The 56,292-nt window shown below is 59.8% G+C and carries 53 protein-coding genes and 3 tRNA genes; 28 read left to right on the top strand and 28 right to left on the bottom strand.

Annotated elements, in window-relative coordinates:
* Nucleotides 1-987, top strand: a 987-nt coding sequence (locus TQ39_RS11800; RefSeq protein ID WP_050005662.1) for an iron-containing alcohol dehydrogenase, incomplete at its 5' end; no start/stop codon positions are given.
* 1,057 nt (nucleotides 988-2,044) lie between these two features.
* Here the strand turns inward: TQ39_RS11800 and TQ39_RS11810 are convergent.
* Nucleotides 2,045-2,121: transfer RNA gene (locus TQ39_RS11810), tRNA-Val, on the bottom strand.
* A gap of 134 nt (nucleotides 2,122-2,255) precedes the next feature.
* Here TQ39_RS11810 and TQ39_RS11815 point away from each other — a divergent pair.
* From TQ39_RS11815 to TQ39_RS11830, 4 genes are read left to right on the top strand one after another with little or no spacing between them, the layout of a single operon-like run.
* Nucleotides 2,256-2,621 carry a GntR family transcriptional regulator gene (locus tag TQ39_RS11815; protein ID WP_050005664.1) on the top strand — a complete coding sequence of 122 codons (366 nt, stop codon included), beginning with the start codon at nucleotides 2,256-2,258 and terminating at the stop codon, nucleotides 2,619-2,621.
* Nucleotides 2,622-2,623: 2 nt separating this feature from the next.
* The gene (locus tag TQ39_RS11820; RefSeq protein ID WP_242853487.1) at nucleotides 2,624-3,397 is read left to right on the top strand and encodes an ABC transporter ATP-binding protein; all 774 of its coding nucleotides are present in this window, start codon (nucleotides 2,624-2,626) and stop codon (nucleotides 3,395-3,397) included.
* A complete protein-coding gene (locus TQ39_RS11825; protein WP_156146289.1) occupies nucleotides 3,316-4,164 on the top strand; it encodes a hypothetical protein in 849 nt (282 codons plus the stop codon). Before TQ39_RS11820 ends, TQ39_RS11825 begins: the two co-directional genes overlap by 82 nt.
* A gap of 27 nt (nucleotides 4,165-4,191) precedes the next feature.
* Complete coding sequence (locus TQ39_RS11830; protein ID WP_009325347.1) at nucleotides 4,192-4,404, top strand: zinc ribbon domain-containing protein; 213 nt, start codon at nucleotides 4,192-4,194, stop codon at nucleotides 4,402-4,404.
* An 83-nt stretch (nucleotides 4,405-4,487) separates the two neighbouring features.
* Here TQ39_RS11830 and TQ39_RS11835 read toward each other — a convergent pair whose 3' ends face one another.
* From TQ39_RS11835 to TQ39_RS11870, 8 genes are all read right to left on the bottom strand, one after another.
* Nucleotides 4,488-5,588 carry a hypothetical protein gene (locus TQ39_RS11835; protein WP_050005666.1) on the bottom strand — a complete coding sequence of 367 codons (1,101 nt, stop codon included), beginning with the start codon at nucleotides 5,586-5,588 and terminating at the stop codon, nucleotides 4,488-4,490.
* Nucleotides 5,589-5,635: 47 nt separating this feature from the next.
* Complete coding sequence (locus TQ39_RS11840; RefSeq protein WP_050005667.1) at nucleotides 5,636-7,066, bottom strand: MBOAT family O-acyltransferase; 1,431 nt, start codon at nucleotides 7,064-7,066, stop codon at nucleotides 5,636-5,638.
* A 124-nt stretch (nucleotides 7,067-7,190) separates the two neighbouring features.
* Nucleotides 7,191-7,904 carry a class I SAM-dependent methyltransferase gene (locus TQ39_RS11845; protein ID WP_050005668.1) on the bottom strand — a complete coding sequence of 238 codons (714 nt, stop codon included), beginning with the start codon at nucleotides 7,902-7,904 and terminating at the stop codon, nucleotides 7,191-7,193.
* A gap of 34 nt (nucleotides 7,905-7,938) precedes the next feature.
* The gene (gene abc-f / locus TQ39_RS11850; RefSeq protein ID WP_050005704.1) at nucleotides 7,939-9,417 is read right to left on the bottom strand and encodes a ribosomal protection-like ABC-F family protein; all 1,479 of its coding nucleotides are present in this window, start codon (nucleotides 9,415-9,417) and stop codon (nucleotides 7,939-7,941) included.
* A gap of 533 nt (nucleotides 9,418-9,950) precedes the next feature.
* A complete protein-coding gene (locus tag TQ39_RS11855; protein ID WP_082052234.1) occupies nucleotides 9,951-10,253 on the bottom strand; it encodes a DUF3781 domain-containing protein in 303 nt (100 codons plus the stop codon).
* A gap of 5 nt (nucleotides 10,254-10,258) precedes the next feature.
* Entirely contained in the window at nucleotides 10,259-10,540 is a 282-nt protein-coding gene (locus TQ39_RS11860) for a zinc ribbon domain-containing protein (protein ID WP_050005705.1), read from the bottom strand.
* A 113-nt stretch (nucleotides 10,541-10,653) separates the two neighbouring features.
* Nucleotides 10,654-11,562 carry a helix-turn-helix transcriptional regulator gene (locus TQ39_RS11865; protein ID WP_050005669.1) on the bottom strand — a complete coding sequence of 303 codons (909 nt, stop codon included), beginning with the start codon at nucleotides 11,560-11,562 and terminating at the stop codon, nucleotides 10,654-10,656.
* 2 nt (nucleotides 11,563-11,564) lie between these two features.
* The gene (locus TQ39_RS11870; protein ID WP_009325339.1) at nucleotides 11,565-12,047 is read right to left on the bottom strand and encodes a CYTH domain-containing protein; all 483 of its coding nucleotides are present in this window, start codon (nucleotides 12,045-12,047) and stop codon (nucleotides 11,565-11,567) included.
* A gap of 135 nt (nucleotides 12,048-12,182) precedes the next feature.
* Here TQ39_RS11870 and TQ39_RS11875 point away from each other — a divergent pair, with 135 nt between their 5' ends.
* Genes TQ39_RS11875 through TQ39_RS11885 form a run of 3 tightly spaced genes read left to right on the top strand, consistent with a single transcriptional unit; the run spans nucleotide 12,183 to nucleotide 14,452 of the window.
* Nucleotides 12,183-13,415 (top strand): class I SAM-dependent rRNA methyltransferase, encoded by a 1,233-nt coding sequence (locus TQ39_RS11875; RefSeq protein WP_050005670.1) that lies wholly within the window; start codon nucleotides 12,183-12,185, stop codon nucleotides 13,413-13,415.
* 35 nt (nucleotides 13,416-13,450) lie between these two features.
* A complete protein-coding gene (locus tag TQ39_RS11880; protein ID WP_009325337.1) occupies nucleotides 13,451-13,978 on the top strand; it encodes a GNAT family N-acetyltransferase in 528 nt (175 codons plus the stop codon).
* A 24-nt stretch (nucleotides 13,979-14,002) separates the two neighbouring features.
* Complete coding sequence (locus TQ39_RS11885; RefSeq protein WP_009325336.1) at nucleotides 14,003-14,452, top strand: GNAT family N-acetyltransferase; 450 nt, start codon at nucleotides 14,003-14,005, stop codon at nucleotides 14,450-14,452.
* A 76-nt stretch (nucleotides 14,453-14,528) separates the two neighbouring features.
* Here TQ39_RS11885 and TQ39_RS20900 read toward each other — a convergent pair whose 3' ends face one another.
* Together TQ39_RS20900 and TQ39_RS20905 are read right to left on the bottom strand one after the other, a co-directional pair.
* Entirely contained in the window at nucleotides 14,529-14,717 is a 189-nt protein-coding gene (locus TQ39_RS20900; RefSeq protein ID WP_009325335.1) for a hypothetical protein, read from the bottom strand.
* 82 nt (nucleotides 14,718-14,799) lie between these two features.
* Complete coding sequence (locus TQ39_RS20905; protein WP_156146291.1) at nucleotides 14,800-15,048, bottom strand: hypothetical protein; 249 nt, start codon at nucleotides 15,046-15,048, stop codon at nucleotides 14,800-14,802.
* A 41-nt stretch (nucleotides 15,049-15,089) separates the two neighbouring features.
* On the opposite strand from TQ39_RS20905, the gene TQ39_RS11895 reads away from it, so the two are divergent.
* The 7 genes from TQ39_RS11895 (at nucleotide 15,090) to TQ39_RS11925 (ending at nucleotide 25,374) form a co-directional block, all read left to right on the top strand.
* Nucleotides 15,090-17,477, top strand: a complete 2,388-nt coding sequence (locus TQ39_RS11895) for a glycoside hydrolase family 94 protein (RefSeq protein WP_009325334.1) — start codon at nucleotides 15,090-15,092, stop codon at nucleotides 17,475-17,477.
* Nucleotides 17,478-17,527: 50 nt separating this feature from the next.
* A complete protein-coding gene (locus TQ39_RS11900) occupies nucleotides 17,528-18,940 on the top strand; it encodes a phosphoglucomutase/phosphomannomutase family protein (RefSeq protein WP_009325333.1) in 1,413 nt (470 codons plus the stop codon).
* Nucleotides 18,941-19,050: 110 nt separating this feature from the next.
* Nucleotides 19,051-20,802 (top strand): sensor histidine kinase, encoded by a 1,752-nt coding sequence (locus TQ39_RS11905; RefSeq protein ID WP_050005671.1) that lies wholly within the window; start codon nucleotides 19,051-19,053, stop codon nucleotides 20,800-20,802.
* Nucleotides 20,803-20,930: 128 nt separating this feature from the next.
* Complete coding sequence (locus TQ39_RS11910) at nucleotides 20,931-22,283, top strand: ABC transporter substrate-binding protein (RefSeq protein WP_009325331.1); 1,353 nt, start codon at nucleotides 20,931-20,933, stop codon at nucleotides 22,281-22,283.
* A gap of 214 nt (nucleotides 22,284-22,497) precedes the next feature.
* Complete coding sequence (locus TQ39_RS11915) at nucleotides 22,498-23,388, top strand: carbohydrate ABC transporter permease (protein WP_050005706.1); 891 nt, start codon at nucleotides 22,498-22,500, stop codon at nucleotides 23,386-23,388.
* A gap of 14 nt (nucleotides 23,389-23,402) precedes the next feature.
* Nucleotides 23,403-24,260, top strand: coding sequence for a carbohydrate ABC transporter permease (locus TQ39_RS11920; protein WP_050005672.1), 858 nt, complete (start codon nucleotides 23,403-23,405; stop codon nucleotides 24,258-24,260).
* 373 nt (nucleotides 24,261-24,633) lie between these two features.
* The gene (locus tag TQ39_RS11925) at nucleotides 24,634-25,374 is read left to right on the top strand and encodes a response regulator transcription factor (RefSeq protein WP_050005673.1); all 741 of its coding nucleotides are present in this window, start codon (nucleotides 24,634-24,636) and stop codon (nucleotides 25,372-25,374) included.
* A gap of 60 nt (nucleotides 25,375-25,434) precedes the next feature.
* Here the strand turns inward: TQ39_RS11925 and TQ39_RS11930 are convergent, their stop codons facing one another.
* Nucleotides 25,435-25,827, bottom strand: coding sequence for a putative ABC transporter permease (locus TQ39_RS11930; protein WP_009325327.1), 393 nt, complete (start codon nucleotides 25,825-25,827; stop codon nucleotides 25,435-25,437).
* 129 nt (nucleotides 25,828-25,956) lie between these two features.
* Here TQ39_RS11930 and TQ39_RS11935 point away from each other — a divergent pair, with 129 nt between their 5' ends.
* The 4 genes from TQ39_RS11935 to rfbB all read left to right on the top strand — a co-directional run bounded on the left by TQ39_RS11935 (nucleotide 25,957) and on the right by rfbB (nucleotide 29,729).
* On the top strand, nucleotides 25,957-26,733 hold the full coding sequence (locus tag TQ39_RS11935) for a glycosyltransferase family 2 protein (RefSeq protein ID WP_050005674.1): 777 nt from the start codon (nucleotides 25,957-25,959) through the stop codon (nucleotides 26,731-26,733).
* A gap of 98 nt (nucleotides 26,734-26,831) precedes the next feature.
* Complete coding sequence (rfbA, locus tag TQ39_RS11940) at nucleotides 26,832-27,716, top strand: glucose-1-phosphate thymidylyltransferase RfbA (protein WP_009325325.1); 885 nt, start codon at nucleotides 26,832-26,834, stop codon at nucleotides 27,714-27,716.
* A 50-nt stretch (nucleotides 27,717-27,766) separates the two neighbouring features.
* Nucleotides 27,767-28,669 (top strand): dTDP-4-dehydrorhamnose reductase, encoded by a 903-nt coding sequence (gene rfbD / locus TQ39_RS11945; protein WP_009325324.1) that lies wholly within the window; start codon nucleotides 27,767-27,769, stop codon nucleotides 28,667-28,669.
* A gap of 4 nt (nucleotides 28,670-28,673) precedes the next feature.
* Nucleotides 28,674-29,729, top strand: coding sequence for a dTDP-glucose 4,6-dehydratase (gene rfbB, locus TQ39_RS11950; protein ID WP_050005675.1), 1,056 nt, complete (start codon nucleotides 28,674-28,676; stop codon nucleotides 29,727-29,729).
* Between the two features lie 75 nt (nucleotides 29,730-29,804).
* On the opposite strand, the gene proS is transcribed toward rfbB, so the two are convergent.
* The 6 genes from proS to TQ39_RS11980 form a co-directional block, all read right to left on the bottom strand.
* Nucleotides 29,805-31,223, bottom strand: a complete 1,419-nt coding sequence (gene proS, locus TQ39_RS11955) for a proline--tRNA ligase (RefSeq protein ID WP_050005676.1) — start codon at nucleotides 31,221-31,223, stop codon at nucleotides 29,805-29,807.
* Nucleotides 31,224-31,330: 107 nt separating this feature from the next.
* Entirely contained in the window at nucleotides 31,331-31,558 is a 228-nt protein-coding gene (gene acpP, locus TQ39_RS11960; RefSeq protein ID WP_009325321.1) for an acyl carrier protein, read from the bottom strand.
* A 215-nt stretch (nucleotides 31,559-31,773) separates the two neighbouring features.
* Nucleotides 31,774-32,499 carry a DUF554 domain-containing protein gene (locus TQ39_RS11965; protein ID WP_050005677.1) on the bottom strand — a complete coding sequence of 242 codons (726 nt, stop codon included), beginning with the start codon at nucleotides 32,497-32,499 and terminating at the stop codon, nucleotides 31,774-31,776.
* Nucleotides 32,500-32,629: 130 nt separating this feature from the next.
* Nucleotides 32,630-34,681 carry an ATP-dependent DNA helicase RecG gene (gene recG / locus TQ39_RS11970; protein WP_050005678.1) on the bottom strand — a complete coding sequence of 684 codons (2,052 nt, stop codon included), beginning with the start codon at nucleotides 34,679-34,681 and terminating at the stop codon, nucleotides 32,630-32,632.
* Between the two features lie 202 nt (nucleotides 34,682-34,883).
* Nucleotides 34,884-36,575, bottom strand: a complete 1,692-nt coding sequence (locus TQ39_RS11975) for a DAK2 domain-containing protein (RefSeq protein WP_050005679.1) — start codon at nucleotides 36,573-36,575, stop codon at nucleotides 34,884-34,886.
* Between the two features lie 60 nt (nucleotides 36,576-36,635).
* Complete coding sequence (locus TQ39_RS11980) at nucleotides 36,636-36,983, bottom strand: Asp23/Gls24 family envelope stress response protein (protein WP_009325317.1); 348 nt, start codon at nucleotides 36,981-36,983, stop codon at nucleotides 36,636-36,638.
* A gap of 248 nt (nucleotides 36,984-37,231) precedes the next feature.
* Here TQ39_RS11980 and TQ39_RS11985 point away from each other — a divergent pair, with 248 nt between their 5' ends.
* Both TQ39_RS11985 and TQ39_RS11990 read left to right on the top strand, forming a co-directional pair.
* Nucleotides 37,232-38,686: an extracellular solute-binding protein gene (locus TQ39_RS11985; RefSeq protein ID WP_050005680.1), complete on the top strand. Its 1,455-nt coding sequence runs from the start codon at nucleotides 37,232-37,234 to the stop codon at nucleotides 38,684-38,686.
* Nucleotides 38,687-38,720: 34 nt separating this feature from the next.
* Nucleotides 38,721-41,738, top strand: a complete 3,018-nt coding sequence (locus TQ39_RS11990; protein ID WP_050005681.1) for an EAL domain-containing protein — start codon at nucleotides 38,721-38,723, stop codon at nucleotides 41,736-41,738.
* A 96-nt stretch (nucleotides 41,739-41,834) separates the two neighbouring features.
* On the opposite strand, the gene TQ39_RS11995 is transcribed toward TQ39_RS11990, so the two are convergent.
* Together TQ39_RS11995 and TQ39_RS12000 are read right to left on the bottom strand one after the other, a co-directional pair.
* Nucleotides 41,835-42,089 (bottom strand): HPr family phosphocarrier protein, encoded by a 255-nt coding sequence (locus TQ39_RS11995; protein ID WP_242853488.1) that lies wholly within the window; start codon nucleotides 42,087-42,089, stop codon nucleotides 41,835-41,837.
* Between the two features lie 137 nt (nucleotides 42,090-42,226).
* Nucleotides 42,227-43,510 carry a cation:proton antiporter gene (locus TQ39_RS12000; protein ID WP_050005682.1) on the bottom strand — a complete coding sequence of 428 codons (1,284 nt, stop codon included), beginning with the start codon at nucleotides 43,508-43,510 and terminating at the stop codon, nucleotides 42,227-42,229.
* 109 nt (nucleotides 43,511-43,619) lie between these two features.
* Here TQ39_RS12000 and TQ39_RS12005 point away from each other — a divergent pair, with 109 nt between their 5' ends.
* The gene (locus tag TQ39_RS12005) at nucleotides 43,620-44,507 is read left to right on the top strand and encodes a LysR family transcriptional regulator (RefSeq protein ID WP_009325312.1); all 888 of its coding nucleotides are present in this window, start codon (nucleotides 43,620-43,622) and stop codon (nucleotides 44,505-44,507) included.
* A gap of 217 nt (nucleotides 44,508-44,724) precedes the next feature.
* Here the strand turns inward: TQ39_RS12005 and TQ39_RS12010 are convergent, their stop codons facing one another.
* From TQ39_RS12010 to TQ39_RS12040, 7 genes are all read right to left on the bottom strand, one after another.
* Entirely contained in the window at nucleotides 44,725-45,369 is a 645-nt protein-coding gene (locus tag TQ39_RS12010) for an ABC-2 transporter permease (protein ID WP_050005683.1), read from the bottom strand.
* Nucleotides 45,366-46,217 carry an ABC transporter ATP-binding protein gene (locus TQ39_RS12015; RefSeq protein WP_050005684.1) on the bottom strand — a complete coding sequence of 284 codons (852 nt, stop codon included), beginning with the start codon at nucleotides 46,215-46,217 and terminating at the stop codon, nucleotides 45,366-45,368. Before TQ39_RS12015 ends, TQ39_RS12010 begins: the two co-directional genes overlap by 4 nt.
* A complete protein-coding gene (locus TQ39_RS12020; RefSeq protein ID WP_009325309.1) occupies nucleotides 46,214-46,468 on the bottom strand; it encodes an AbrB/MazE/SpoVT family DNA-binding domain-containing protein in 255 nt (84 codons plus the stop codon). Before TQ39_RS12020 ends, TQ39_RS12015 begins: the two co-directional genes overlap by 4 nt.
* Before the next feature lie 190 nt (nucleotides 46,469-46,658).
* Entirely contained in the window at nucleotides 46,659-47,045 is a 387-nt protein-coding gene (locus TQ39_RS12025) for a PH domain-containing protein (protein WP_009325308.1), read from the bottom strand.
* A 210-nt stretch (nucleotides 47,046-47,255) separates the two neighbouring features.
* Nucleotides 47,256-47,816, bottom strand: a complete 561-nt coding sequence (locus TQ39_RS12030; protein ID WP_082052238.1) for an HD domain-containing protein — start codon at nucleotides 47,814-47,816, stop codon at nucleotides 47,256-47,258.
* A 76-nt stretch (nucleotides 47,817-47,892) separates the two neighbouring features.
* Nucleotides 47,893-47,978: transfer RNA gene (locus TQ39_RS12035), tRNA-Tyr, on the bottom strand.
* A gap of 12 nt (nucleotides 47,979-47,990) precedes the next feature.
* Nucleotides 47,991-48,066, bottom strand: a tRNA-Thr gene (locus TQ39_RS12040).
* Between the two features lie 254 nt (nucleotides 48,067-48,320).
* Here TQ39_RS12040 and TQ39_RS12045 point away from each other — a divergent pair.
* The 6 genes from TQ39_RS12045 (at nucleotide 48,321) to TQ39_RS12070 (ending at nucleotide 55,129) form a co-directional block, all read left to right on the top strand.
* Nucleotides 48,321-49,448 (top strand): DUF362 domain-containing protein, encoded by a 1,128-nt coding sequence (locus tag TQ39_RS12045; RefSeq protein ID WP_050005685.1) that lies wholly within the window; start codon nucleotides 48,321-48,323, stop codon nucleotides 49,446-49,448.
* Nucleotides 49,449-49,936: 488 nt separating this feature from the next.
* Nucleotides 49,937-51,061 (top strand): galactose ABC transporter substrate-binding protein, encoded by a 1,125-nt coding sequence (locus TQ39_RS12050; protein ID WP_009325305.1) that lies wholly within the window; start codon nucleotides 49,937-49,939, stop codon nucleotides 51,059-51,061.
* Between the two features lie 94 nt (nucleotides 51,062-51,155).
* A complete protein-coding gene (locus TQ39_RS12055) occupies nucleotides 51,156-52,658 on the top strand; it encodes a sugar ABC transporter ATP-binding protein (RefSeq protein WP_050005686.1) in 1,503 nt (500 codons plus the stop codon).
* A gap of 12 nt (nucleotides 52,659-52,670) precedes the next feature.
* A complete protein-coding gene (locus TQ39_RS12060; RefSeq protein WP_009325303.1) occupies nucleotides 52,671-53,762 on the top strand; it encodes a galactose/methyl galactoside ABC transporter permease MglC in 1,092 nt (363 codons plus the stop codon).
* 12 nt (nucleotides 53,763-53,774) lie between these two features.
* Nucleotides 53,775-54,173 (top strand): InlB B-repeat-containing protein, encoded by a 399-nt coding sequence (locus TQ39_RS12065; protein ID WP_050005687.1) that lies wholly within the window; start codon nucleotides 53,775-53,777, stop codon nucleotides 54,171-54,173.
* 140 nt (nucleotides 54,174-54,313) lie between these two features.
* Nucleotides 54,314-55,129, top strand: a complete 816-nt coding sequence (locus tag TQ39_RS12070) for a NisI/SpaI family lantibiotic immunity lipoprotein (protein WP_050005688.1) — start codon at nucleotides 54,314-54,316, stop codon at nucleotides 55,127-55,129.
* A 112-nt stretch (nucleotides 55,130-55,241) separates the two neighbouring features.
* Here TQ39_RS12070 and TQ39_RS12075 read toward each other — a convergent pair whose 3' ends face one another.
* Nucleotides 55,242-56,237: a LacI family DNA-binding transcriptional regulator gene (locus TQ39_RS12075; protein WP_242853489.1), complete on the bottom strand. Its 996-nt coding sequence runs from the start codon at nucleotides 56,235-56,237 to the stop codon at nucleotides 55,242-55,244.
* Between the last annotated feature and the right edge of the window lie 55 nt (nucleotides 56,238-56,292).

Raw genomic sequence — 56,292 nt, forward strand, 5'->3', positions numbered from 1 at the left:
ACGCTGCTTAAACAAGCAGATAAAACGATTATTGATTTTTCCGGTATCATGCCGAACCCCACCTATGCAAAGGTGCAGGAAGGTGCGGCCATTGCCCGTGAGCAGCATGTAGACTTCATTCTGGCTGTGGGCGGCGGCAGCGTGATCGACTGCTGCAAGGTGATTTCCGCACAAGCTCTGTTGGACGAAGACATCTGGGAGATGGAGTACGGCAAGGGACAGTTCCCTAACGCAGGAATCCCGGTAGGTGCGGTTGTCACCGCATCCGGCACAGGGGCAGAAATGAACGCGGGCGGCATCATCACCCATGAAGAAAAGAAGTGGAAGGGCGGCATTTTCGGCATCGCTCCCGTATTCGCCGTCCTGGACCCGGCGTATACCATGTCCGTGCCGCCCATGCAGGTCCTCTCCGGTGCGTTTGACACTTTAAGCCATGCCATGGAAACATATTTCGGTAATTCCGACCAGGATAATGTTTCCGATGATGTGGCGCTGGCGGTCATGCGCAATACCGTTGTCAATATGCGCCGCTTGCTGAAAAACATCAACGACAGGCAGGCTCGGAGCAACTTGATGTGGGATTCTGCAATGGCGGAGAATGGAATTTTGAAATGCGGCCGCCTGACAGATTTCCAGACACACCAGATCGAACACCAGCTTGGCGCTTATACCGACTGCAACCACGGCCAGGGACTGGCAGTGATTCATCCCGTTTATTACCGCCATATCGTAAAGGATGCGCCGGAGAAATTTGCCAGACTTGCAAAGGACGTATTTGGCCAGGATACCGCAGAAGCCGGTGTGGCGGCACTGGAGAGCTTCATCAAAGAGTGCGGGCTGCCCACAAAACTGAGCCGGCTTAAATCCACGGTGGAGATCACCCCGGAGGTACTGCGGCAGGTGGCCGATACCTGCAACATTATCAAGGCTGGCCCCCGTGAACTCAGCAGGGACGAAATCTACGAGATTTTGATGGAGTGCCTATAAGGAGGGCCGCATGGACCGGCCATATATAATTTGTTGCATTTTGAGCGCGCTGGATGGAAAACCACCGGTGCATTTATGAGAACAGAGGCTGCCGGAAAGGCAGGCGAAGAATATGCCCGTATCCGTACAGAATATCGGACCGACGCATGGCTTTACAGAACGGTGACCACAAAAGAGCTTACAGGAGAGCGAAAACCGGAGATTGGTCCGGCGTCAGAGATATCTCCCGGTGATTCTGTGGCGGAGGCGCAGGCGGCGCTCTACTATGTTTCTGTGGATACGCAGGGAGAAATCGGCTGGGCATCAGGCACATTCCGTAAGGCCGGATGCCCATGCAATTGAAGTTCTGACAGAGCAGCCCCGGCGCGCCGGCGATTTTCCGGCGCAAGAAGATAGAATGCTTGGATGGCGATGGAATTTGGCTGGTATGTTCGGTAAAAGACAAACAGCAAGGAGAAAGAAAAGAGGAAGAATATCCGTGCGCGGATGTTTTTGACATTGCTATTAATCGGTTGTGCTGAGAAAAACAATAGCTTTGTATCATCGGAAATGCAGCCGGTTCCTTCTATGGCCGCGAACGAATGCGGAAGCCTGCCTGCTGCGGAAAGCGCGCGTTCGGGAGGACGAGGCTGCTGCCCATTCTTAATGAATCGCAGGAGACAGGGTGAAACTCAAATTTGCAGCGCAATTTATGTACCCCAGGAGACCGGAGAACAAATGTCGGCAGTATTTTCCGCTCATGGCTTTAAGACAATCATCAGACTGGAGCATAATATACCGAAGCGCTGGCTGCAAAGGGATATGTAATATAGGATAAAGTCCAACTCCTGGCACTTCCCAAAATCCCATAAAAAGGCAAAGTCTGTCGGCGTTGATATCTGTTGATAAAACAGAACTCCCCCGGTAACAACTACCGAGGGAGTTTTAATTTATGTTTGGCTTGCATTTTGATTTGCATATTTTGTAAATAACACCGTAAGGATATTGGCGCGCATAAACAAGGCAAAAAGAAAACCGCAAACACCGAACGAATGACGGTGTAATGCGGTTTTTTAAATGGTGGAGACGGAGGGGCTCGAACCCGCGACCTCTCGGATGTGAACCGAACGCTCTAACCAGCTGAGCTACGCCTCCACAGCGAAAATTATTATAGCATACCTTTTTTGAAAAGTCCAGCCCCAATTTTATATTTTCCCCTATTGACTTTTGAAAAATATGTTGTATTATTGTATTAATCGATTAATACAGTGACACAAGGAGACGAGCGCATGAAGTGGAACATCACAGCCGACCGGCCCGTTTACCTGCAGCTCATCGAACAGCTGGAGCTTGCCATCGTGGCCGGAGAATACCGGGCGGGCGCACGGCTGCCCGGCGTGCGGGAGATGGCTGCCGGAGCGGCGGTAAACCCAAACACCATGCAGCGTGCGCTGCAGGAACTGGAAGCACGCGGCCTTTTGAATACACAGCGCACGGCAGGCCGCACCGTAACGGAGGATGAAACAATGATTGCACAATTGCGCGAACAACTGGCGGCCGAGCAGATCGGCGCATTTTTGCAGATGATGGAAAAGCTGGGATACACCCGGGCGCAGACGCTGGCGCTTTTGCAGCAAAAGGCACAGGAGGAATGACGATGGAAGCGGTATTGACATGCAGCGCATTGACAAAGGCCTATGGCCCGAACAAGGCGCTGGACAATTTTACGGCGGCTTTTTCCGGCGGGCGCATCACAGGCCTGCTGGGGCCGAACGGCAGCGGCAAGACGACGCTGATGAAGCTGGCGGCGGGGCTGCTGGTGCCCACGGGCGGAAGCCTTCGCGTATGCGGACAGGCGCCGGGCCCGCAGACGAAAGCGCGCGTGGCGTATCTGCCGGAACGCACGTATCTGCCCGCCGGTTTGCGCGTGCGCGAGGCGCTGGAGCTGTTCTGCGATTTTTACGCTGATTTCAGCCGGGAAAAGGCGGTCTCGATGCTGGCGGATCTGAAGATCCAGCCGGGGGACAAGATCAGCGCCATGAGCAAGGGCACGCGGGAGAAGGTGCAGCTTGTGCTGGTGATGAGCCGCGCCGCCGGGCTGTACCTGCTGGATGAGCCCATCGGCGGCGTGGACCCCGCGGCCAGGGATTATATTCTGGACACGATCATCCGCAATTACAGCGAGGACGCGGCGCTGGTGCTCTCCACACATCTCATCGGCGACATTGAAAAGGTGCTGGACGACGTCGTGATGATCGGCGGCGGAAGGCTTGTGGCGTCCGGCAGTGTGGACGAGCTCCGTGCGGCGCAGGGCAAAAGCGTCGACGCGTTTTTCAGGGAGGTATTCAAATGTTTGCGAAACTCATCAAACATGAATTCAAGGCGACGGCGCGTATTTTTCTGCCCATACTGGGCACGGTTCTGGTGCTGACGGGCGCGGCGGCGCTGACCGTAAAGCTGGGCGGCATACTGGTGCTGCCCGGCGGAACGGGCTGGGGAGGGCCGGTGCTCGGCCTCGCTTCCGGGCTGCTGTGCCTGCTCACCTTTATTGCAATGATGGCCATGATGACGGCCGCGGTGGTCGTCACCATCCAGCGGTTTTACAAAAACCTGCTGGGGGACGAGGGATATCTGATGTTCACGCTGCCAGTCACACCCGCGCAGCACATCACGGCCAAGCTGGCCGTGGGCACAGTGTGGACGCTCCTTTCACTGGCGCTGGCGGTGCTGGCTGCCGCTGCATTGATCTTCTCTATTCCCGGCGCGGCGGAAAACGGCATGACGCTTGCACGCTTCAGCGCGGCGTTCCGCGCGGAGATGGGGACGGGCCTGTGGATGCCCGCCGCCGTGATGCTGGTGCTTTTTATTATCGGTACAGTGAACACATATTTACAGCTTTACATGTGCATGGCCATCGGCGGGCAGTGGCCCACCAGCCGCCTGGGAGCCAGCATCGCGGCGTATTTTATACTCAATTTCGGGCTGCAGATGCTGACGGTGGCCGGTATGCTCGTCAGCGGCGTGGTGCTTGCAGCAACCGGGGCCATGGATGCGCTGGTCCCTGTGGTAGAGCACGCCGCACCCGCCGCCGTGATGTGCGCCGTAATGGGGGCCGTGGGCGCAGTGCTGCTGGTCGGCTGTGTGATTTATTTCTGCATAACGCGCTGGTTGTTGACAAAGCGGCTCAATCTCGCGTAAACTGGTACCAAAAGGAGGGGATGCACCATGGAACGGCAGCAGTATGTATGCCCGAAGTGCGGAAATATGGAGTATGAGGCCGACCAGTTCCAGGCGACCGGCGGCAATTTTGCCAAGCTGTTCGACGTACAGAACAAGCGCTTCACCACCATCACCTGCACCCGGTGCGGCTATACCGAGCTGTACAAGGAAATGAGCGACGGAGCGATGGATGTTTTGGACTTCCTGATCGGCGGCTGAAAAAACGGGATCAAATACCAAAAACAGCGGAGGGCGCGCCCGGTGTGGGCGGCCCGCCGCTGTTTCTGCTTTTTAAGGCGGGTCTATGGCAGGGAAACCGTCAGAGGGTTTCCCTGCGCCGTAAACAGCGCCGTCAGCGCGGCGCTGTCGAACTGTGCGCCCAGCAGAAGCGAATCCTCCGCCAGCCGCGCGCACAGCGCCGCATATACACGGTCGGAGCCGTGGAAGCCGTCCACATACTGGCTGTCATTCGTCTCCGGCAGATAGGAGTAATTGAACACCTCAAAGCCGTACCGGGCAAACATCGTCTCCAGCGCCGCGAAGGCGGCGGAAATATAGCCGTACTGCTCGGTCTCCTGCATGCGCTGCCACACAGAGGGGGCGTAGGGGGGCAGGAATGCCGTTACCTCGATGCCGGCCCGGGCGCAGAAAGCGAGCAGAGCTTCCGTCTGGGCAAGGCTTTCTGCGTCCGGCGTTTCCCCGTACTCAAAGCGGTTCGTGTTTTTTGCGATGCGCTGGAACGTATCCTTAAACTCTGCGTCCGCGCTTTTTTCCGGGTGCAGCACGGCGGTGCCGTAGGTGTATGAGCCGTCTGCGTAAAAGCCCGCGCCGCGCCCCGCGGCCGACATGCCGTACACGCCGTCCTGCGTGCCCAGCACATGCAGCAGGGAATATTTTCCGTCCAGATAATCCGCCAGTGCCCGGCGCAGAGCGTAAAAAGCGTCCGGCTGCGTGTAGGGCCGCAGGGCCGTGCTGTCCTCCGGTTCGATGGAGGTCCAGGTCTCATTGTAGAAATACTGGTCCAGCACCAGAAGCAGATGCTTCGGCCGTGCGTCCGGCGGAATGTTTTCCAAAAACACCTGGGCCTGTGAAATATAGGCAATGCCGCCGCCTGCGTTGTAAAAGCTGTCTGATGCGAAGAAAGCGCCGCGCAGCTGCATGGAGCGCGAGGTGCCCAGCACCAGCACGTCCGCACCGCGGGCGTTGGCCACGGCCTGCTTCAAGGCGCGGGTATCATCCCGGTAGGCAAGGCCGAACAGCTCCAGCCCGCCGTTCAGCGCAGCGGCTTCAATGTCCGCCGTGGGCGTCAGCTCGCCCGAGCGCAAAAGGGCAAGGGAAAACATGCCCAGCAGCAGGATGACGGGCGCGAGAAACAGCGCGAGGATCTTTAAAAAGCGTTTCAATGGAAGCCTCCCGGATATTCGGGCCGCGTCCGTTCGGGGCGCGGCGCTTAAAACTGGAAGTAGATGGGCGTGGGGGATGCACCGATGGGCGCAAGAAACAGGATGGCCAGAACCAGCACATAGCACAGCGCGGCCTGGAACCATTTTCTGCGTCCCGCAAGCCAGGCGGAAAAGCCCGTGCGCCTCGCGGCGAAGTCCACCGCGCACAGCAGAGCGCAGGCAAAGCCGACGCGTACCAGCATACCGCTGTTAAACCCCAGCATGGCGAGAGCGTTTTTCAGCGCCGGGGGCGTAAGAGAAAAGCTGTCCGGCATGCGGGCGAACAGATGCAGCGCACCGGACAGGGTGGGCGCGCGGAAAAACACCCACCCGAACCACACCAGCACGAAAGTGACAAGCATTTTCAGCCCGCGGGCCGGGGCGCTCTGCTCCGGAATGTGCGAGGCGCGCCACAGCCGCGCGCGGGCGGGCGCGGTGAGCCGTCCCACCGCAAGATATGCCCCGTGCAGCAGCCCCCATACGGCGAATTGAAGCCCGGTGCCGTGCCACAGGCCGCTGACGAGGAAGGTTATCAGCAGATTGACGCAGCAGCGCGCTGTGGAGCAGCGGCTGCCGCCCAGCGGGATGTAGACGTAGTCCCGCAGCCAGGAGGAGAGCGAAATATGCCAGCGGTTCCAGAACTCCTTCACGGACGTGGAAAAATAGGGCGCGCGGAAATTTTCCGGTACGTCAAAGCCCAAAAGCTGCATACAGCCGATGGCGATGTGGGAATACCCGGCGAAATCCGCATAGAGCTGCACCGCGTACAGTACGCTGGCCAGGAACACCGAAAGGCCCATCACAAGGTCGGGGGCGTCCAGCCCGGCGGAAACATAAGGCGCCAGGTTGTCGGCCACCACCAGCTTTTCAAAATACCCCCACAGCATGAGCTGCGCGCCGCGTACCGCGCGCCCGGCGTCAAATGCGCGGGGCGTGCCGATCTGGGCCATCAGGTCGCCCGGGCGCTGGATGGGTCCCATACTCACTTCGGGAAAGAATGAAACATACAGCGCGTACCGTCCGAAATGGCGGCAGGGAGGCAGAGCGCCCTTGTACACCTCGGCCAGATACGCCACAGCTTTGAACGTGAAAAAACTGATGCCGACGGGCGTGAGCAGGCTGAACGCGCGCACGCTTTCGGGTACATACGCGCCCAGCAGCGTATTGAAATATTTGAAGAACAGCAGCGGCGCCAGCGCCGCCGCCGCGGCCAGCGCCAGCGCGGGCCTGCGGCCCCGCCGCCGCTGCAGCCACAGGCCGCCCAGATAAGAGACGGCGATGCACAGCGCCAGCACGGCAAGCATGGGCGCGCCCAGCAGCGCATAAAAACCGGCCGACGCGGCCAGGCAAACGGCCCAGCGCGCTTTCTGCGGCACGGCCCAGTGTACGGCGAACACGGCGGCGAAAAAGCCGAGATAGGCAAGGGATGTGAACTGCACCGGGCGCGGCCTCCTTTGCAGCAAAAATAAGGATATATTATTGTATCATGGCTGTGCGCCGCGCGCAACCGGAACAGGGCTTACAGCTTTCTTACTCTTTTGTAAGGCTTTTTTGTTACCGGTCTTATTTGCGGCCGCGCAGGAACGTGGCCCCCGCGATGCTGTCCACGGCCTCGCAGTACGAAAAGCCCGCGGCCCGCAGCAGGGCAAGCTCGTGCTCCAGCGTCAGCGGCGTGTCGAAGTGGATGAACACATCCGCCGGGATGTTCGCGCGAGCCCGGCGGCGCGCGCTTTCCGCCCGCAGCAGAGTCTCCTCTTCCTCGCAGCAGGCGATGTAGTCCGCCTCCAGAAAAAAGCCGCCGGGCCGCAGGGCGGCATGAATTTTTTTGTACAGCTCCAGCTTTTGCTCCGGGGTAAAATGGTGCAGGCTCTCTACGGAAACGACCGCGCCGTATTGCTCCGCGCCCAGGTCCATCGCCAGATAATCCGCGCACCGCAGCTCAAGCCGCCGCCCGGCATGCTTCGCACGCAGCTTTTCCAGCATGGCCGCGCACAGGTCCACTCCCGTGACGGCAAGCTCCGGCCAGCGGGCAAAGATGCGGTCCAGCTCCAGCCCGGTGCCGCAGCCGAGGTCCAGCAGGGGGCCGCAGTCTCCGGGCGTCAGCTCGGCCACACGGCCATATGCTTTGTCCCACACGGACATGTGCGCTTCATAGGTGTCCACGCGGGCGGCGAAAAAGCCGTTCATATCCTCGGCGGGCTCATCCCGCGTCTGTGCAAGCCATTGCTTCAATTCCCGCATATGGGCGGAAACGTCCGCCCGGATGGTAAGCTCCATAAAAATTCCTTCTTTCCTGTGATGGGGCACCTGCTTACAGCGCCAGCGTCCCGGTGGCGGCCCGGCGCACAAAGGCCGCGTCATGCTCCACAAACAGCATTGTGGGCCGGTAGTCCAGCAAAAGCTGCTCGATCTGCATGCGGGACAGTACGTCGATATAATTCAGGGGTTCGTCCCACAGGTAAAGATGAGCGCTTTCGCAAAGGCTGCGGGCCAGCAGCACTTTCTTTTTCTGTCCGGCGCTGTAATCCGCCATATCCTTTTCAAACTGCACCCGTTCAAAGCCAAGCTTGCGCAGCAGCGTCAGGAACATCGTCTCGTCCACGCCCGCGTTCCGGGCGTAGTCTCGTGCGCCGCCGTGCAGAAACGACGCGTCCTGGGGCACATAAGACACAATAAGCCCCGCGCCGAGCGCCAGCGTACCGCAGGCGGCGACGTCCTGACCGCACAGCTTTTTCAGCAGCGTGCTTTTACCGCAGCCGTTGGGGCCGGTGACAGCCATGCGCTCGCCGGGGCGAAGCGTGAACGTCAGGCCTGCGCACACCGTGCGCCCGCCGTAGGAAAGGCTCAGGCCTTCGGCGCGCACCAGCGGCCCGCTTTTGCTCCAGGCCAGCGGGTGCAGCTTCAGGCCGTCGGCCTCGTCCACATTGCGCAGCAGTGTTTTTTTCTCTGCAATGGCCGCCTGCTGGCGCGCTTCGGTGACTTTGGCCCGCTTCATCAGCTTGGCCGCCTTGTGGCCCAGAAAACCCCGGTCCGGCCGCAGGCCGCTGTTGCGGGCGTGCTTTTCCCGCTCGGCCCTGCCGCTCCAGCGCTCGGTGCGGCGCGCGGCCTCGCCCAGCCGGGCGATGTCCTTTTCCAGCCGTTCGTTTTCCGCGCGTTCACGCTCGTCCTGCAGGCGTTTGTTTTCCTCCCAGGCGGTGAAATTCCCCTGCATCACGGTGATGTCGCGGCGGTTCAGCACCAGCATATGGTCGGCGCAGCGGTCCAGCAGATCTCTGTCGTGGGAAACCAGGATATATCCCCTTTTCTGCGCCAGATATTCACCCAGAAGGCGGCGTCCTCCGGCATCCAGATGGTTTGTCGGCTCGTCGATGAGCAGGAATGCGCCATCGTGCAAAAACAGGCTGGCCAGCAGAATCTTGGTTTGCTCTCCATTACTCATTGTATAAAATGGGCGATATAATACGTCTTGCTCCACACCCAGCAGATTCAGTTCCCGCAGGATGCGCCAGGCCGGGCAATCCGGGAGCAGCCGCTCCAGCACGGCTTGCGTATCGTCCTGCGGATATTCCACAGGGAATGGGAAATACAGCACGGGTACGCCGGCGCGCACGGCGCCGCGGGAATCCAGCGTGCCGTCCAGCAGCTTCAGAAATGTGGTTTTGCCGCGCCCGTTGCGGCCGGTAAAGCCGAGCCGCCAGTCGGTGTCCAGCACGAAAGAGACGTCCTCGAACACGTTGTCGCAGGCGCCGTCATAGGCGAAGGTAAGATGGGAAACGGTGATTTGGGACATATACTTCAACTCCAATCGAAAAAGGCCGCGGGAACGCGCCCGCGGCTTTTTCCACCATGTGTCCAGAGCCGGGCCGAAGCGCCGGAAACCCTGAAAAAGGCAGGCGCCGCACAAAGGCGGCCCTGCCCTTCCTTACACACGGAAGGAGCCGGAACGAAACGCATTTTCCCGCTTTGTGGAAGGCGCACAAAACCACAGCAGCGCGCGAAAACGCCGCGCCGCAGGTTTGTGCACGTACAAAAAGCAGGTCAAATGCGCATCCTTCCATCTCCCGTCTATTCGATTCTTTTTTATTGCTCCCAATAAAAAACGATCTTGATGGCCGCGCCCGGGGACGGGCCGCACAGCCGAAAAAATAGCCCGCAGCTATTTTTTTTATAGCTTTGCCGTGCAAAGCTATAAAAAGCAGCCATGTGGGCTGTCCCGGCCCATGGTCTTAAAATATTAAGCGCCCGGGCACAAAGTGCCTGGATGCGCGTAGAAAACAGCAGCGTAGCTGCTGTTTTTTAAGATAGCAAAGCGGAAACGGTTTGTCAAGAGCCCTTTTGCGGCGGCGGGCGGCGGTGTGCGGTAATGACCGTCCCGCTGCCCGCGTTGACCACAAATTCGCAGTCCGCAGATGTGATATACCAGTTTTTGCCCCTGCGCTGATAAACCGCATCTGGCTGTGCGATGCACCGTATGCACTGCCGCATGACGTCCTGGGGGGCAAACCCGAGATTTTTGCACAGACGCGCGGCGCCAAGAGGCGTCGTGTGGAGTTCGTGCGGCCTTGGCGGCGCGGTGTTTTCCCGTACAGTGTCCTCCCCCGCGCGGGCCGGAGCGGCGCGCTGCATACGCGTCAGCCCTGCGTCTGCTTCCAGCGCTTGAGCGTGGGGTACCACGCGCGCATGGCGCGGCGGGCGTCCTCGGCGTCCAGCCCTGGGTTCTGCTGCTGCTCGAAGCGGATGCAGAAATCGATCATCTCGTCCATCGTGCAGTCCGCCGTGAAACCGCCGTCCTGATAACAGTAGGTGCAGTATTCCTCCGACCTGCCGCCTCCGGCTTCGGTGCCATAGTCGGCCTCGTTTTGCAGCGGCATGCCGCAGCTCTGGCAAAAGCGCTTGACGTTCTGGTTTTCCATGTTGCATTCCCCTTTCGGTTGTTGTGCGTTCAGTATAAACCGGGGAAGATGACATCCTGCGTCATATTCAAAAGAAAAAATAAATTTTCCGCAGCCGGCCGCGCGCCAAAGGGTCACTCCGGCGCGCCGTACAGCGCCGCCACTTTCTGCCCGGCCTCGCGCAGGGCCTGCTGCACCTGCGGCGGAGACAGCACAGCCACATCGGCTCCGAAGCTCAGCAAAAAACCGTATATCCACGGGCTTTCGGGGTAAAAGGCGGACACGAAGAGGCGTCCGTCCGGCAGCTGTGTCACCCACTCCGGCGGAAACATATCGTAAACGCGGTACGCGGCGGCGGGTGTGAACGTCAACTCCAGATGCAAAAGCGGACCGGGGGCCTCCGCCGGGTCCATCGGCTGGGGCGTGTGCTGCGGGCCGGGCGTGAAAACGGCGTCCAGCAGCGTCACGTCCAGCATGCGGCACAGTTTGAACACACGCAGCGCCTGTCGTGCCAGGCAGTACGCCTGCAGGTACCAGGCGGCGTCTTTATAAACCAGCTTCACGGGCTGGGCCGTGCGGCGGCTTTTTTCGCCGCGCGCGCTGTAATAATCGAAGGCGATCTCCCGGCGCGAGAGGATGGCTGTTTTCAGTGTGGCGAACACGCGTTTTTCCGCCGGGCCGGAGCCCCAGGGAGAAAAATCCACCTCCAGCCAGCCGTCGCCGCTTTTCTGGAACAGCCCGGCCAGCTTTTCCAGCGCCGCGCCGCCCATGCCTGCGGCGGCCATGGCCCGCAGGGCATACAGGATCTCGTCCTGCTCGCCGTCCGTCAGCAGCGAGCGGTCCAGCACATAGCCGGGCAGCAGCCCCACGCCGCCGCCTCCGCCCCGCGCCGCGTACACAGGGACGCCCGCGGCCGAAAGCGCGTCGATGTCCCGGTAAATCGTGCGCACGCTCACTTCAAAGCGTTCGGCCAACTCCCGCGCCGTCATGCGGGGACGGCTTTGCAGCAGATATACGATCTCGAACAGGCGGCCCGTGTGCATGGCTATCCCTCCCGGCCGGAGCCGCGGGTAGCGTGCCAGTAGGCGCTCATGGAAAAATCGCCGCTCTCGGTCTTTTCTTCGCCCAGGAAGGGCGGCGGAACAAAGGCGCGGGCGGCCTCCACGGTGGGGAACTCCACCTCCGCGTAGAAAAACGCCGTGGGCCGGCCCGCGTCCACCAGGCTCACCTCCAGCCGCTCGCCCCCGGGCAGCGCATACACCCTGTAATCCTTGGTCACAAGGTCCTGCCCGGTGAAGGCTGTGAGCCGCCGGAACAATTCCGCAGAAATATCCGTTTCAACCTCCTCCCGCGCCAGCGTGCCTTCGCCCTTGAAGCACAGCACACAGCGGCAGCCGTCGGCGTTCACGCTCTCCCGGATGCGCACCACGGGGGCTGTCGAGATATATCCCTGGCGCACCCGGGCCTCTTTCAGCAGCGGGAGACCGGCGGGGAACCCGTCGATGAGCCACTTGCGTTCGATCTCCATTTTAACACCCCACTATCTTTTTTTTCGTAAGACCATTATAATAGTGTGTATCCGACAAGTCAAAAATGCCGGGCGCTTTGTAAAAAGCCCGGCCGGGCGCAAACGTGCGCACCCAAAAGAAAAGGCGGAAAGACCATGAAGCAGCAAAGAGGATATCCCCGGGTGACCGTTACCCCCAAGGCCGAACGCGGGCTGACGGGTGGACATCCGTGGGTGTACGATACGGAAGTGGCGGACGCGCAGCCCGCGGAAAACGGCGCGCTGGTGGACGTGATCAGCGCAAAGGGACGGTATCTGGGCACGGGCTTCATCAGCCTGCACAGCAAGATCCGTGTGCGCATCCTTTCACGCAATGCCAATGACGTCTTCGACGAGGCGTTTTACCTGCGCCGATTGTCCCACGCGTGGGAGTACCGCAAAACAGTGCTGAGCGGGGAGGTTTCGAGCTGCCGTGTCATCTTCGGCGAGGCCGACCTGTTCCCCGGCCTGACGGTGGACCGTTTTGGCCGGTATCTGGTGGCACAGACGCTCTCTGTGGGCATCGAGCGCATCAAGCCCGTGCTCTTTCCGCTGCTGGTAAAGCTGCTGCGGGACGACGGCCAGCAGATCGACGGCCTGTACGAGCGCAACGACGTTGCCATCCGCGCCCGGGAGGGGCTGGAGGAAAACAAGGGCTGGTTTGACCTTTCGGCGCTGGGCCTGCCCCGGCCGGACACCTGTCTGACGGAAATTGTGGAAAACGGAGTCCGCTATACTGTGGACGTGGAAAATGGCCAGAAAACGGGTTTTTTTCTGGACCAGAGGTTCAACCGGCAGGCTGTGGCGCGGCTTGCGCAGGGCAGGACGGTGCTGGACTGCTTCACGCACACCGGCTCCTTTGCACTGAACGCAGCCAAGGGCGGCGCGGCCCATGTGACGGCGGTGGACGTCTCCGAGGCCGCCGTGGAGATGGCGCGCCGCAATGCGGATATCAACGGAGTGTCGGACAGAATGGACTGCGTGGCGGCCAATGTGTTCGACCTGCTGCCCCGTCTGGCGGAGGAGGGCGGCAAAAAGTATGATTTCATCATTCTGGATCCGCCCGCGTTTACGAAATCCCGCAAGACAGTGCCGGGCGCACTGCGGGGATATAAGGAGATCAATTACCGCGCCATGAAGTTGCTGCCCCGGGGCGGGTATCTTGCCACCTGCAGCTGCAGCCATTTTGCCACGGACGGGATGTTCCGCGCCATGCTGGCAGACGCGGCCCGTGACGCGGGCGTGCAGCTGCGCCAGATCGAGGCGCGCCAGCAATCGCCGGACCATCCCATCCTGTGGGGTGTGGACGAGACGAATTATCTGAAGTTTTACCTGTTCCAGGTGTTTTGAGCGGCGCGCGGCGGCCGCATAGAAGGAGAATGGATATGGAATACCGCGAGATCGCACCCGGCGAGCTGGACCGGGCGCTGTTCCGGCATTTTGAACGGCGCCAGGAAGTGACGAAGTGCCGCCGCAGGGAAAACGGCGTATGGGTCGTGCGGGACGCGCCGTTCATCGACGACTGGAGCGAAGCGGATTATGCGTTTCTTGTGCAATGCCTGCAAAATACGCTGGCCACGGGCGGCGTTGTGCTGGGGGCCTTTGCGGACGGCGCGCTCAAGGGCTTTGCCTCGGTGGAAAGCGCCCCGCTGGGCAAAGCGGGGGATTACCGGGACCTGACGTGCCTGCACGTTTCGGCTGAGCTGCGGGGCAGAGGCATCGGGCGGGAGCTTTTTACCCGGGCGGCGCAGTGGGCCCGTGCGCACGGCGGAAAAAAGCTGTATCTGTCGGCCCATTCGGCGGTGGAGACACAGGCGTTTTACGCGGCGATGGGCTGCGTGGAGGCCCGGGAGTACAATGAGGCCCATGTGGCGTCGGAGCCGTTTGACTGCCAGATGGAGTACGCGCTGTGAGGCGCCGTGATGCGGAGGATAAGCATGCAGATCAGAAAATACAGGCCGTCGGATTGCCGGGAATTGGCGGAGCTGTTCTACGACACGGTCCATACGGTCAATGCCGGGGATTATACAAAGGAGCAGCTGGACGCGTGGACGACGGGCCATGTGGATCTGGAGGCCTGGGACCGCTCGTTCCGGGAACACCATACCCTTGTCGCTTTGGAGGACGGTGCGGTCATCGGGTTTGGGGATATCGACGGCTCGGGATATCTGGACCGTTTGTACGTCCACCGGCGCCATCAGGGCAAGGGCGTGGCAACCGCCCTTTGCGACAGGCTGGAGCAGGTGTGCGCGGGCGTTATCAGCACCCACGCATCGATTACGGCGAAGCCTTTTTTTGAAAAAAGAGGGTATCGGGTCATCCGGGAGCAGCAGGTGGAACGGCAGGGCGTGGCGCTCACCAACTTCGTGATGGAAAAACGGCGGTGAGCCAGGGCGAAAAAGGGAAAAGAATCAAAAATGCCGGCAGCGGAAATTTCCGCCGCCGGCATTTCTGTGTAAAAGGCTATTGCTCCGCCTGCACCGCCATCACCTGCGCGGCGGGCCGCCCGTTTACGGAGGCCAATGGAGCGCCGCACAGCACGGCTGTCAGCGAGCCGCCCCTGGGCCAGAACAGCGAGAGACAAAGCAGCGCGGCCAGCACAACTGCCGCAAGCCGCCTGGCGGCGGGAGACATCATCCGGTTCGTTTCCATCGTATTCCTCCTGAGTGTATCGAATTTCGGGCTTTCTGTGACTGATTTATACTCAGTATACCACCGCCTGGTCACAACATGGTCACAAATTGAAAAAATCTGCACGCATTTGACAGACTTTTTGCGAGGCGAAGTCAATATAAAAATGATGATAAAAATCAAATGACTTTTTGGGTGCGTAAAACCGATGACCGGTGCGGCCCGCATGGAGCAGAGACACCGCCGCCCGGAGAAAGGGATGGCCGGCGCCACGTGGCAAGAAACGCAAATATATGCCAAGCCCCGCCCTGTTCACCGCGCGCCGCGCGCCGTACAATAAAAGCAACGACACCGGGCGCGCCCTCCGCGCGGCCCGTACAGGGAGGATGCAGTATGCAGTACGGCCACTTCGACAACGACCGCCGGGAATATGTCATCGACAGGGTGGACCTGCCCGCGAGCTGGACCAATTATCTTGGCACGGAGGAGATGTGCGCCGTGGTGAACCACACGGCGGGCGGATACCTGTTCCATAAAAGCGCCGAATATCACCGCATCACGCGTTTTCGCGCCAACGCCGTGCCCATGGACCGGCCCGGCCATTACATTTATCTTCGGGACGACGACACCGGGGAGTACTGGTCTGTTTCGTGGCAGCCCGTGGGCAAGCCGCTGGACTGGGCGAAATATACCTGCCGCCACGGCTTGTCCTACACAAAATACGAATGTGAGTACGGCGGCATCCGCGCCGTGCAGACGCTGTTCATTCCCCGGGGCGAGGCTGTGGAGATCTGGGACCTTTCGTTGGAGAATATCTCCGGCCGGGCGCGGAGCATCAGCGTGTTCAGCTACGCCGAGCTGTCGTTCCACCATATCGATATGGACAACCGCAACTTTCAGATGAGCCTGTATGCCGCGGGCGGCAGCTATGCGGACGGCATCATCGAACAGGACCTTTTCTATGAGGAGAACGGCTTCCAGTATTTTGCGGCCACTTTCCCGCCGGACAGCTACGATACGGTGCGGGAGGCGTTCATCGGCCCGTACCGCACCGAGACAGACCCCATCGGCGTGGAGCGGGGCACGCTTTCCGGCAGCACGGAGCTGGGCGGCAACCAGTGCGCGTCGCTGCACAGGCGTTTTATCCTCGCGCCCGGCGAGGTCCTGCGCGAAGCGTTTTTCCTGGGGGAGGGGCCGCGGGCCGAAGGCGTGCGCATCCGCAAAAAATATGCGCCGCCCACCGCCCGGGACGCGGCACTGGCGGCCCTGCGCGACTACTGGGACGAAAAATGTGCGGCGCTGCAAATCGACACGCCCAATGAGGGCATGAACACGCTCATCAATATCTGGACGCTGTATCAGAGCGAGATAAACGTGCAGTTTTCCCGCTTTGCCAGCTTCATCGAGGTGGGCGGCCGCACCGGGCTGGGCTACCGCGACACCGCCCAGGACGCGATGACCGTGCTGCACTCGAACCCCGCCCGCTGCAAAGAGCGCATCGTGCAGCTTTTAAAAGGGCTTGTCAGCGAGGGATACGGCCTGCATCTGTTCGAGCCGGAATGGTTCGAGGAGACGCCCCGGCAGAGTTTCAAGAGCCCGACCGTTGTGCCCACGCCGGATAAAAGCAGTATGATCCACGGCCTGGCGGACGCATGCAGCGACGATGCGCTGTGGCTTGTTTCCACCGTGGCGGACTATGTGCGGGAGACTGGGGACGCCGCGTTCCTCGACATGCCGGTGCCCTATGCGGATAAAGGGACGGACACGGTTTACGGCCACCTGAAGACGATCCTGGATTTTTCCCAGCGCATGGTGGGTGCGCATGGGATCTGCCAGGGCCTGCGGGCGGACTGGAACGATTGCCTGAACCTGGGCGGGGGCGAAAGCGCGATGGTGAGCTTTCTGCACGTTTGGGCACTGGGAAACTTTGCCGCACTGGCCCGCTGGTTGGGCCGAAAGGCAGACGCGGAGCATTACGAGGCCGTGCGGCGCAGCGTGGCGGACGTGTGTGAAAAAGAGCTGTGGGACGGCAGATGGTATCTGCGCGGCTTCACAAAAAACGGCCGCCCCATCGGAACGGACGCGGATACGGAGGGCAAGGTGCATCTGGAGAGCAACACCTGGGCCGTTCTCTCCGGCGCGGCAGGGCCGGAGCGGGGCGCGCGGGCCATGGACAGCGTGGAGGAATACCTCTACACGCCCTGGGGCCTGATGCTCAACGCGCCGGCTTACTCGAAGCCCGACGACGACATTGGTTTTGTCACCCGGGTGTATAAGGGCCTGAAAGAAAACGGATCCATTTTCAGCCATCCCAACCCATGGGCGTGGGCGGCGGAATGCGTGCTGGGACGGGGCGACAGGGCCATGCAGTTTTACGACGCGCTGTGTCCCTATTGGCAGAACGACAAAATAGAGACGCGCAAAGCGGAGCCTTATTCCTACTGTCAGTTCATCACCGGGCGCGACCACAAGAAATTCGGCGAGGCGCACCATCCGTTCATGACAGGCTCCGGCGGGTGGAGCTATGTGGCCGCGACGCGCTATATGCTGGGCATCCGGCCGGAGTTCGACGGCCTTGTCATCGACCCGTGCATCCCCGGCGGTTGGGACGGCTTTACGGCCGTGCGGCGGTTCCGGGGCGCGGTGTATGAGATCGAGGTGCGGAACCCCGCCCATGTGTGCAAGGGCGTAAAGGCGCTGTACCTGGACGGTGTGCGTGTGGAACGGCTGCCGCTGCTGGCGCCCGGCACGACGGGCCGCGTGACAGCGGTGCTGGGCTGACGCGCGCCGCAGGTTCCCCGGCGGGGATATGCAGGAAGGAGAGCGAAACGATGATCCATTTTGGAACGGGCGGCTGGCGCGCCGTCATCGGCGACGGCTTCACGAAAGCCAACGTCCAGCTGCTGACGCTGGCGCTGGCGCGTAAAATGCTGGATGAGGGCAGGGCCGACAAGGGCTTCGTCATCGGCTATGACAGGCGCTTTTTGAGCGAGGAGGCCGCCGGATGGGCCGCTGAGGTGATGGCGGGACAGGGCATCCTGTGCCGCATCATCCACCGGGAAAGCCCCACGCCTCTTATTATGTATACGGTGGCTGCCTATGGCCTGCCCTACGGCATGGCCATCACGGCCAGCCACAACCCGGCCGTCTACAACGGCATCAAGGTGTTTATGGAGGGCGGGCGCGACGCGGACGAAACGCTTACCGCCGCCTTTGAGGGCTATATCCGCGAGCTGGAAGGCGAGCCTGTGGAGACGGTGCCCTACGAAGAAGGGCTTGCTGCAGGCAGTATCCAACTCATCGACCCGATGAACGACTACATCGACAGCATCCTCAAAATGGTGGATGCAGAGGCCATCCGGTCCCGCGGCCTGCACGTGGTGCTGGACCCCATGTACGGCGTGTCCAAGACGGCGCTGCAGACCATCTTGCTCACCACCCGGTGCGACGTAGAGGTCATCCATGAGCGGAGGGACACGCTGTTCGGCGGCCGGCTGCCCGCGCCCAACCTCAAGACGCTGGCGGGCCTGACGAACTATGTGGAAGAACACGGCTGCGACATCGGCATCGCCACCGACGGCGACGCGGACCGCCTGGGTGTCATTGACGATAAGGCGGAGTTCCTGCATCCCAATAAGATTCTGGTGCTGCTGTATTACTATCTGATGCGGTACCGCGGCTGGCGCGGCGCAGCGGTGCGGAACCTGGCCACCACCCATCTGCTGGACCGCATTGCCGAGGACTTCGGCGAGACCTGCTACGAGGTGCCTGTGGGCTTTAAATATGTGTCTGCCAAGATGGTGGAGACCGGCGCCATCATCGGCGGCGAAAGCTCCGGCGGGCTGACGGTGCGCGGGCACATCCAGGGCAAGGACGGCATTTATGCCGCCGCGCTGCTGGTTGAGGCCATTGCCAAAACAGGCCGCAGGCTCAGCGCGCTGTGGGACGAAATCACGCAGAAATACGGTGCCGCCGAGATGGCGGAACACGATTTTCATTTCAGCAGCGCCGAAAGGACGCGCATCTTCAAGCTGCTGATGGAGGACAAACAGCTGCCGGAATTCCCTTGCGAGATCGCCAAGGTCAGCTACATGGACGGCTGCAAGGTGTACTTCAAAAACGGCGGCTGGGTCATCGCGCGCTTTTCCGGCACCGAGCCGCTGCTGCGCGTGTTCTGTGAGATGGATACCATGGAAAATGCGGAAAAATTTGCCAAAATTTTGACGGAGTTTTTGTCGCTGTAACGAAAAGCGACCGAAAAGCGGGGAAAGGGGGACATTGTCCCCCTTTTTTGCTATAATAGCGGGCAGGACGCGCGGATGCTTGCAAAGCGCGCCGGGAAAGAGGCGGAGGCATGGAACGGCAGAAAATGAAACACAGGCGGCAGCTCGGCCTGCGGCAGGGGATGCTGGGCATTATCCTGCTGTGCTGGGTGCTGCCCGTTGTGCTCATCGTCACGCTGGGCGGTGTATATATTCTGGACAGCATGACGCGGCAGTACCGCAGCGATATGATGCGCAGCGCACAAAGCGCCGCGGCCATCACCGGGCGCAACCTGGATTCCATGATCGCCGCCAGCCGTAAGGCCAGTTATATCGCCACCATGGGCAATGCCTGGGCATCCTACACGAAAACGGGCGATTACGTCACGTTTTACAACGAGATGCAGACCTTTCTCACCCAGCAGTACCGCTACGACGACAAATTCCGCAATACTATCGTCACGCTGGTGGACGATCCAGCAGCGCCTATCTATACCTCCAACACCTCGTATACCTCCATACGCAAATATCAGCAGCATGTGCGGGACGAAGTACTGGTCCGCAGCGAAGCGCTGGGCACCGGCATCGGTTTCTTTGCGGCGGACGGCAGCCTGTACATGATGCGCAACCTGCTGGACGCCAACTACCGCACCTACGGCGTGCTGGTGATGGAGCTGAACACCGACACGCTGTTCGACAGTATGCGCAGTGTCATCTGGATGACGGACGCTACGGTCTGGCTGGGCGACGCGGAGTATACCGTTGCGGGCAGCGTGCGGGATGCGGGAGAGCTGCGCGGGAACATCCGTGCGGGCGGCCAGGGCGGCGCGCCCGCGCAGGGCAGCTACGCCGTCTGGGGCAGTGAAAGCGTAGTGCCCGGCTGTGCGCTGGAATACATTGTCTACTCCGACACCGCGGCCATGCGCGCCCAGCTGCGCAGCACGGCTTTGCTGCTGGCTGCGCTGCTGGCCGCGCTGCTGCCGCTGATGGGAGCGGTCATCGCGTTTCTGTACCGCAAGGTAAACCGGCCCATCGTCACGCTGAGCGGGGCTTCGGCGCACATCGAGCAGGGTGAATTCGGCATTCAGGTGGACGCCGGGCGGCTGGGCAGCAAGGAGTTCGCCTATCTGGGCAACAGCTTCAACGCCATGAGCGACAAGCTGAAAAATCAGTTCGAGCGCATCTATAAGGAGGAGCTGGCCCTGCGGGACGCGAAGATCATGGCTCTGCAGAGCCAGATCAACCCCCATTTTCTGAATAACACGCTGGAGATCATCAACTGGGAAGCGCGCCTGGCCGACGACGTGAAGGTATGTCAGATGCTGGAGGCGCTGTCCACGATGCTGAACGCGGCCATGGACCGTAAGCACCGGCCGCTCATCCACCTCTCCGAGGAAATGATGTATGTGGACGCGTACCTGTTCATCATCCGGGAGCGGTTGGGCAAGCGGCTGACCGTGGAAAAGGAGATCTCCCCCGAAACGCTGGACTGCTATGTGCCGCGCCTGGTGCTGCAGCCTTTGCTGGAAAACGCCGTGGAGCACGGCATCAATCCCGTGCAGAAAGGCACCATCATCATCCGCGCTTACCGCGAGCAGGACAGGCTGCTGCTGGAGATCGAGAACGACGGCGTAACCACCTACGACGACCTGATGAAGATCCAGACGCTTCTCTCGGACGAGCCGCTGCCGGAGGGAACGGGCAGCGCTTCGCTGGGCATCCGCAACGTACACGAGCGGGTAAAGATCATCTACGGGCAGGAGAGCGGCCTTTCTATCACAATCACTGAAAAAGGGAATACGCTGTCGAGAATGAATATCAAATTTGAACAAGACGGGCAATAATATGCAATAAAAAACAAGTTCGTTCATTCAGTTTTTGTGCAAACTGGTATAACATTATAAGCACAGGGAGGCATTCGGACGGTGCTGTGAACGCCGCGCATGCCCCCAGAAAATGGGAGGTTTGAAACATGAAAAAGACACTCGCGATCATTCTTGCGCTGTGCCTCGGCGCTTCCATGCTGGCCGCCTGCGGCGGTTCCGGCTCCAGCGCTCCGGCTTCCGCGTCCGTGGCCGGAAGCACAGGCTCCTCCGCCCCCGAAGCAAAGCCTGTTGAGATCCGCGTCGTGACGTCCTACGGCGGCGACGACGGCAACCGCGCCAATTATGAAGAAGCGGTGGCGGGTTACGAAGCGGCCACGGGCAACACTGTGGTAGACGAATCCGCCACCTCAAACGAGCAGTGGAAGGCCCAGGTCAAAGCCGACTTCCAGACCGGAAGCGAACCGGACGTGCTCTTCTTCTTCACGGGTACTGACGCCAGCGAGTTTATCAAGAACGGCAAGGTCGTGTCCATCGAGGAGATCCGCAAGGAATACCCGGACTATGCATCCAACATGCTGGATGCGGCCATGCCCCTTTCCTTTGTGGACGCCAAGGCCTACGCCGTTCCGTCCAGCGGATATTGGGAAGGCATGTTCGTGAACAAAACCGTTCTGGCCGACTGCGGCCTGGAGGTCCCCGGCCCCGATACGACCTGGGACGAGTTCATGGAGATGTGTGAGACCATTAAAAGCAAGGGCTATACGCCCATCGCCTGCTCCCTGCAGGAGGTGCCGCACTACTGGTTCGAGTTCTGCATCCTGAACCAGGGCGACGTGGCCAAGCACGCCGAGGTCCCTGCTTCCGGCGCCGACGAAGCGGGCCAGCGCTGGGTCGCGGGCCTGAACACCCTCAAAGAGATGTACGAAAAGGGCTATTTCCCCGCAAATACCCTGACGGCGGGTGACGCCGACACATTCCAGATGATGGCCGACAACAAAGCCGCGTTCGCCATTGACGGCTCGTGGAAGGTGGGCTGGTTCACCGGCAGCGAGGACGCCGCAGGCAACGTGGAGAACATCGACGATTACACCGTTACTTATGTGCCGGGCAGCGGCAGCCGCAAGGCCACGGACATCGTGGGCGGCATTTCCATGGGCTACTACATCACCGAGAAAGCCTGGAGCGACCCCGAAAAGCGCGATGCGGCCGTCCAGTTCGTGGAATACATGACCACCGACGATATGGTCAACAAGTTCGCGGGCGGCGCCCCTACGGCGCTGAAATCCGGCCTGCCCGAAGCGGCGGATACCGACAGCCTGCACGCGGCGGCCGTCACCATGTTCAACGGCAAGACAGGCATGGCCAGCGCCGTGCAGGATGCGCTGAACCAGACTGCCCGCGGCGTTCTGTTCGCCTCTGTCAAGGATGTTGTGACAGGCACCCTGGCGCCGGAGGAGGCCATTGAGACGGCCCTCGCCACCCCGCTGGCAGATTCCTGACGCAAGCGATATAAGCAGCCAATACGGCCGGAGAGCTTGGAAACGGCTCTCCGGCCTTTTTTGAAAAAACGGGCCTTCGGCCGCGGCGCATGCCGTGCCGCACGCCCCCGGGGCCGTCCGCCGCACCGAACGGCGGCGCGTCCGTCCGAAAAACGACGGCGCTTCGCGCGCCCGCATCCCGCAGACAAACGCAGAAAAGAAGGGGAGCCTTGCCATGAATGCGATGATCTACAAAAAGAAAGGCCCGCTCGTGCTGTTCCTCGTGCCGACCTTCCTCTTTTTGACCATGTACTTATACTATCCGTTTTTGATGAATATCTACAACAGCCTCAACAAGATCGGCGGCCTGGGCGAGAGCAGCCGCGGCCTGAACGAGCCGGTATGGGAGAACTACGTCAAGATGTTCACAGACCCGCTCATGCGCACCGCGCTGAAGAACACCATGATTCTGATGATTCTGACCGTGGTGTTTCAGGTGGGCATCGCGCTGGTGCTGGCGCTGATGGTGGACAATATCAAGGTGGGGGCGAAATTCTTCCGCACCGTGTATTTTTTTCCCATCGTCATCAGCGCCACAGCGCTGGGCCTTCTGTTCAACCTGATCTTTCTGTACGACGGCGGCATGCTCAACCAGCTTCTGCAGAACCTGGGCCTCGCCGCGGAGAATATCGACTGGAAAGACCCCGCCCACTTTTTCGTCACGATGATGGTACCTGTTATCTGGCAGTATGTGGGGTTTTATTTTGTTATTCTCGTCACAGGGCTGAACAATATCTCTACCGATATTTATGAGGCGGCCGAGATTGACGGGGCCAGCGGCCTGGGGCGCATCCGGTATATCACCCTGCCGCTGCTGCACAACACGCTGTGTACCTGCCTGGTGCTGGCCATTACCGGCTCGCTGAAGGTGTTCGACCTGCCGTGGACCATGTTTGTGGGCGGCCTGCCGCTGGACAAATCCTGGCTGACCGGCACATATATGTACTACCAGACTATGGTGCTGCAGGACGTGGACTACGGCTCGGCCATCGCCATCCTCATCGTGGTGCTGGGTGTTGTGATCAGCCAGATCGCGAACCGCATCTTCAAAGAAAAAGATTATTAAGGGGGGCGTTTTTTATGACACGCAGACGCTTTCCCGTGGGAAAAACGCTCCTCTATGGGTTTATGTCCCTGTGGGCGCTCACGACGATCTATCCTTTTATCTGGGTCATCCTCAATTCCTTCAAGCCGCGCGGGCTGATCCGCAGCGATACATTCTCGCTGCCCATCGGCGACAAATTCACACTGGAGAACTACGTCACCGCCTTCAAGCGCGTTGACATCGGCACGGCCTATGTCAACAGCATTGTCATCAGCGGCGCCGTCACTGTGGTGGTGATGGTGCTGGCTGGGCTTGCCGCCTACGCTATGGTGCGGTACAGCTTCCGGCTGCGGGGCTTTCTGCATTCCATGATCATCGCCAGCATGATGTTCCCGGTGTTCTCCACGATCATCCCGGTGTTCCGCATGGAGTCGTCCTGGGGCATCGTGAATACAGGCAGCATTTGGCTGACGCGGCTCTCGGTCGTCCTGCCGCAGATTGCGGGCAACCTGTCGTTTGCCATCATTGTGCTGATGGGCTTCATCCGCAGCCTCCCGGTGGATCTGGAGGAAGCCGCTTATCTGGAAGGCTACAACGTCTACCAGATATTCTTCCGAATCATCATGCCGCTGGCCAAGCCCAGCTTTGCCACGGTGGGCATCTTCACGTTTCTGTGGAGCTACAACGACCTTTTTTTACAGATGTTTTTCCTGCGCAGCAAAAAATTCTTCACCATCACGCGCCTGCTGAATGAGATATCCAGCCAGGCGGGCACGAACTACGGCCTGATGGTGGCCGCGGTGGTGATGGTCGTGATTCCGGTGCTGGTGGTCTATATCTTCCTGCAGAACTATATCATTAAGGGGATGACTGCCGGCGCGGTGAAGGGCTGACAGCTTTTGCGGCGCATTTTACAGGTGCTCCCCTTTTTCGCGCGGCGGGCGGGCGTGTCCTGTGTTCGGTGCATGGGGCGCGCCCGGTGCCGCGCTTTTCCACCGTTGGGCGGGGGAATGGAAATATGGTATAATATGTCCGGTTGGTGAACACGAGCGGTACGCGAAGTGTGAGCTTAAAAATATGGTATAATAACCTCAAAGCCGCCGCTTGCGCGGCTGCGCGTGTGCATTGCACACGCCCCTGTGCTGACGCACAGGGCTTTGAGAACATTGGACCATGCAAAACCGCAATAGATGCGGTTTTATTGAGGCCGCTTCGCGGTGTTATGGTATACTATGACCATAGGCAAAAACAGTGTGGTGATATAGGATGTATAAGGTGATGATCGTGGACGACGAGGATATCATCGTCAGCGGCCTGGTAAAGGTGATGCCCTGGGCGAAGTATGGCTGCGAAGTGGCGGCTACCGCGTCCGACGGGCTTGCGGCGCAGGCCGTGCTGCGGGAAAAGCGACCGGATATCCTGTTCACGGATATCTGCATGCCGGGCGCGGACGGGCTTGCGCTGCTGGCGGCTGTACGCAGCGAGTTCCCAGACATGCAGGTGACGATCCTGAGCGGGTTCCCGGATTTTGAGTACGCCCAGCGGGCCATCGGCCTGGGTGTGGTGCGGTATGTACTTAAGCCCAGCAAGATGCATGAGCTGGAAGAGGCGCTGGCCGTCATGGTGGAAAACCTGGGCGGCGCGCCCGCGTCCGGCGCGGTGCAGTCTGCGGAAAATGCGCAGAATTTCATCATAAAGAAAGCGGTGCAGTACATTGAGCAGCATTATGCGGAAAAACTGACGCTGCCCGACGTGGCGGACAAGGTCTACGTCAGCCAGTGGCACCTCTCTAAGCTCATTGCCAAGAACACTGGCCAGAGTTTTTCCGACCTGCTCAACGGCGTTCGCATCGCCAAAGCAAAGGAGCTGCTGGCCGACCCAGCCCTCAAGGTCTGGGAAGTGAGCGACGCGGTGGGCTTTGCGGATGTGACGCATTTTTCCCGCATTTTCAAAAAAATGGAGAATATGAGCGCCAACGAATACCGCAATAAGCAGATTGCAAGATGACCCTGCGTTAAAACAAAACCGCGCCCCGTATGCTGCACACGGGGCGCGGTTTTGCGCGCCTTACACCTCAGACGCGCGCTTGGCTTTCCAGCGTGCGGCCAGACGCAGCAGGCCGAACACGGGCAGGCACAGCAGGAACCAGTAAAAGCTGAACAGGGGGCATATCTGTCCCAGCACATTGCCGAATTCCCGGCTGTAATCCCATACCTGCCAGCCCAGCGCCCGGTTCACCACCAGCCCTACGGCTAATTCCGCCGCTGTGATGAACGCCGTGCCCAGCGCGGCCTGCACGGCGATGTTCATGCCGGGGTATCGCCGCGCGATCCACACCAGAGCCAGCACGCATATGCCGCCCAGCAGGGCCATGCTCCAGTGCGTGTGTCCCCGCGCCAGGATCTCGATACAGGGATATCCGGTGGCACCCACCGCGAAAGCCGTTGCCTTTTCCTTCATTTACACATCACCCGGGTATAGGATGCGCCGTTTTTGCACGGAATATCACAAACAATTGCGCCGCCCATTGCTATTTGTGGGGGAAAGATGGTAAAATATATAAGACCATAAACTGAGAATGGAGTAGTTATGCAAAAGACAAAGGTCAGCGCGTGCATCGTTGTGTACGGCGGTGGGGAAGAAGCGGCACAGGCCGCGCGCTCTCTGGTGGAGCACACACGGGACGCGGCGCTTTCGCTCACACTGGTGGACAACGCCTCGCCGGACGGCGCGGGCGAATGGCTTGCGGCGCAGCAGCTTGGCCCCGGAGTGAAGGTGGTGCGCCTGCCCGAGAACGTGGGCTTCGGCAGCGGGCATAACACCGTGCTGCCACAGCTGGACAGCGTTTACCATTTTGTGGTGAACCCGGATATCACGTTGGACGACGACGCCGTTTCAAAGCTGTGCGCGTGGATGGACGCTCACCCGGATGTGGTGATGGCGACGCCGCGCCTGCTGTTCCCGAACGGGGCCGAGCAGTATACGGCAAAGCGGAGGCCCAGCTTTCTGGCGCTGCTGGCCCGGCAGGTTCCGCTGCCGTTTTTGAAGGGCGTGGAACGGCATTATCTGATGCAGGACGAGGATCTGTCCCGCCCGCAGGAGATCGAGTTCTGCACGGGCTGTTTTTTTGTGATGCGCACCGAGGCGTTCCGCCGCATGGGCGGCTTCGACGAGGGTTATTTTATGTATGTGGAGGACGCGGATATCACCCGCAAGGCGCAGGAATACGGCAAGGTGATGTACGTGCCCGAGGCGCATGTCTATCATGCCTGGCACCGGGACACAAAGAAAAAGTGGAAGAATTTCTGGATGCAGATCCGCTCGATGCTCCGTTACTGGCGCAAATGGGGCTTCCGAATGGTTTGAGGGGCGGGTATTTTCCCGGGAAAACACGGGGAAGCCTGCATCGTTTTACGTATGCAGATGTACAGCAGAGAAAAAAGAAAAGCAAAGGAGCAGGAACAATGAAGGGAATCATACTGGCCGGGGGCGCCGGCACGCGGTTGTATCCGCTGACGATGGTCACCTCGAAGCAGCTTTTGCCGGTGTACGACAAGCCGATGATCTATTATCCGCTGTCCACGCTGATGCTGGCGGGCATTCAGGATATCCTGATCATCTCAACACCGGAGGACACGCCCCGTTTTGAATCGCTGCTGGGCGACGGAAGCCAGTTCGGCGTGAAGCTGTCGTACAAGGTGCAGCCCTCGCCGGACGGCCTGGCGCAGGCGTTCATTCTGGGGGATGCATTCATCGGGGACGAGCCATGCGCCATGGTGCTGGGCGACAACATTTTTTACGGCAACGGCTTTTCCAGGCTGCTGCGCGCGGCGGTGGAAAACGCCGAAAACGGACGCGCTACGGTGTTCGGCTATTATGTGAACGATCCCGAGCGCTTCGGCATCGTGGAATTTGATGAAAACGGCAAGGTCGTTTCCGTGGAGGAAAAGCCCGCGCAGCCAAAATCCAATTACGCGATCACGGGCCTGTATTTCTACGACAAACGCGTGGTTCAGATGGCGAAGGAGGTAAGGCCCTCGGCCCGCGGCGAGCTGGAGATCACGACGCTCAACGAGATGTACCTGAAAAAGGGCGATCTGGACGTGCAGCTTTTGGGCCGCGGCTTTGCCTGGCTGGACACCGGCACGATGGACAGCCTTGTGGACGCGGCGGATTTTGTGCGCATGGTGGAGAAGCGCCAGGGCATCAAGATCTCTGCGCCCGAGGAGATCGCCTACAAAAACGGCTGGATCACAAAGGATAAGCTGATGGAAAGCGCCCGGCGCTACGGCAAAAGCCCCTACGGCGAGCACCTGAAGCGAGTGGCCGAGGGGCGGCTGCAGTATTGAGGCACCCTTCGGGCCGAATGAAGTGCAAAACAGAAAAAGAGGAAAATATTATGAAAATACTCATCACAGGTGCGAACGGGCAGCTTGGGACAGAGCTGCGCCGGTGCATTGCCGCGGGAAAAACGGAGCTGGGGCCCCTGCCCGCAAAGCTGCAGCGCGCCACCGTGCTTGCCACGGACGTGGACACGCTGGACATCACAAACCGCCACGAGGTGGCTGCCTATGTGCGCCATCACGCGCCGGACGCCATCATTTCCTGCGCGGCGTTCACCAATGTGGACGGCTGCGAAACAAACCGGGAGGCGGCCTTTGCGGTGAATGCCTTGGGTGCGCGCAACCTGGCCATGGCCGCGGAGGAGATTGGCGCAAAGCTGGTGCATGTCTCCACAGATTATGTGTTCAGCGGCGACGCGGCGCAGCCCGTCTGGGAATACGACCTGCCCGCGCCGCGCTCGGTCTACGGCAAAACAAAGCTGCTGGGCGAGCAGTATGTACAGCAGTTCTGCACGCACTATTTCATTGTGCGTACGGCGTGGCTGTACGGCTACGCGGGCAACAACTTTGTCAAGACGATGCTTCGTCTGGCCAGGCAGAACGGCGGCGTGACGGTGGTGGACGACCAGCTGGGCAACCCCACCAATGCGGCGGATCTGGCCCACGAGATATTGAACCTGCTGGTGACCAAGGAATACGGCGTGTACCACTGCACGGGCGAGGGCGTGTGCTCCTGGTGCGAGTTCGCAGCCGAGATCATCCGCCTTTCCGGCATCCCCGCCACGGTGACACCCTGCACGACGGAGCAGTTCATCGCCGGAGCGAAAAAGCAGATCGCGCCGCGCCCGGCGTATTCGGCGCTGGAAAACGCCATGCTGAAAGCGACTATCGGAAATGAAATGCGCGATTGGAAAACCGCGCTGGCCTGTTTTTTTGAAAACTACAAACCGGAGGAGTAAACACATGAAAACCTATCTCGTCACCGGCGGCGCCGGGTTCATCGGCTCCAACTTCGTGCTGTATATGCTGGAGAAGTACAAGGATATCACCATTGTCAACGTGGACAAGCTGACCTATGCGGGCAATCTGGAGAACCTCAAGAGCATCGAGGGCGACAAACGCCATGTATTCGTGCAGGCCGATATCTGCGACCGGGAGGCCATCACGGCGCTGTTCGGACAGTATGATTTTGATTTTGTCATCAACTTTGCGGCTGAGAGCCATGTGGACCGCAGCATCACGAACCCCGAGATCTTCGTCAAGACGAACGTGGAGGGCACGGTGAATATGCTGCAGTGCGCCAAGAACGCCTGGTATAGGGACGGCAAGTGGGCCGAGGGCAAAAAGTATCTGCAGGTCTCCACGGACGAGGTGTACGGCAGCCTGGGCGAGACAGGCTATTTCATGGAGACCACTCCGCTGGACCCCCACAGCCCCTACTCCGCCAGCAAGACGAGCGCAGACCTGTTCGTGAAGGCCTTCGGCGATACCTACGGCATGCCTGTGAACATTACCCGCTGCTCCAACAACTATGGTCCGTACCAGTTCCCGGAAAAGCTTATCCCGCTGATGATCAACAACGCCAAAACAAAAAAAGGCCTGCCCGTGTACGGCGACGGCATGAACGTGCGCGATTGGCTGTATGTGGAGGACCACTGCAAGGCCATCGACATGGTGGCCAGCGGCGGGCGCGTGGGCGAGGTGTACAATGTGGGCGGCCATAACGAGCGTCCGAACATCTTTATCGTGAAGAAGATCATTGAGATCCTGCACGATAAAGTAGACCCGTCCATCGACGAATCGCTCATCAAATATGTGGAGGATCGCATGGGCCACGACCGCCGCTACGGCATCGACCCGGAAAAGATCAAGAACGAACTGGGCTGGTACCCCGAGACGACGTTCGAGGTGGGAATCGAAAAGACCATCAACTGGTATCTGGAGCACGAGGACTGGATGAAAAACGTGACCAGCGGCGATTACCAGAAATATTATGCCGAGATGTACAAAAACAAATAGAACGGAATGCAAAAGCGCCGCCCCCGGGGGGCGGCGCTTGTTTTTTGCTGTTTGTCCGGTGGCTGGGCGGCGTTCTCAATACGCCTTGCCCCACACCACCATGGCCTTCGCGGGCTTGCCGCAGCAGGGGCATACGTCGGAAAGATGCTCCTGCGCGAAAGGCATGCACCGGCTGGAAAGCCCCGCCTTTTCCTTCATCATTTCCTCGCAGGCCAGATTGCCGCACCACATGGTCTTGATGTAGCCGTTCTCGCCTCCGGCGCGCTCCAGCACCTCGTCCATGGTCGTGGCCGTCCAGGTGCGCCCGGCGCGGTTTGCCTCGGCGCGGGCGTACAGGCTTTTGCCCAGCGCGTCCAGCAGAGCGGGGATGGCGGCCTCCAGGTTTTCCAGCTTTGTGAAGGCTTTTTCCCGGTTGTCACGGCGCACCAGCACGCATTGGCCGTTCTCGATGTCCTTGGGCCCGATCTCCAGGCGCAGGGGCACGCCTTTCATCTCCCACTGGGCAAATTTCCAGCCTGGGCTGTTTTCGCTGTCGTCCAGCTTCACACGCACGAATTTAGAGAGCCGCGCGCGCAGCTCCTCGGCCTTTTCCAGCACGCCGGGCTTGTGGGCGGCCACCGGTACGATGACCACCTGGTACGGCGCAATGGCCGGAGGCAGGATGAGCCCCTCGTCGTCGCCATGAGTCATGATGATGGCGCCGATGAGGCGCGTGCTCATACCCCAGCTTGTCTGGAAGGGATACTGCAGCGTATTGTCGCGTCCCGTAAACTGCACGCCGAACGCGCGGGAGAACCCGTCGCCAAAGTAATGGCTGGTGCCGCTCTGCAGCGCCTTGCCGTCGTGCATCATGGCCTCGATGGTATAGGTGGCTTCCGCGCCCGCAAATTTTTCCTTGTCCGTCTTTTTACCCTTGAGCACGGGAATGTTCAGCTCGTTTTCACAAAAATCAGCGTAGGTCTCCAGCTGCTGCTCGGTCTCCTCGATGGCCTCCTGCGCGGTTTCGTGGATGGTATGGCCCTCCTGCCACCAGAATTCCCGCGTGCGCAGGAAGGGGCGCGTGGTTTTTTCCCAGCGCACCACGCTGCACCACTGGTTGTATTTCATGGGCAGGTCCCGATAGGAGTGCAGCACGTGGGCGAAATGGTCGCAGAACAGCGTCTCGCTGGTGGGGCGCACGCAGAGGCGGTCCTCCAGCGGCTCGGAGCCGCCCATCGTCACCCAGGCCACCTCGGGGGCAAAGCCCTCCACATGGTCTTTTTCCTTTTGCAGCAGGCTTTCGGGGATGAACAGCGGCATGGCTACGTTCTCGTGCCCTGTGGCCTTAAAGCGCGCGTCCAGCAGATGCATGATGTTTTCCCAGATGGCATAGCCGTAAGGCCGCAGAATGACGCAGCCCTTGACGGTGGAATAATCCACCAGCTCTGCTTTCAGGCAGATGTCGGTATACCATTGGGTGAAATCTTCGTTGATGGGGGTGATGGCCTCCACCATTTTTTGTTCTGGCTCATTGTTTTGACTCCTCTTCTTTTCCGTTCGCGCCGCAGGCACACAAAAAATCCCCCTGCTGTGCGCATGGGGGATCGTCGTCAGGCAGATGCTCAGGAATTTTCTTCGATATAGCGGACAACGTCACCGACCGTGCGGAAGTTCTCGATCTGGTCGTCCGGCACTTCCAGGCCGAATTCGTCCTCAATGGACATCACGAGATCGACAACGTCCAGGCTGTCCGCCTCGAAATCTTCCATGATATCGGAGTCCATGGTGACTTTGTCTTCCTCCAAATCAAGCTGGTCGCAGATGATCTCGCGGATGCGCTCAAAAACCATAACTAAATTCCCTCCAAAATATCTCTGCGCGCGGCGCGCAAGAGGCCGCGCAAAGGTCTTATAAACTTTATATCGTGTTTTACAGAGGATGTCAAGCGTATTCGCAAAATATTTTTGCGCGGCATTTCATATGCGCGAAAACAGCAAAAACCGCCGCCCGAAACAGTGCTTTTGTTTTGTTGAACATCTGCAAAAAGGACGGAACATGCCGCGCTTTATGCCGCCCCGCTGAACAGCGGCTGCAGAAAACTCCACAGCACAGGTACCAGCAGCGCCGGCAGCATATTGGCGGTCTTGATCTTCGTCATGCCGAGAAAGTTGATGCCGATGCACAGCACCAGGCAGTAGCCCACGCCGCAGATCTGCCCCAGCAATTCACCCGCGAGGAACGGTTCCAGCGCACCCGCCAGAAGGGAAATGGCTCCCTGGTATACCAGAACAGGCAACGCGGCAAAGATGACGCCCGGGCCCAGCGTTGCGCCCAGCACCACAGAGGAGATGCCGTCCAGCAGGCTTTTGATGTACAGCACCGAGGCATCGCCCCGCAGCCCGTCGTTCAGCGCGCCGATGATGGCCATCGCGCCCACGCAGTAGATGAGGGCGCCGTTCACAAAGCTTTGGGCAAAGCCCGAAAGGTGCAGCCTGCGCTCCACAAGGCCGGACAAGCCGTTCAGCCTGTCGTCGATGCGCAGCGCCTCGCCCGCCAGCGTGCCCAGCACCAGGCTGATGATGAGCAGCAGCTCGCCCGAGGAGGCCAGCGTACCGTCCGCGTTCACCGTGAACATGGAGGAGATTACGCCGTTGAGCCCCAGCACCAGCACCGCAACGCCAAGCGCCTTGTTGATGGAGTCCTGATGGCTGCCCTTTACCCCTTTTTTCAGCAGCAGCCCAACGCAGCCTCCCGCCGCGATGGCCGCGGCGTTTACCAGCGTGCCTGTCATTTTTTCCGTCCCCCCGCATTTCTTTTATCCGGACGGCACTGTGCCCGCTTACAGCGAATGCATGCGCGCCGCCACCGGAATGCCTTCGGATGGTTCCGCATTTGGCCCCATACAGTGCCGCTTTTCCGTTTCAGTTCAGTGCCGTGTCGCCGGAGAACAGCTCCTCGGCCAGACGTCGCAGCCCCGCGTTTCCGGGGCTGCGCAGCGCCGGGTCCGCTCCGACGAGCGCCAGCGCCTCCTTCTGGGCTGCATACAATGCACGGCTGTCGGCCATCAGGTCCGCGATGCGCAGCGTGGGCAGGCCGTGCTGCCGGCTGCCGAAAAAGTCGCCCGGCCCGCGTGTTTCCAGATCGAATTTTGCGATTTCGAAGCCATCGTTCGTATGGCATAAAAACGAGAGCCGCTTTTTTACCGCATCGGTCGCATGGTCGCTGATGAGCACACAGTACGCTTCGCCTTTGCCGCGTCCCACGCGCCCGCGCAGCTGGTGCAGTGCCGAAAGGCCGTACCGCTCGGCGTTTTCGATCACGATGATATTGGCGTTGGGCACGTCCACGCCCACCTCGATGACCGTGGTGGACACCAGCACGTCCAGCGCACCGGCCTTAAAGGCGTCCATCACGGCGGCCTTTTCCGCGGCCTTCAGCCGCCCATGCATCAGTCCCACGCGGTAATGCTCCAAAAGGGGCTGGGCTACATCCGTGTAATAGGTGGTGACGGCCTGCATGTCGTTTTCTCCCTCGTCGATGACGGGGCACACGATGTATGCCTGCCGCCCGGCGGCCAGCTGCCTGCGCACAAAGCCGTACATGTCCGCGCGCTTTTTGCCCGTGATGGCATAGGTCTTGACGGGTGTGCGCCCGGGCGGCAGTTCATCCAGCACCGAGATGTCCAGGTCTCCGAACATCAGAAGCCCCAGCGTGCGGGGAATGGGCGTGGCGCTCATCACCAGCAGGTGGGGATGGTCGGCCTTGGCGGCCAGCAGGCTGCGCTGCCGCACGCCGAAGCGGTGCTGCTCGTCCGTCACCGCAAAGCCCAGCCGCGCGAATTCCACGCCCGCGCTCAGCACAGCGTGAGTACCTACCACCAGTTCCACTTCACCCGCGGCAATGGCCCGCAGCGCGGCCTTTTTCGCCGCGCCCTTCACGCTGCCCGTCAGCAGCGCCACACGGATGCCCAGCGGCGCCAGCAGGCGGTCCAGCGTGTCCGCGTGCTGTGCCGCTAAAATCTCGGTGGGGGCCATGAGCACGCTCTGGTAGCCGCTCTGCGCGGCCGCGTAAACGCCCGCCGCCGCCACCAGCGTTTTTCCGCTGCCCACGTCGCCCTGTAAAAGCCGGTTCATGGGCGTCTTTTTCCCCAAATCGGCTAAAATCTCCTGTGCTGCGCGCCGCTGTGCGCCGGTGGGCGCGAAGGGCAGTGCGTTCCAAAAAGGGGACAGGTCCGCCGGGCGCATGGGCGCGCCCGTGTGTGCGGCCTCCCGTCCGCGCAGCAGCAACAGGCCCAGCTGCAGCGCCAGAAGCTCCTCGAAGATCAGCCGCCGCCGCGCAGCCTGCACGTCCTGCCGGCTCTGGGGGAAGTGAATCTTCTGCAAGGCCTCGGCCTTGCCGCACAGGCGGTATTTTTCGATCAGCGCGGCGGGCAGCGGTTCTTCGATATCCGGTGCGGCGGCAAATGCAGCACGCACACACTTGGCCAGGTACGCGCTGCTCACGCCCTCTGTCTGCGGATACACAGGCACCAGTGGCGAGGCCGCGGCGCTCTCTACCGTCAGCATTACGGGATTCACCATCTCCCGTGCCGTGAATGTGCCGCCCACTTTGCCGAAGAACAGATATTCGCGCCCGACTTCCAGCTTTTGAAGCGCATACGGATTGTTGAAATAGGTCAAAATTAAACCGGCTGTATCATCTCCGGCCGTTGCCTTTGCCATCTGGCGGCCGCCGCGGATGCGCGCGCCGCCGTTTTTGCCGTATACGGTGGCGCGCACCACACACTTCACGTCATAGGGGGCGCCGGCAACAGGGTAGGGGTGGGAGTAGTCCACATAATCCCGGGGGTAAAAGCCCAGAAGGTCGTCCACAGTGCGGATGCCCAGCCTGGTGAGCTGGGCGGCACGTTTTTCCCCAACGCCTTTTAAATAGCGGATATCCAAGCCTGCGCCCTCCTTTTCTGCGGTATGCACGTGGATACCGGGTACGCGGCATTCACGGCAGTGAGCAGTGAATAAAAAAAGCGCCGCCGATTCCGGCGGCGCTTATATTTCTGGTCATATCCTGTTGCTAAGCGCACAGTCCCACGTACTGTCCCGCAACCATTCGGCGGGCACAGCAATCCCATGCACGCGGATGCATCAGCGCGCGGCCGCGCCGGCGGCCGGAAGGTTATTATTCCACGCTTATGATATAGTAATACACCGGCTGGCCGCCGTTCAGGTGTGTGACTTCGATGCCTGCCGGGCATTTCGCCTGTACCAGCTCAGTGGTGCGGGCGGCGTCCTCCTCGCTGACATCGCAGCCGGAGATGACGGTGATGAAATTCGTATCTTTTTTGCACATGCTGCGCGCCAGGCGGTACGTCACCTTGGTGACGTCGGTGCCCGTGGCCACCAGCTTACCGTTCTCCAGCGCCAGGATCTCGCCTTTTTTGATCTTGCGGCCGTCGAAATCGCTGTCGCGGGCAGCAAAGGTGACAAGGCCTGTTGCAACTTTGTCCGCCGCCTGCATCATGTTGGTGGCGTTTTCGTACTCGGAGGCGTCCGGGTCAAAGTTGAGCATAGCTGTGATGCCCTGGGGAATGGTGCGGGTGGAAAGCACGACGATAGTGCGGTCCGCAATGCCCTGGGCCTGCTCGGCGGCCATAATGATGTTTTTGTTGTTGGGCAGCACAAACACCGTCTTGGCGGGCACGCTCTGCACAGCGGCCACGATATCGGCCGTGGAGGGATTCATCGTTTGCCCGCCGGACACCACGGCGTCAGCGCCAAGGTCGGTGAAGATGGCCTTGAGGCCCTCGCCTGCGGCGACGGCCACGAAGCCAAACGCCCGGTCGTTGTCCACGGCGGCGTAGGTGAACTCGTTGCCCGTATCCGCGGCCTCGGCGGCGGCCTGCTTTTTCAGCCCCTCGCCCTGCGCCTGGCGGGACAGAAACTGCTCGTGCATGTTTTCAATTTTGAAATTTGTCAGGTAGCCGTACTGCAGCGCATGGCTGACGATCTTGCCCGGGTCCGCAGTGTGGACGTGGCAGTTGATGACCTCATCGTCCTCGATGACCACGACGCTGTCGCCGTTGCTCTCCAGGAAGGCGCGCAGCTTATTGCTGCTGGCACCGTCGTTTTTGTTCACCAGAAACTGGGTGCAGTAACCGTTTTTGATGTCTTCGACCTTCATCAGGTCGTCGGTGTAAACGCCCTTGCCTGCGCCGCTGGTGGAGAGCTTGGCGCTCTTCTCCGGCGCTTCGTCAGCGGCGATGATATGGTTGTCTTTAAAAACGGAGAGCATGCCCTCGAAGATATACACAAGGCCCTGGCCGCCCGCGTCCACAACGCCGGCCTTTTTCAGCACCGGCAGCTGCTCGGGCGTGTTGTCCAGCGCGCGCTGGGCGGCGGTGCACACCAGCTGCCACAGCTCCACCGCGTCCGCGATGCCGCTGGCCGCGGCTTCCTCGCTGGCCACACGGGCCACCGTCAGCATCGTGCCCTCGGTGGGTTTCATCACGGCCTTGTATGCGCCCTCAACGCCTTTTTCCAGCGCCTGCACAAGGTCCTTTGCATCGGCTGTTTTTTTGCCCTGCAGCGCCTTGGAAAAGCCGCGGAACAGCAGGCTGGAAATAACGCCGGAGTTGCCGCGCGCGCCGCGCAGCATGGCGCTGGCCGTTACCTGCGCGGCCTTTTCCACGGTGCAGTCGTCGGGCAGGTTCAGAAGCTCTGTCCGCGCGGCGCCGATGGTCATGCCCATGTTGGTGCCGGTATCGCCGTCCGGCACGGGGAAAACGTTCAGCTCGTCGACCTTGGCGCGGCGGTTGGAAAGGTTGTTCGCGCCGGAGATGATGCTGTTTTTCAAAGTCAAACCAGTAATCATTTCGTTTCTTCACCTCAAACAATGTTTCGGCCGGCGGCCGGGTGCCCGGACGGGCACGCTTCAGACGATGTCGTCCACGTAAACGTCGATGCGCTCCACCTTCAAAGTGGTGGCGTCCTCCACGGCGTACTTCACTTTATGAGTGATGCTGCGCACGATGGCCGCAATGTTCAGCCCGTAGGTCACCTTGATATGCAGCTCGATCACCAGCTTGCCGTCCTCTTCCGTGACGCGTACACCCTTGTCGGGATAATTGGTGCCGAGCACGATGGTTTTGAGACTGTCGGACGTGCCGCCCGTGGCCATGCCGCACACACCGTAGCAGCTCTGGGCGGCGGCGCCCACCAGGCCCGCGAAATAGTCGCTGGTCATGCAGACCTTGCCAAGGGGGTTGTAGAACTTGATCAAAACCGATCACTCCTTTACTGCACGCGCGGGGCCTCCGCGCGATGGAATCCATTATATTATACACCGCAAAGGCCCGATTGTACAGGTTTTGCACGGGTTTATTTCTTTTTCGCATGCGCGTACGGAAATAGATGTAGTTTATTTGTGTCGCATATGGTAGAATAATTGAATATACGAAGGCAGCGGCGGGCCGGGCCCGTGCTGCGCGCAGCCGGCGGCGGACGCGGCGTGCGGGAAAGGAAGTTTTTATGAAGCATGCAAAACGCATCGCGGCGCTGTGCCTTGCGGCGGCGCTGTTTTTAACAGGGTGTGCCTCCGGTGCGTCCGGCTCCGCTGCGTTCAGCCCGGAAAGCCCCGTCACCGTGACGGTCTGGCACTATTACAACGGCCCGCAGCAGCAGGCGTTTGCGGATCTTGTCAATGAATTCAACGAGACTGTGGGCCGGGAAAAGGGCATCGCGGTACAGCAGTCCAGCCAGGCCACCGTGACGGATCTGGAGACCAGCGTGCTGGCTGCGGCCAACCGGGAGGTGGGCGCGCCGGAGGTGCCCAATATTTTTGCCGCCTACGCCGACACTGCCTATGCGGTGGACCGGCTTGGCCTTGTGGCGGACCTGCGTCCCTACCTGACGGACGAGGAGCTGGCTGAATATGTGCCGGGCTATCTGGAGGAAGGCGCGTTTTCGGGCGAGGGAACGCTGAAGATATTCCCCATCGCAAAATCCGTGGAGCTGCTGATGCTGAATGCGACGGATTGGGAAAAATTCGCCGCTGCCACGGGCGCGGATGACAGCGCCTTTGCCACTGTGGAGGGCATTACCGAGACGGCGCGCCAATATTATGAGTGGACGGACGCTCAAACGCCGGATATTTCGGACGACGGAAAGGCGTTTTTTGGCCGCGACGCGTTTGCCAATTACATGATCATCGGTGCGCGCCAACTGGGCGTGGAGCTTCTGCGTGTGGAGGACGGCGCACCGGTGCTGGATTTCGATAAAGATGTGGTCCGCCGCCTGTGGGACAATTACTATGTGCCGTTCATCAACGGCTGGTTCGGCGCGTCCGGGCGCTTTCGCAGCGACGACATCAAAATGGGCAATATCATCGCCTGCGTCGGATCCTCCTCGGGCGCTGCCTATTTCCCGGATGAATGCATCCTCAGCGATACCGAGAGTTATCCCATCGAGATGCGCGCCTACCCATGCCCTAAATTCGAGGGCGGGGAAGATTTTGCCGTGCAACAGGGCGCGGGCCTTGTTGTGACGAATGCCGCTCCGCAGGAAGTTGAGGCTTCGGTGGAATTTCTCAAGTGGTTCACAGAAGCCGGGCGAAATCTGGAATTTTCGCTGGGTTCCGGCTATGTGCCGGTGAAAAAAGAAGCCAATGAAATGACGTTTGTGGAACAGGCGATGGACGCGGCAGGCGCCAGTTCCAAAATGCGCGCCATCATCACGAACGCTATCGGCATGACGAGCGAGAACCAGATGTACACTACAAAAGCATTCAGGAACGGCACTGCGGCACGTGCCATCCTCAACGATTCCATGGTGGAAAAGGCACGGGCGGACCGCGAGGCGTTCCTTGCGCTGACGGCGGAGGGCATGCCGCACGAAGAGGCTGCCGCGCAGTTTGTAACGGATGAAAATTTCGAGGCGTGGTATGAGGAGACGCGCACGGCGCTGGAGATGTGCATCGCGGGCTGACAGACAGATAATGGCTGGAAAGGCGGGACAGCGGATGAATGGGGAAAAAAGGCGCAGGCATGGGCGGTCGATCCGCCGCCGCCTGCTCGTGCCCATATGCTTGCTGCTGACGGTCCAGGTGGCCGTGCTCATCGGTGGAGTTTATTTTTCAGGCCTGCTGGAACGCATGGACGAAAATGCATACGCGGTGCTGGACCAGCGCGTACAGAGCCGGGCGGGCTATTTGGAAGACGATATGGTGCGCCGCTGGTCCAACCTCAGCCTGACGCAGGAGGTATTGGGCGAACTGTACGAGGGCCTTGTGCAGGACGGCTCCGTCACGCCTGGAGAGCTGGCGTCGGACCCCGCCCAGTACAACGCGTTTCTGGAACAGGCAGCGCCGGAACTCGTCTCTCTGATGCGTACAAACAGCGTGACGGGGGCTTTTGTCGTACTGAACACGCAGACGTTCCCGCAGGAACTGAGCGAGAGCCTGCAATTGCCAGGGCTTTACCTGCGCGACAGAGACCCCTCCGCCCACACCAGCGCCGGCAACGGCGATCTGCTGCTGGAGCGCGCGCCGCTGGAACTGGTGCGCGGCCTCGGCATCGCCATGGACAGCAACTGGAAGCCGATGTTCGTGCTGGAGGGGGACACCGCGCGGGCCGATGCCTGCTTGATAAGACCCTACAACGCGGCGGTGGAGGACCCGTCCCTTGGCTGGGAAAATGCGGGCTATTGGGCTGCGCCGCACACGCTGAGCGGCGATAACATCCGTCTGATCTCTTATTCGGTTCCGCTCATCGCGCCCGACGGAACGGTGTACGGTGTTTTGGGTGTGGATATCCTCGAGGACTACCTGCTGCGGTTGCTGCCTTACGACGAGCTTTCAGAGGATCACGGCAGCGCTTACATCTTGGGCGTGCGCGGCGCGGCCGACCCGGAAGCATCCGTCCGGCCGCAGGTGGTGAGCGGTCCTGTCTATCTGGCGGCTTCCGGGTTCAGCACCGTATATCTGGAAAAGGAGAGCGCAGGCCTTTACACGCTGGAGCGGGGCGGCGGCGAGGAGATGTACGTCTGCTCCGCCGTGCTGAACCTGTACAATACGAACACGCCTTTTGCAGATGATCAGTGGGTTCTGCTGGGGGCGGTGCCGGGCCGCACGCTGTTCGCGCTCAAGCACGATACGCTGCTGATTATGCTGGCGCTGCTGGCATCCATCGTTCTCACCAGTCTGGTGACGATCCTGATCACCGTACGTTCGGTTTCGCAGCCCATCGTCAAGCTGGCGGCCGAAGTGCGCGCGACGGACCCGGCGGTTCCCGCCCGCCTGCAAAAAACGGATATCACAGAGCTGGACGCACTGGCGGGCTCCATCGAGACGCTCAGCGACGAAGTGCTGCGCGCGGGCGGCAAGTTCACCCAGATCCTGGAGATGGCCAGCGTGCGCATGGGCGGTTTTGAGGTGGACGGCCGGGACGGCACGCTGTTCCTCACCGACCAGTTTTTCGACGTATTCGGCCGTCCGGAGCTGGCGAGCACCGTGCGCGGCCCACAGTCCTTCGAGAGAGCGATGGATGCCCTGCACGTCTATGTGACGGAACGGGAAAAAACCGACGACGAGCATACGGAATACATTTTCCGCATGCCGGAGCCGGACGGCGTGCGCTGGGTGCGTATGCGCCTGCTGCGCAGCAGTTCCCGCTGGACGGGCCTGGCCGAGGACATCACCAGTGACAGGATGTCGTTGGAACGCATGGAATACGAGCGTGACCACGACGTGCTCACCGAGCTTTATAACCGCCGCGCATTCAAACGTATGGCGCTGGCGTTGCTGGCCCGAGGGCCGCAGGCGGCGTGCGTGGGTGCGCTGGTGATGCTGGATCTGGACAACCTGAAGTATATCAACGATACCTACGGCCACGATATGGGCGACGCCTATATCCGCTGTATGGCCGCGAGCCTTCCCAGCCCCGACGGGGAACGCTGCCTTGTGGCACGCATGTCCGGCGATGAGTTCTTCGTGCTATTCCACGGTTATGACACACAGGAAGAAGTGCGCGGGCAGATCGCCCTGCTGCGCCAGCGTATGACGCGGGCTTCGCTTACGCTGCCCGACGGCGTGCGCCAGCCGGTGCGGGCTTCCGGCGGCGTGGCTTGGTATCCGGCGGACAGCGACCGGTTCGACGAGCTGGTGCGCTATGCGGATTTCGCCATGTACCAGGTGAAGAACAGCGGCAAGGGCGAATTTGCGGAATTCGACGGCGAGGCATACCGGCGTGACGCCTATCTGGTGCAGAGCCGCGGCGTGCTGCACCGTTTGCTGGAGCAGCGGCTGGTGGATTACCACTTCCAGCCCATCGTAGAGGTGAGCACGGGCCGCATTTTTGCTTACGAAGCGCTGATGCGCCCCCGCACGCCGGAGCTGTCCTCGCCGCTGGCCGTGCTGGAACTGGCGCGGCAGGAGGGCAAGCTGCGCGCGGTGGAGACTCTTACCTGGCATACGGCCATGGGCGCATTCGCGGCGCACTGCCGTGCAGGGCACGTCCCGGAGGGCTGCCGCGTATTCATCAACTCCCTTTCCAACCAGGCCATGCTGCCCGAGGATACGGCGCGGTTTCATCGCGAATACCGGGACTACCTGTCCCGCGTCGTGCTGGAACTGACGGAGGTCACGCGCATAGACGCCGATCTTCAGGCGGTAAAAATGCAGGCATTGAGGCGCAGCGGCGGAAAGCTGGCGCTGGACGATTACGGCAGCGGCTATAACGGCGAGGCCATGCTGCTGGCTGTGCAGCCGGATTATGTGAAAATCGATGTTGCCATCGTGCGCGGCGTGGACCAAGACGACGACAAGCGCCAGCTGGTAGAAAATCTGGTGTCCTACGCCCATGTGCGAGGCATAGCGCTGGTAGGAGAGGGTGTGGAAACGCGTGCCGAGCTGGAGGCTCTGGCTGCGTTGGGCGTGGATTATGTGCAGGGCTATTTTCTGGCCCGCCCGGCTCTGCTGCCGCCTCCCGTCACGCCGGAGGGGGCTGAATGTCTGCGTGCGCTGCGCGGGGAAATGGATTGACCGCCGCCGGGCAGAAAAGCGGAAAACAGAACAGAGCGCCCCGGCGCGGCCTGAAAAGGCCGCCGGGGCGCTCTGCTTTCGTTCGGGTCGCGCCGCTCAGAAGTTGGCAGTGAAAAATTCCCTCAGCTCCTGCAGGGTGGCTTCTTCGTCTTCACCGCTTACTTCTATGGTCACAGTCTCGCCGCATTTGGCCGCCAGAGCCATCACGTTCAGGATGCTCTTCGCGTCCGCACTGCGTGTGCCGCATCGGATGACGACGGAACAGGGCGTTTCGGCCAGCCGCTTTGCCATCATACCGGCGGGACGCATGTGCAGGCCCATCGGGTCGGTCAGGGTATATGCAAAACTCACCAATGCAAACCGCTCCTTTCCAGCCGCGCAGAACTGCGCGGAGCCCAGGCAAACGTCTTGATTACTCTTCTACTATACAATAAAAGGAAGCGTATGACAAAGGGGTTTTTGTGTTTTTTTGCGGTGGCGCGGCGTTTTTATCCCGCCGCGCGGGGCGGTTCCTGCGTGTCGCCCGTATCCGGCATGCTCGGCATCCGCCCATGCCCGCGGGCGGGCTGCCGGGTTGCAGGGTGGGGGATGGCGCCGCTGCGCAGCAGCGCAAGCTTTGCGCAGGCCGGGCCGGTCAGCTCATACAGTACAGCGGAGGAAAGGATGATGGTAGCCAGCATCGTGCCTTCGGCCGCAGGCAGCATGCGTTGGCCCAGCACGGCAAGACCGATGGAAACGCCGGCCTGAGGCGTGAGAGCGAGGCCCAGATATTTGATGATGGACGGGTCGGCGCGGCACAGCGCCGCACCGCTGCTGGCCCCCGCGTATTTGCCTGCGATGCGTACGAAGAAATAGGCCACGCCGATAACGCCCGCCGTTGCGAGGGACGGGATGTTGAGACGCAGGCCGGAAAGCGCGAAGAACAGCAGCAGGAACGGCGGAGAGAATTTGTCCATCCGCTTGAACAGACGCTTTTCGCCGCCCAGGTTCACATAACCCGCGCCCAGTGCCATACAGGCCAGCAACGGTGAAATGCCCAGTGTCGAGCACAGCCCGCTCAAAAACAAAAGCACCGCGTTGACGAGTACCAGTGTGTGTGCCTGGGAATGCCCCTGCCCGGCAAGCCAACGCAGCAGCACGGCCAGCGCCAGCCCCAACGCCACCGCCCCCAGATTCCACAGCAGGGGCAGCGCCACGTCTGCAAACTGTATATGGCCTGTCTGCAGCGCGTTCACCACGGCGGTACAAACGCTGAAGGCGGTCAGGGCCACCGCGTCGTCCAAAGCGGTCACCTGCAAAAGCAGGTTGACGAAAGGTCCTTTGGCGCGGTACTGCCGGATCGTCATGATGGTGGAGGCAGGGGCCGTGGCGCAGCCGATGGCGCCCAGCAGCAGTGCAAACGGCACGGACAGGCGGAATACGAAGATCATCGTCAGCGTGACGGCCACGGCGGCACACAGCGCCTCGGCCAGTGTGACAGCCAGCACCTTTCCGCCGGAACGCTTCAGATCCGCGATACGGAAATACCGTCCGGCGGAAAACGCGATATAGGAGAGCGCGAGATCGGTGACGAATTCCATGCCGCCGGACAGCCATGCGGGGATCAGGTTCAGTGCATACGGTCCCACCAGGATACCCGCCAGAATATAGCCCGTCACGTTGGGTAAATGCAGGCGCCGCGTCAGGCGCGTCATCAAAAAACCGGCTGTCAGCAGAATGGCGACGCCCAGTAATACGCCGCCCGCGCTTTGCGGCAAGGTAAAAATGTTCATCAAGCACACCTCTTTCTGTTGTGTGCTTGATTATATGCGCACACTGTGATAAAATCAAATTATGACTTTTCATATGCGTATAAAATTTTTTAATGAATTGGGGAGCAAAATGTTTGATGCGAAGATAGAGACCCTCCTGGAGGTCATCAGTGCGGGCAGTTACACACGGGCGGCACAGCGGCTTTCGCTCACACAGCCCGCTGTCAGCCATCATATGCGCCAGCTGGAGCAGGAGTTCGGCATTCATATATTTTATAAGGATAAAAAAGAGCTGCGCCTGACGCCGGAAGGCGAGATTCTGGTAAAATACGCCCGCCGGGCGCTGGCTGTATACCGCAACGCCCGTCAGGCCATCGAGGACAGCCGCATCTGCATGTCACACATCGGGGTGGGCATCACCCACACCGTGGGCGAAAGCTGTGTGCCGCAGGTGCTGGCCGAATACTGCAACCAGACGCCCGGCGTACACATCAATATCGTTACGGACACCATAAAAAATCTTTATGATATGATGCGCTCCTACGAGCTGGACGTAGCCATCGTGGACGGGCAGTTCCCGGCATCCGGCTACACCGAAGTGCTGCTGGATACCGATTACCTGTGTCTTGTGGTGTCGCCCATCCACCCGCTGGCACGGCGTGCCAGCGTCGCCATCGGCGCACTGCAGGGCGAGCGGTTCATCATGCGTCCCAAGGGAGCGGGCACGCGCTCGATGTTTGAAAGTTATCTGTCCGAATGCGGGGCGGATATCCGGGACTTCAATATCATCATCGAGATGGACAGTGTCGCCACCATCAAGGAGCTTGTCGCGCAGGATCTGGGCATTTCCGTCATCGCCCACAGCGCCTGCCGCGAGGACGAGCAGGCGGGCCGCCTGGCAGTCGTCCCGCTGGAGAAGCCGGGCATGGTGCGGCGCATCAATATGGTGCATCATCAGGATTTTTCCCATCCGGAGATCCTGGAGGAGCTGCGCCGTCTATATATCGGCCGGCGCTGAGCCGGGGGAGGCACGGAAAAAGGCAAAGAAATAAAAGAAGCGTCCGGGGAAAAAGCTTGAAAAAGGGGTGGAGAATCCCTTTTTCATTTAAAATAACCCCGCGACGCCCCGCAGGGCCAGTGCCGAGGCGCGTAAAAGCGAAGCTTTTTCGACAAGCTGAGGCAGGGCTTTACGACCCTGCCTTTTGATGTTTTACACTGCAAAACGCGAGGCTGGCTCACAGGTCCAGCGCGGCAAAGCTGTGCATGGCGCGCCGCAATGCCAGCGCCGACAGCAGCACGTACAGTGCGGCGCCAGCGGCCAATAAGGTGAGCTTTTCGCCCAGGAACGCCGGGTCCGGCGTGTCCAGGCGGTCCCGCACAAAGGGGACGGTGTGGGCGCAGGCCTCGAATACCACCATGCAAAGGGTAAGGGCGCCGCAGCCCCAACCGAAGGCCTTGCCGACCTTGCCCGGCGCGCGGTAGTAGTTTCGGAAAAAGACAAGATTGAACACGCCGTACAGCACCAGCGCGAATCCGAAAAACGCGGTGTTCGCGTCCATGCCCACAAGGTTTTCCGCGGAGACACGGCTGCTGAACACGGCGAAGGGAACGGCGATCACGAGCTGTGCCAGCTGCATCAGCATCACCGTAAAAACGCGCGCCCGCACAAGATCGGTCTTGCGCACGGGCAGCAGCGCCGTGAACTCGATGTCCCGGTTCTCCCGCCCCGTCAGGCAGATGAAAAAGGTGCCCAGGCAGGTGTAAAAGCAAATGACATAATAAGGATAGTTGGGGATGAGCAGCATTGCGGAAAGCAGCAGGAACAGCACCGAAGCCGGATGCATGGCCAGCACAAGCTCCTTGCGCATCAGGTTTTTCATAGGCCGCCGTCCTCCTTTTCCAGATGTACCATAATATCCTCCAGCGATGCGGGCGCGGTATCGGCGCCAAGGCGGGGCGCGTCCTCGGCCCGCAGCAGAGCGCTGAAGCCTTCCCGCTCCCGTTTGCATCCCAGCAGCAGGCCCTCGGGCGCAGCGTCCCGCTGCGCGGCTGTCAGTGCGGCTGTGCGGTACCGGGCGCGCAGTGCGTCCGCGTCTGCGTCTGCCGCCACCTCGCCCCGCCGCAGGTATACGATGTGGTCGGCGCATTTTTCCAGGTCGGAGGTGATATGCGTGGAAAACAGGATGCTGATGCCTTCGTCCTGGGCAAGCTGGAGAAAGATCTCCAACAGTTCGTCCCGGGAAACGGGATCCAGCCCGCTGGTGGGTTCGTCCAGCACCAAAAGCCGCGCCCGGTGAGAGAGTGCCAGAGCCAGGGCGTACTTTACCTTCATGCCCTCGGAAAGCTCTTTCACTCGTTTGTTTTCATCCAGCGCGAACAGCGCGAGATACCGGCGGTAAGCCGTCTCGTCCCAGCTCGGATAAAAGCGGCGCGTTACATCCGTTACAGTGCGCAGGCGCTTAAGGGGATAAAACCCGAAGCCTCCGGACGCAAACCCCACCGCCTGCTTGACGCCGAATTCATCCGCGGACAGCGGCCTGCCGAAAAACAGCGCCTCGCCGGCGTCGGGGTGTACAAAATCCAACAGCGATTTCAGCGTTGTTGTTTTTCCGGCGCCGTTGCGGCCGATGAAGCCCGTGATGGAACCGGGCGCAACGTCAAAGGAAACGTCCCGCAGTGCAAAAGAGCCGTACCGCTTGCATAATCCGCGAACAGAAAGCACGTTCATTTTTCTGCCTCCAATTCGCCGTCCGGTGCCACGGGAGGCTCCTGCTGCACGCTGAACACGGCGTCCACAAATTTCATATATGCGTCATTCTGCACGATGGCGATGCCCTGTTTCACGTCCGCCATAAGCAGAAGCGTGTCTCCTGGCTCAATGCCGAACAGCTCCCGCGCTCCCTTCGGGATGACGATCTGCCCTTTTTCGCCTACCTTGACAGTAGCCATGTATTTCCCTTTTGGCATTTTCATGCTCATAAACAGCCCTCTCTTTCTTTAATAAAATTCTTAAAAATATAACTTGTATAACTTATTATACTTTTATGAAACGAAAAGTCAACAATACCTTTTCCGGAAAAACAGAAATATTTGTTCTAAAAAACAAAAGCGCCGCCGGACGGTCTTCCCGTCCGGCGGCGCCGGAATGATATTTTTGCGGGACGGCGCGTTACAGCATTTCACCGTCCTCGTCGTCCGTCATAAATTCGCGGCTGCTCACGCGTTTTGCCATGCGCTCAGCCTCCACCATGTCGGAGAGCGTTTCCTTTACCTGTGCCGCGTCCTTCACCCAGGCGATATCGAACTCCGGCGTGGACTTATCTGCCGAGCAGCAGTGGATGGTGCCAAGGCCGAACATACGCTCCCACAGCGAGCGGCGCAGCGTCACGTCCATAATGCGGTACAGGCGCACCTCATCCTCCTGCGTGTTCAGCATGCCGGTGTGGATGAGCAGCTTTTCTTTTGTCAGCGTATATTTCGTAAAAGTCCATGGCAGGCCGAATGCGATGCGTTTTCGGTCGCTCCAAACGATGCCGCCGTTGTCTGCGTTTTCCATAGCCAAAGCCCCCTTTTGGTGTTATTGTACCAAGCCGGTGCGGCAAAATCAACCAAAGCAGAAAATTTGTGTCGGACATTTTGTCTGCCGCCCAAGGAAACAGCGCGTTTCAATTGGTGTTTTCCGGAACCAGCTTCCCAAAGAGACTGGCGGACAGCCCGCTCTTTGGTTTTTATGAGAGCTTCAGGGACAGCGAATAATTGCAGGGGATCATTCTTTAAAGGTTTTTTCTACCAGCCCGGCGTATTCTGCGTAAGCACAATGATTCTTCAGTTCTGTGAGGCATTCGGTAATGCGTTTGTAATACCAGTAGTGTTCCTGTTTATCTTTTTGGTTGAATCTTTGCCATAACCGCTCTCCGTAAACAAGCTGATCCCGGTAAAGGGAACGGATATTGGAAAGCTTATCGCCGAGCGTTAACATTTTTACTTCTATGGAAGCGTCCCTCAAGTGATCTATTGTTTCCTGCTTACGGATTTTCCAGGTCGATCCGGCAGGCAGATCTTCTCGTTTGTTTTCGCTTTCTGCAGCGACCAAAGCGGCGATCCTTTCCCCAAAGGCTTCTTGAATGCATTCTGTTGTGGCGGCGGTATCCTCCACGACGTCGTGCAGAACAGCGGCTGCTATGACTTCTTCATCCGTTGTCAGAGTGCCTACAATAGACGCAGCCTCCAAGGGATGAAGAATGTAGGGGACCTGCGTACCCTTTCTCACCTGGCCGTTATGAGCCTTTACTGCGTACACGATTGCTTTATTTAATATTTCTCCCATGTTTATACCGCCTTTTTCCGGTGAGATGACAGCAAAAATAAAAAAGTTACATTCCAAAAATGAAATGCAACTTTTTTGGTGGGAGAGGATGGATTCGAACCATCGAAGCGAAGACGCAACAGATTTACAGTCTGCCCCCATTGGCCACTCGGGAACTCTCCCATATTCAATAAATGGAGCTGGTGGACGGATTCGAACCCCCGACCTGCTGATTACAAATCAGCTGCTCTACCAGCTGAGCTACACCAGCGTGGAAATCGGCTTGCCAGCTTCATATCCTTTATATGCGCCCAAAAGAAGAATCATGGCGCTTAAATATAATATCAATTCCTCCGGCCTTTGTCAAGCCCCTTTTTTACCGGACGGAGAAAACTTTTACGGGAGCGCGGTACGCGCCTTTCCTCTTGCTTTTTTTGCCGCGCGGCTCTAAGATAAAAGAGGAAGAAAAGCGCCGCGCAGATGCGGCACGGCACACAACTGAACAGAGAAAGTGAGAGAACAGGAATGGAACCCTCTAAAGTATATTTTACAGACATGCGTGCGCTGCCGGGCACGAACCTGCAGCAGAAACTCAAGCGGCTGATCCTCAAAGCGGGCATCGGACAGATCGATTTTCAGGATAAATATGCCGCTATCAAAATCCATTTCGGCGAACCGGGCAACCTTTCTTACCTGCGGCCCAATTTTGCAAAGACCGTTGCGGACGCCGTGAAAGAGCTGGGTGGCCGCCCGTTTCTGACAGACTGCAACACGCTGTATGTGGGGCGCCGCAAAAATGCGCTGGACCATATCGAAGCGGCTTATGAAAACGGGTTTTCGCCATTTTCCACCGGCTGCCAGATCATTATTGCAGACGGCCTGAAGGGGACGGATGAGGTGGACGTGCCCGTGCGCGGCGGCGAATACATCCGGGAGGCCCATATCGGCCGCGCCGTGATGGATGCGGATATATTCATTTCGCTGTCCCACTTCAAAGGGCACGAGAGCACGGGCTTCGGCGGCGCCATCAAGAATATCGGCATGGGCTGCGGTTCGCGCGCAGGAAAGATGGACATGCATTGCGCGGGTAAGCCGGACGTGGACAAAAGCGTTTGCCGGGGCTGCGGTGTGTGCATGAAAAACTGCGCGCACGGAGCCATTGCTTTTGATGAAAACCGCAAAGCGGGCATCGACCACGGCAAATGTGTGGGCTGCGGCCGCTGCATCGGTGCATGCAATTTTGACGCCGTATACAACGGCAACGATTCCGCCAACGACGAGCTGAACTGCAAGATGGCCGAGTACGCCAAGGCTGTGGTGGACGGCCGCCCGGCTTTCCATATCAATATCGTCAACCAGGTTTCGCCTTACTGCGACTGCCACGGTGAGAATGACACGGCTATCATTCCGGACGTGGGGATGTTCGCCAGCTTTGACCCTGTGGCGCTGGACGTAGCGTGCGCGGACGCGTGCAACCGCATGCCCGTGATGCCCGGAAGCCTGCTGGACGAAAACCTGCGCGCCTGCGGCGCCCGTGACCATCACGACCATTTTACGAATGTTTCTCCCAATACAGATTGGCGCTCGTGTATGGAGCATGGGGAAAAAATCGGTTTGGGCACACGCAGCTATGAACTGATTACAGTCAAATGAAGAAGCTTTTGAGCGGCGGGGATACCCGCCGCTTTTTTATGCAGAGCTTCTTTCTGCACTTTGTACAGAAAACAGTTTGAATTAGCATGAAAATGTCAGTTTTTATTTAAAATATACAACAAATATCCATTTTTAAGGATAAAAATATATTTTTCATTTTTTGAGTTTATAATCTAATAATGAAAATTTTTACCTTATTATAGAAAATATGGAAATTTATTTGTTTTATAATTATGAAAAAAAGATATCAAAACAAATGATTTTGTTGACTTTTTACAATTGTGATGATAATATCAAACCGTTGCAGGAAGCAGCATAGCTTCCGCTTCTTCACATTTTGCTGCATGGATAATCCATGCGGCGCGGCCTTGCGCAGATGCGCGGGCCCTGCTGCCTGCGGCGGCGGGAGGCCCGGCGGCGCACATGCCGCATTGCAGGAGGTTCCGGCGGCGTGTGGGGAAAAATGCAAATGAAAAGGAGAGAAACGTATGAAAAAAGTACTAGCGATCCTTCTGGCGGCGTGCCTGGCACTTTCTCTGGCGGCATGCGGCGGCAGCGGTTCTTCCGCGCCTGTTTCCACAGCGCCGGATACCTCTGGCTCCGCGCCGGCTTCCGCGCCTGCGGCGGCCGACGGCTCCATCGCCGTTTTCTATTACACGTACAGCGACACATATATTTCCACGGTCCGCACCGCGTTGGACGCGGAGTTGGATAAGCTGGGCGTTGAGTACCAGGACTATGATTCCAACTCTCAGCAGAATACCCAGACCGAGCAGGTTGATACTGCCATCACGAAAGGCGCTACCTGCCTGATTGTGAACATCGTCGAGACAGGCTCCGACGACGCGGCGCAGGGTATCGTGGACAAGGCGAAGGCAGCGGACATCCCCGTGATCTTCTTCAACCGCGAAGTGTCCGACGCCGTGGTGAACAGCTATGAAAAATGTGCGTTCATCGGCACTGACGCGGCCGAGGCCGGACACATGCAGGGCCAGATGATCGCTGATTATCTGCTGGCGAATTATGACGACGTGGACCTGAACGGTGACGGCACCATCTCCTATGTCATGTTTAAGGGCCAGAACGCCAACCCCGAGGCCGAATACCGCACCCAGTACGCCGTCGAGGACTGCGACGCTGCGCTGGAGGCCGCCGGCAAGCCGGCGCTGACGTTCTATGACGCCAACAACGCCGACAAGTTCCTGGTGGACCGTAACGGCACATGGTCCGCGCAGGCTTCCAACGAGTATATGACGACGATTCTGTCCGAGTACACCGAGGCCAATAACAACATGGTCGAGCTGGTCATCTGCAACAACGACGGCATGGCCGAGGGCGCCATCACAGCGCTCAAGACCGCCGGCTACAACGCCAGCGCGGACAAGGCCATCCCTGTGTTCGGCGTTGACGCCACCGATGCAGCCAAAGAGCTGATCGCCGCCGGCAGCATGGTCGGCAGCATCAAGCAGGACGCCGAAGGCATGGCGGCGGCCATTGCGCTGCTTGCCAAGAACGCCACCAGCGGCGCGGCCCTGATGGACGGCACCGACAGCTACAATGTGGATGATGCCAGTGCCAAGATCCGCATCCCGTACGCCGTTTACACCGGCTGATAGACCCGATCAAGCAAACAGCAGGAAGATAGCTGCCTCTACGGGCGGCTATCTTCCTGCTTGAATCTGAGATTTTACGCGGAGGAGAGGCCGAATGGAGAACAACAACAGCGTTCTGCTCGAAATGAAAAATATCTGCAAGTCCTTCCCCGGCGTCAAGGCGCTCGACAATGTTTCGCTGACGGTAAAGCGCGGCACGGTGCATGCACTGATGGGGGAAAACGGGGCGGGCAAGTCCACCCTGATGAAGTGCCTGTTCGGCATTTACAGCAAGGACAGCGGGCAGATCCTGCTGAATGGGAAGGAAGTCAGCTTCAAAACCTCGAAAGAGGCGCTGGAACACGGCGTCGCCATGGTGCATCAGGAGTTGAACCAGGCACTCAAGCGCAATGTTATGGACAATATCTGGCTCGGCCGCTATCCCACGGTGGGGCCCTTCACGTCCGAAAAAAAGATGCTCGCTGATACGGCGGCGATTTTTGATGATTTGGGCATCCATGTGGACCCGCGCACCATTATGAGCACGATGCCCGTGGCCCAGCGCCAGATGGTGGAGATTGCCAAAGCTGTCTCGTACCATTCCGACGTCATCGTGTTCGACGAGCCCACCTCCTCGCTTACTGAGGAGGAAGTGGAGCACCTGTTCCGCATCATCAATATGCTGCGGGACCGCGGCTGCGGCATCATTTATATTTCCCACAAGATGGAGGAGATCCTGCGTATCTCCGACGAAGTGACCGTCATGCGCGATGGCGCGTGGGTCGCCACAGAGCCGGCGGCGGAAATGACGATGGAGCGCATCATCAAGCTGATGGTGGGCCGTGAGCTGACAAACCGCTTCCCGCCCAAGGACAACGAGATCGGCGGCGTGCTGCTGGAGGTGGAGGGCCTGACGGCCATGCATTCCAAGCTGCGCGATGTTTCCTTCAATGTACATAAGGGCGAGATCGTCGGCCTCGCCGGCCTGGACGGCTCCGGCCGCACCGAGGTGCTGGAAAATATTTTCGGCGTGGCTACCCGCAAAAGCGGAGTCATCCGCCTGCACGGCAAAGAGGTGAAGAACCGCCGTGCCCGCGACGCGATCAAAAACAAGTTCGCGCTGCTCACCGAGGAGCGGCGCGCCACGGGCATCTTTGGCATTTTGGACATTCAGGAGAATACCACCATCTCCAGCTTGAAGAAATATAAGGTAAAGGGCCTGTACCTCAGCAGAAAGAAGATGGAGGAGAGTACGGAGTGGTCCATTCGGGCCATGCGCATCAAAACGCCGTCTCAGGATACGAAGATCCGTTCGCTTTCGGGCGGCAACCAGCAGAAAGTCATCCTGGGCCGGTGGCTTCTGACAGACCCCGAGGTGCTGCTGCTGGACGAGCCCACCCGGGGCATTGACGTAGGTGCAAAGTACGAGATCTATCAGCTCATCATCAACCTCGCCAAAGAGGGCAAGGCCGTTATCATGGTGTCCTCGGAAATGCCGGAGCTTCTGGGCGTGTGCGACCGCATCCTTGTAATGTCCGGCGGGCGGCTCGCCGGAGAAGTGGATGCAAAGGCCACGACGCAGGAAGAGATCATGACGCTTGCCGCCAAATACGCATAAGGAGGAATCACTGTGGGAACGAATGCCAAACTGACCATCAAGCAGCGCTTGGAAAACTTCAAAGCCATGGAAAAGGAGGATAAGCGGCGCTGGTGGGGCGAGTTTTTCATTGATAATTCGCTCTATATCTTCCTTATTGCGGCTATCATCGGCATTGCCGTCTATAACCCGAACTTCGTGTCGATGAAATCCATCATCAACATCGTTTCGCTCTCGGCCGCGAATCTGCCCATTGCGCTGGGCATCGCGGGCGCGATCATTCTGACAGGCACCGACCTTTCGGCCGGGCGCGTTGTGGGCCTGACGGCTTGCGTGGCGGCTTCGCTGCTGCAGATGGCGGAGTACCCCAATAAGATGTTCCCGGGCATCGGCACTGTCCCCGTGCCCATCGTCATCTTGGCGGTCATTGCCATCGGCGCGCTGGTGGGCGCTGTCAACGGCTTTTGTACGGCCAAGTTCAATCTGCACCCGTTCATTGTCACGCTGGCCACCCAGCTCATCGTGTACGGCACGCTGCTCATTTACCTGATGCAGGGCAACAACAACGGGCAGTCTATCTCCGGCTTGGATAAAAGTTATACCAATCTCATCACCGGCAGCATCCTTTCGGTGCCGGACGGCAAGGGCAATATGGTCCCCATCCCCAACTTTGTGTGGTATGCCATCGTAATCACCGTCGTGATGTGGTTCGTCTGGAACAAGACGACTTTCGGCAAGAACATGTTCGCCGTAGGCTCCAATCCCGAGGCTGCGAACGTCTCCGGCGTGAACGTCGCCGCCACCACCATTCTGGTTTTCACGCTGGCGGGCGTGATGTACGGCTTCACCGGCTTCATCGAGGGCGCGCGCATCGGCGCGAATACGGCAAACACCGGCTTGAACTATGAGCTGGACGCCATCGCGGCCTGCGTCATCGGCGGCGTCTCGTTCGTCGGCGGTATCGGCAAGATCCGCGGCGTCATCATCGGCGTGGTGCTGCTGCGCATTATCTTCGTGGGCCTCACGTTTATGAGTGTCTCGTCCAATCTGCAGTACATCATCAAGGGCCTGATCATCCTTGTGGCCTGCGCCATCGATATGCGCAAGTATCTGGTACGCAAGTGACCGGAGGGCGCCATGGAAGAAGAACACCGCTCGGAAGGCACGCTCCGGGACACTGCGCCCGAGCCGCGGTACCGCGGCTCGAACAATATGTACCGCGGCGTGACGATATCCGTGAAGGCGCTGACCGGGGCGATTTTGGCCGGTCTGGCCGCGCTTGCGCTTGCCATCGTGTTTCTTGCGGGCAGCGGCGGATTCACCGTTACGTTTGAAACCGACGGCGGTTCCCAGGTGCCCGCGCAGACCTGCCGCTACGGCGAGCTGGTCCAGCGTCCCGAGGACCCCGTGAAAGAGGGATATGTCTTTGACGGCTGGTATTGGGACGTGGAACGTGAGCACAGACCCTGGGATTTTGCGCAGGATACGGTGGAGGACAGCATGTACCTCTACGCGCGCTGGCAGCCCGTGCCGTAAATGCGGCGCCGCGCCGAATCAAAGCTTAAAGGGCCCTGTACGGTTTTCCGTACAGGGCCGCCGTGTTTTTCCGCCCTTATGCTTTCCTTAGAATTGCGCGTTAGGATACAGCTGCGGAAGCAAAAAGGAGTGGAGAAAACATGAAAAAACAAAATGGAATACGCGCCGTCCTGTGGACGGTCCTCATGCTGGCGGCCGCTCTGACGGGCTGCTGTGCCGATGGAGAGAACGTCTGCACGCTGGACCCGGCGGACCCGGCACGCTTTACCTGCGGCGGGGTGGAATATATTACGCTGCGGGAGGCTGTGCCGCGTGATGCAGTGGGGCGCAAGCTGGGCGATATCCAGACACTGGCGGCGGTGGACGGGGAAGGGCGCGTCGTGGATACCTGCGGTGTGACGCTTTCCTTCTCTGCTTTGGCCCGGCTGGAGGAAAGGCTGCCGGAGGGCGGGCGCACCGTGCAGGTGCTGAACGTATGGGCGCTGCCCGGCACGACGGACGGCGCTGTGGCCGTGATGGTGGACGGCACATTCCGCCGCGCAGTACCCGCGGATGTACTGCCGCCGGAAGCGGAGGTCCTCAGCTTTGCACGGCAGGCCGGGGGATACGGGGAGGCCTTTGCGGTGATGCCGGAGGACTGCCGCAGGCTCACTTGCGGAGAGACAGTCTACCTTGTCACAGATACACCCGTTGCGCCGGAGGCGCAGGGCGCATATCTGGGCGTGCTTGCCCGCTCCTGCGTGTTCGATGCGGATACCGGGCGGGAACTGACGCGCGCGGAGCTGGAGCATATCGAACCGGTGCCGGGGCCGCTTTCCGCCCAGCGGCGGGAGAGCCGCGTGTACGGCGCGGTGTACGCGCTGGAGGGAACGGACAGCGGATCGGCTGTGGCGGTAGAGGTGGACGGCGCATTGCTGCGGGCCGAAGCGGAGCGGCGCGCGCCGGGCGCGTCCTGACGCTGCCATCCGGGCGGCCCTTTGCCGCATCCCTGCCGGAGGGCTGGCGCAAAAAAAGGCGCTCTCAACAGCCGGAATGGCTGCGGAGCGCCTTTTTTGTTTTTCCGCGGGCCTATTTCCGTACAGGCGCAGGCCCGGTGCTCTCCCGGACGATCAGCTGCGGACGCAGCAGCACCTTGCTTACGGCAACACCGTTCATCAGACTGTCCAGCAGGCTGAACGCACTTTTGCCCAGCGCCAGCCTGTCCTGCCGGATGGTGGTAAGGGGCGGTTCGCAGCCGGCGGCCAGCGGAAGGTCGTCGTAGCCCATCACGCTCACGTCCCCGGGCACGCGCAGGCCCAGACGCCGCAGCTCGGCCAGCACCCCTCGGGCGATGCCGTCGCTGGCGCACAGGATGGCTGTCGCGCCCTGCGCAAGAAAATGCGGCACGTATTCGCGCGCACAGTTTTGTTCATAATACCCATAGGCCATCATCCGTTCGTCGGCGGAAAGCCCGCACAGCCAGGTGGCGTGCAGGAAAGCCAGCCGCCTTTCCTCAGACACCATTGAATCCCGCGTGCCGTTCAAAAAGGCGATTTTCCGATGTCCCAATCCGGCCAGATGCCGCATGCCGAGCTCCACGCCCTCCCAACTGTCGGTGCCCACATATCCGACGCTGGCGTTGGGAACGCAGTTGTCCAGCAGCACTGTGGGCGTGCCAGTGCCGGCCAGCGCACGCATGTATGCATCCTGCGGCGTCAGGCCGAGAATGAAGGCGCCGCCGTATCCGCCCTCCAGCAGCAGGCTGCCGTATTTGGTGCGCGCCTGCGCCTCGGGCGTGGTGGGCAGCACATCCACGGCCCATCCCCGTGCCGCGGCCGCCAGCCGGAACCCGGCCACGATCTCGTACCCGAACTGGCCGATGTTGGCGTATTCCATATTTTCCACCAGCACACACACCTTGGGCTGTGCCTGCCTGCGGGCACGCTTGGCCGCATAGCCCATTTCCACCGCCGTGTCCAGCACAAGCTGGCGGGTCTCTGCGCTCACGTCCGGCGCGCCGTTCAATCCTTTTGAAACCGTGCTCACCGCGATTCCCAGCCGTTGGGCAATGTCTCGGATCGTCACCAAGCGCCGCGCCTCCCTTCGTTGTCCGATATCCTGTTTAGTATAACCCGCACCG

Source organism: Ruthenibacterium lactatiformans, from assembly GCF_000949455.1.
GTDB lineage: Bacteria > Bacillota > Clostridia > Oscillospirales > Ruminococcaceae > Ruthenibacterium > Ruthenibacterium lactatiformans.

What these genes read in the sequence shown, in the direction of transcription:
- TQ39_RS11815 (WP_050005664.1), top strand. Translation starts at nt 2,256, where the DNA reads ATGAAGTGGAACATCACAGCCGACCGGCCCGTTTACCTGCAGCTCATC.
- TQ39_RS11820 (WP_242853487.1), top strand. Translation starts at nt 2,624, where the DNA reads ATGGAAGCGGTATTGACATGCAGCGCATTGACAAAGGCCTATGGCCCG.
- TQ39_RS11825 (WP_156146289.1), top strand. Translation starts at nt 3,316, where the DNA reads ATGTTTGCGAAACTCATCAAACATGAATTCAAGGCGACGGCGCGTATT.
- TQ39_RS11830 (WP_009325347.1), top strand. Translation starts at nt 4,192, where the DNA reads ATGGAACGGCAGCAGTATGTATGCCCGAAGTGCGGAAATATGGAGTAT.
- TQ39_RS11845 (WP_050005668.1), bottom strand. Translation starts at nt 7,904, where the DNA reads ATGGAGCTTACCATCCGGGCGGACGTTTCCGCCCATATGCGGGAATTG.
- abc-f (WP_050005704.1), bottom strand. Translation starts at nt 9,417, where the DNA reads ATGTCCCAAATCACCGTTTCCCATCTTACCTTCGCCTATGACGGCGCC.
- TQ39_RS11855 (WP_082052234.1), bottom strand. Translation starts at nt 10,253, where the DNA reads ATGCAGCGCGCCGCTCCGGCCCGCGCGGGGGAGGACACTGTACGGGAA.
- TQ39_RS11860 (WP_050005705.1), bottom strand. Translation starts at nt 10,540, where the DNA reads ATGGAAAACCAGAACGTCAAGCGCTTTTGCCAGAGCTGCGGCATGCCG.
- TQ39_RS11865 (WP_050005669.1), bottom strand. Translation starts at nt 11,562, where the DNA reads ATGCACACGGGCCGCCTGTTCGAGATCGTATATCTGCTGCAAAGCCGT.
- TQ39_RS11870 (WP_009325339.1), bottom strand. Translation starts at nt 12,047, where the DNA reads ATGGAGATCGAACGCAAGTGGCTCATCGACGGGTTCCCCGCCGGTCTC.
- TQ39_RS11875 (WP_050005670.1), top strand. Translation starts at nt 12,183, where the DNA reads ATGAAGCAGCAAAGAGGATATCCCCGGGTGACCGTTACCCCCAAGGCC.
- TQ39_RS11880 (WP_009325337.1), top strand. Translation starts at nt 13,451, where the DNA reads ATGGAATACCGCGAGATCGCACCCGGCGAGCTGGACCGGGCGCTGTTC.
- TQ39_RS11885 (WP_009325336.1), top strand. Translation starts at nt 14,003, where the DNA reads ATGCAGATCAGAAAATACAGGCCGTCGGATTGCCGGGAATTGGCGGAG.
- TQ39_RS20900 (WP_009325335.1), bottom strand. Translation starts at nt 14,717, where the DNA reads ATGGAAACGAACCGGATGATGTCTCCCGCCGCCAGGCGGCTTGCGGCA.
- TQ39_RS11895 (WP_009325334.1), top strand. Translation starts at nt 15,090, where the DNA reads ATGCAGTACGGCCACTTCGACAACGACCGCCGGGAATATGTCATCGAC.
- TQ39_RS11900 (WP_009325333.1), top strand. Translation starts at nt 17,528, where the DNA reads ATGATCCATTTTGGAACGGGCGGCTGGCGCGCCGTCATCGGCGACGGC.
- TQ39_RS11905 (WP_050005671.1), top strand. Translation starts at nt 19,051, where the DNA reads ATGGAACGGCAGAAAATGAAACACAGGCGGCAGCTCGGCCTGCGGCAG.
- TQ39_RS11910 (WP_009325331.1), top strand. Translation starts at nt 20,931, where the DNA reads ATGAAAAAGACACTCGCGATCATTCTTGCGCTGTGCCTCGGCGCTTCC.
- TQ39_RS11915 (WP_050005706.1), top strand. Translation starts at nt 22,498, where the DNA reads ATGAATGCGATGATCTACAAAAAGAAAGGCCCGCTCGTGCTGTTCCTC.
- TQ39_RS11920 (WP_050005672.1), top strand. Translation starts at nt 23,403, where the DNA reads ATGACACGCAGACGCTTTCCCGTGGGAAAAACGCTCCTCTATGGGTTT.
- TQ39_RS11925 (WP_050005673.1), top strand. Translation starts at nt 24,634, where the DNA reads ATGTATAAGGTGATGATCGTGGACGACGAGGATATCATCGTCAGCGGC.
- TQ39_RS11930 (WP_009325327.1), bottom strand. Translation starts at nt 25,827, where the DNA reads ATGAAGGAAAAGGCAACGGCTTTCGCGGTGGGTGCCACCGGATATCCC.
- TQ39_RS11935 (WP_050005674.1), top strand. Translation starts at nt 25,957, where the DNA reads ATGCAAAAGACAAAGGTCAGCGCGTGCATCGTTGTGTACGGCGGTGGG.
- rfbA (WP_009325325.1), top strand. Translation starts at nt 26,832, where the DNA reads ATGAAGGGAATCATACTGGCCGGGGGCGCCGGCACGCGGTTGTATCCG.
- rfbD (WP_009325324.1), top strand. Translation starts at nt 27,767, where the DNA reads ATGAAAATACTCATCACAGGTGCGAACGGGCAGCTTGGGACAGAGCTG.
- rfbB (WP_050005675.1), top strand. Translation starts at nt 28,674, where the DNA reads ATGAAAACCTATCTCGTCACCGGCGGCGCCGGGTTCATCGGCTCCAAC.
- proS (WP_050005676.1), bottom strand. Translation starts at nt 31,223, where the DNA reads ATGGTGGAGGCCATCACCCCCATCAACGAAGATTTCACCCAATGGTAT.
- acpP (WP_009325321.1), bottom strand. Translation starts at nt 31,558, where the DNA reads ATGGTTTTTGAGCGCATCCGCGAGATCATCTGCGACCAGCTTGATTTG.
- TQ39_RS11965 (WP_050005677.1), bottom strand. Translation starts at nt 32,499, where the DNA reads ATGACAGGCACGCTGGTAAACGCCGCGGCCATCGCGGCGGGAGGCTGC.
- TQ39_RS11975 (WP_050005679.1), bottom strand. Translation starts at nt 36,575, where the DNA reads ATGATTACTGGTTTGACTTTGAAAAACAGCATCATCTCCGGCGCGAAC.
- TQ39_RS11985 (WP_050005680.1), top strand. Translation starts at nt 37,232, where the DNA reads ATGAAGCATGCAAAACGCATCGCGGCGCTGTGCCTTGCGGCGGCGCTG.
- TQ39_RS11990 (WP_050005681.1), top strand. Translation starts at nt 38,721, where the DNA reads ATGAATGGGGAAAAAAGGCGCAGGCATGGGCGGTCGATCCGCCGCCGC.
- TQ39_RS12000 (WP_050005682.1), bottom strand. Translation starts at nt 43,510, where the DNA reads ATGAACATTTTTACCTTGCCGCAAAGCGCGGGCGGCGTATTACTGGGC.
- TQ39_RS12005 (WP_009325312.1), top strand. Translation starts at nt 43,620, where the DNA reads ATGTTTGATGCGAAGATAGAGACCCTCCTGGAGGTCATCAGTGCGGGC.
- TQ39_RS12010 (WP_050005683.1), bottom strand. Translation starts at nt 45,369, where the DNA reads ATGAAAAACCTGATGCGCAAGGAGCTTGTGCTGGCCATGCATCCGGCT.
- TQ39_RS12015 (WP_050005684.1), bottom strand. Translation starts at nt 46,217, where the DNA reads ATGAACGTGCTTTCTGTTCGCGGATTATGCAAGCGGTACGGCTCTTTT.
- TQ39_RS12020 (WP_009325309.1), bottom strand. Translation starts at nt 46,468, where the DNA reads ATGAGCATGAAAATGCCAAAAGGGAAATACATGGCTACTGTCAAGGTA.
- TQ39_RS12025 (WP_009325308.1), bottom strand. Translation starts at nt 47,045, where the DNA reads ATGGAAAACGCAGACAACGGCGGCATCGTTTGGAGCGACCGAAAACGC.
- TQ39_RS12030 (WP_082052238.1), bottom strand. Translation starts at nt 47,816, where the DNA reads ATGGGAGAAATATTAAATAAAGCAATCGTGTACGCAGTAAAGGCTCAT.
- TQ39_RS12045 (WP_050005685.1), top strand. Translation starts at nt 48,321, where the DNA reads ATGGAACCCTCTAAAGTATATTTTACAGACATGCGTGCGCTGCCGGGC.
- TQ39_RS12050 (WP_009325305.1), top strand. Translation starts at nt 49,937, where the DNA reads ATGAAAAAAGTACTAGCGATCCTTCTGGCGGCGTGCCTGGCACTTTCT.
- TQ39_RS12055 (WP_050005686.1), top strand. Translation starts at nt 51,156, where the DNA reads ATGGAGAACAACAACAGCGTTCTGCTCGAAATGAAAAATATCTGCAAG.
- TQ39_RS12065 (WP_050005687.1), top strand. Translation starts at nt 53,775, where the DNA reads ATGGAAGAAGAACACCGCTCGGAAGGCACGCTCCGGGACACTGCGCCC.
- TQ39_RS12070 (WP_050005688.1), top strand. Translation starts at nt 54,314, where the DNA reads ATGAAAAAACAAAATGGAATACGCGCCGTCCTGTGGACGGTCCTCATG.